Source organism: Clostridium ljungdahlii DSM 13528 (genome assembly GCF_000143685.1).
In the GTDB taxonomy this organism is placed as follows: Bacteria; Bacillota; Clostridia; order Clostridiales; family Clostridiaceae; genus Clostridium_B; species Clostridium_B ljungdahlii.
The window spans coordinates 57,672-115,342 of the sequence record NC_014328.1 but is presented as its reverse complement, the minus strand read 5'-3'; the positions used below and the strand labels follow the sequence as shown (position 1 = coordinate 115,342).

The 57,671-nt window shown below is 34.1% G+C and carries 49 protein-coding genes, 5 tRNA genes, 6 rRNA genes, 1 other RNA gene and 2 other annotated features (1 of these 63 only partly in view); of the genes, 18 read left to right on the top strand and 43 right to left on the bottom strand.

Annotated elements, in window-relative coordinates; translation table 11 throughout:
• The 6 genes from CLJU_RS00575 to CLJU_RS00550 all read right to left on the bottom strand — a co-directional run.
• Positions 1 to 222, bottom strand: partial view of a peptidylprolyl isomerase gene (locus CLJU_RS00575; protein WP_013236812.1) — the 5' portion only. The gene continues 522 nt to the left of window position 1, outside the view; 222 of the gene's 744 nt are visible here — the first part of the coding sequence; its start codon is at positions 220 to 222; its stop codon lies off the left edge, out of view.
• Between the two features lie 105 nt (positions 223 to 327).
• Positions 328 to 403: transfer RNA gene (locus CLJU_RS00570), tRNA-Phe, on the bottom strand.
• Between the two features lie 9 nt (positions 404 to 412).
• Positions 413 to 529, bottom strand: a 5S ribosomal RNA gene (gene rrf, locus CLJU_RS00565).
• Positions 530 to 638: 109 nt separating this feature from the next.
• Positions 639 to 3,528: ribosomal RNA gene (locus CLJU_RS00560) — 23S ribosomal RNA — on the bottom strand.
• A gap of 385 nt (positions 3,529 to 3,913) precedes the next feature.
• Positions 3,914 to 5,423 (bottom strand): 16S ribosomal RNA (locus CLJU_RS00555).
• Together the 16S, 23S and 5S rRNA genes with 1 tRNA gene alongside form the textbook arrangement of a ribosomal RNA operon.
• Positions 5,424 to 6,118: 695 nt before the next feature.
• Positions 6,119 to 7,264, bottom strand: coding sequence for a pyridoxal-phosphate-dependent aminotransferase family protein (locus tag CLJU_RS00550; RefSeq protein ID WP_013236811.1), 1,146 nt, complete (start codon positions 7,262 to 7,264; stop codon positions 6,119 to 6,121).
• A gap of 193 nt (positions 7,265 to 7,457) precedes the next feature.
• On the opposite strand from CLJU_RS00550, the gene CLJU_RS00545 reads away from it, so the two are divergent.
• Positions 7,458 to 8,054 (top strand): uracil-DNA glycosylase, encoded by a 597-nt coding sequence (locus CLJU_RS00545; protein ID WP_013236810.1) that lies wholly within the window; start codon positions 7,458 to 7,460, stop codon positions 8,052 to 8,054.
• 115 nt (positions 8,055 to 8,169) lie between these two features.
• On the opposite strand, the gene CLJU_RS00540 is transcribed toward CLJU_RS00545, so the two are convergent.
• The 7 genes from CLJU_RS00540 to CLJU_RS00510 form a co-directional block, all read right to left on the bottom strand.
• The gene (locus CLJU_RS00540) at positions 8,170 to 9,129 is read right to left on the bottom strand and encodes a hydrolase (RefSeq protein WP_013236809.1); all 960 of its coding nucleotides are present in this window, start codon (positions 9,127 to 9,129) and stop codon (positions 8,170 to 8,172) included.
• Between the two features lie 34 nt (positions 9,130 to 9,163).
• On the bottom strand, positions 9,164 to 10,171 hold the full coding sequence (locus CLJU_RS00535) for a M42 family metallopeptidase (RefSeq protein WP_013236808.1): 1,008 nt from the start codon (positions 10,169 to 10,171) through the stop codon (positions 9,164 to 9,166).
• A complete protein-coding gene (locus CLJU_RS00530) occupies positions 10,162 to 11,193 on the bottom strand; it encodes a zinc-binding metallopeptidase family protein (protein ID WP_013236807.1) in 1,032 nt (343 codons plus the stop codon). The genes CLJU_RS00535 and CLJU_RS00530 overlap by 10 nt, the downstream gene beginning before the upstream one ends.
• A gap of 288 nt (positions 11,194 to 11,481) precedes the next feature.
• Positions 11,482 to 13,863: an ABC transporter permease gene (locus tag CLJU_RS00525; RefSeq protein ID WP_013236806.1), complete on the bottom strand. Its 2,382-nt coding sequence runs from the start codon at positions 13,861 to 13,863 to the stop codon at positions 11,482 to 11,484.
• Positions 13,864 to 13,865: 2 nt separating this feature from the next.
• Complete coding sequence (locus tag CLJU_RS00520) at positions 13,866 to 14,540, bottom strand: ABC transporter ATP-binding protein (protein WP_013236805.1); 675 nt, start codon at positions 14,538 to 14,540, stop codon at positions 13,866 to 13,868.
• 74 nt (positions 14,541 to 14,614) lie between these two features.
• The gene (locus CLJU_RS00515) at positions 14,615 to 15,898 is read right to left on the bottom strand and encodes a sensor histidine kinase (RefSeq protein ID WP_013236804.1); all 1,284 of its coding nucleotides are present in this window, start codon (positions 15,896 to 15,898) and stop codon (positions 14,615 to 14,617) included.
• On the bottom strand, positions 15,871 to 16,563 hold the full coding sequence (locus CLJU_RS00510; protein WP_013236803.1) for a response regulator transcription factor: 693 nt from the start codon (positions 16,561 to 16,563) through the stop codon (positions 15,871 to 15,873). Before CLJU_RS00510 ends, CLJU_RS00515 begins: the two co-directional genes overlap by 28 nt.
• A 118-nt stretch (positions 16,564 to 16,681) precedes the next feature.
• On the opposite strand from CLJU_RS00510, the gene CLJU_RS00505 reads away from it, so the two are divergent.
• Complete coding sequence (locus CLJU_RS00505; RefSeq protein WP_013236802.1) at positions 16,682 to 17,176, top strand: HD domain-containing protein; 495 nt, start codon at positions 16,682 to 16,684, stop codon at positions 17,174 to 17,176.
• 62 nt (positions 17,177 to 17,238) lie between these two features.
• Here CLJU_RS00505 and CLJU_RS00500 read toward each other — a convergent pair.
• From CLJU_RS00500 to CLJU_RS00405, 21 genes are all read right to left on the bottom strand, one after another.
• Positions 17,239 to 17,314, bottom strand: a tRNA-Lys gene (locus CLJU_RS00500).
• 5 nt (positions 17,315 to 17,319) lie between these two features.
• A 5S ribosomal RNA gene (rrf, locus tag CLJU_RS00495) occupies positions 17,320 to 17,436 on the bottom strand.
• A 207-nt stretch (positions 17,437 to 17,643) separates the two neighbouring features.
• Positions 17,644 to 20,533, bottom strand: a 23S ribosomal RNA gene (locus CLJU_RS00490).
• Between the two features lie 284 nt (positions 20,534 to 20,817).
• A 16S ribosomal RNA gene (locus CLJU_RS00485) occupies positions 20,818 to 22,327 on the bottom strand.
• 439 nt (positions 22,328 to 22,766) lie between these two features.
• Positions 22,767 to 23,711, bottom strand: a complete 945-nt coding sequence (locus CLJU_RS00480; RefSeq protein ID WP_013236801.1) for a GNAT family N-acetyltransferase — start codon at positions 23,709 to 23,711, stop codon at positions 22,767 to 22,769.
• 318 nt (positions 23,712 to 24,029) lie between these two features.
• Complete coding sequence (locus CLJU_RS00475; protein ID WP_013236800.1) at positions 24,030 to 25,280, bottom strand: DUF1015 domain-containing protein; 1,251 nt, start codon at positions 25,278 to 25,280, stop codon at positions 24,030 to 24,032.
• A gap of 11 nt (positions 25,281 to 25,291) precedes the next feature.
• A complete protein-coding gene (locus CLJU_RS00470; RefSeq protein ID WP_013236799.1) occupies positions 25,292 to 26,218 on the bottom strand; it encodes a D-2-hydroxyacid dehydrogenase in 927 nt (308 codons plus the stop codon).
• 20 nt (positions 26,219 to 26,238) lie between these two features.
• On the bottom strand, positions 26,239 to 27,309 hold the full coding sequence (locus CLJU_RS00465; protein WP_013236798.1) for a pyridoxal-phosphate-dependent aminotransferase family protein: 1,071 nt from the start codon (positions 27,307 to 27,309) through the stop codon (positions 26,239 to 26,241).
• A gap of 111 nt (positions 27,310 to 27,420) precedes the next feature.
• Positions 27,421 to 27,616: a binding site (T-box leader), on the bottom strand.
• Between the two features lie 78 nt (positions 27,617 to 27,694).
• Positions 27,695 to 27,891 (bottom strand) — a binding site (T-box leader).
• A 100-nt stretch (positions 27,892 to 27,991) separates the two neighbouring features.
• Positions 27,992 to 28,180: a hypothetical protein gene (locus tag CLJU_RS00460; protein ID WP_013236797.1), complete on the bottom strand. Its 189-nt coding sequence runs from the start codon at positions 28,178 to 28,180 to the stop codon at positions 27,992 to 27,994.
• Positions 28,181 to 28,206: 26 nt separating this feature from the next.
• A complete protein-coding gene (locus CLJU_RS00455; RefSeq protein WP_013236796.1) occupies positions 28,207 to 28,392 on the bottom strand; it encodes a hypothetical protein in 186 nt (61 codons plus the stop codon).
• Between the two features lie 119 nt (positions 28,393 to 28,511).
• A complete protein-coding gene (locus CLJU_RS00450) occupies positions 28,512 to 29,294 on the bottom strand; it encodes an EFR1 family ferrodoxin (RefSeq protein ID WP_023162518.1) in 783 nt (260 codons plus the stop codon).
• 75 nt (positions 29,295 to 29,369) lie between these two features.
• On the bottom strand, positions 29,370 to 30,053 hold the full coding sequence (locus CLJU_RS00445) for a beta/alpha barrel domain-containing protein (protein WP_013236794.1): 684 nt from the start codon (positions 30,051 to 30,053) through the stop codon (positions 29,370 to 29,372).
• An 18-nt stretch (positions 30,054 to 30,071) separates the two neighbouring features.
• A complete protein-coding gene (locus CLJU_RS00440) occupies positions 30,072 to 30,623 on the bottom strand; it encodes an NAD(+) diphosphatase (protein WP_013236793.1) in 552 nt (183 codons plus the stop codon).
• A 133-nt stretch (positions 30,624 to 30,756) separates the two neighbouring features.
• Positions 30,757 to 31,449, bottom strand: a complete 693-nt coding sequence (gene sfsA, locus CLJU_RS00435; RefSeq protein ID WP_013236792.1) for a DNA/RNA nuclease SfsA — start codon at positions 31,447 to 31,449, stop codon at positions 30,757 to 30,759.
• An 87-nt stretch (positions 31,450 to 31,536) separates the two neighbouring features.
• On the bottom strand, positions 31,537 to 31,809 hold the full coding sequence (locus CLJU_RS00430) for a pro-sigmaK processing inhibitor BofA family protein (RefSeq protein WP_013236791.1): 273 nt from the start codon (positions 31,807 to 31,809) through the stop codon (positions 31,537 to 31,539).
• Between the two features lie 127 nt (positions 31,810 to 31,936).
• Positions 31,937 to 32,224: a DUF2508 family protein gene (locus CLJU_RS00425; protein WP_013236790.1), complete on the bottom strand. Its 288-nt coding sequence runs from the start codon at positions 32,222 to 32,224 to the stop codon at positions 31,937 to 31,939.
• A gap of 104 nt (positions 32,225 to 32,328) precedes the next feature.
• Complete coding sequence (gene recR, locus CLJU_RS00420) at positions 32,329 to 32,925, bottom strand: recombination mediator RecR (protein ID WP_013236789.1); 597 nt, start codon at positions 32,923 to 32,925, stop codon at positions 32,329 to 32,331.
• 48 nt (positions 32,926 to 32,973) lie between these two features.
• Entirely contained in the window at positions 32,974 to 33,318 is a 345-nt protein-coding gene (locus CLJU_RS00415; RefSeq protein WP_013236788.1) for a YbaB/EbfC family nucleoid-associated protein, read from the bottom strand.
• 81 nt (positions 33,319 to 33,399) lie between these two features.
• A complete protein-coding gene (gene dnaX / locus CLJU_RS00410; protein WP_013236787.1) occupies positions 33,400 to 35,061 on the bottom strand; it encodes a DNA polymerase III subunit gamma/tau in 1,662 nt (553 codons plus the stop codon).
• A 94-nt stretch (positions 35,062 to 35,155) separates the two neighbouring features.
• An RNA gene (ffs, locus tag CLJU_RS21525) (signal recognition particle sRNA large type) lies at positions 35,156 to 35,421 on the bottom strand.
• An 11-nt stretch (positions 35,422 to 35,432) separates the two neighbouring features.
• Positions 35,433 to 35,522 (bottom strand) — tRNA-Ser (locus CLJU_RS00405).
• 281 nt (positions 35,523 to 35,803) lie between these two features.
• Here CLJU_RS00405 and CLJU_RS00400 point away from each other — a divergent pair.
• From CLJU_RS00400 to CLJU_RS00375, 6 genes are all read left to right on the top strand, one after another.
• On the top strand, positions 35,804 to 35,992 hold the full coding sequence (locus CLJU_RS00400) for a helix-turn-helix domain-containing protein (RefSeq protein WP_023162515.1): 189 nt from the start codon (positions 35,804 to 35,806) through the stop codon (positions 35,990 to 35,992).
• Complete coding sequence (locus tag CLJU_RS00395; protein ID WP_013236785.1) at positions 35,985 to 36,686, top strand: response regulator transcription factor; 702 nt, start codon at positions 35,985 to 35,987, stop codon at positions 36,684 to 36,686. The genes CLJU_RS00400 and CLJU_RS00395 overlap by 8 nt, the downstream gene beginning before the upstream one ends.
• 1 nt (position 36,687) lies before the next feature.
• Positions 36,688 to 37,611, top strand: a complete 924-nt coding sequence (locus CLJU_RS00390) for a sensor histidine kinase (protein WP_013236784.1) — start codon at positions 36,688 to 36,690, stop codon at positions 37,609 to 37,611.
• A 157-nt stretch (positions 37,612 to 37,768) separates the two neighbouring features.
• Positions 37,769 to 38,692, top strand: coding sequence for an ABC transporter ATP-binding protein (locus CLJU_RS00385; protein ID WP_013236783.1), 924 nt, complete (start codon positions 37,769 to 37,771; stop codon positions 38,690 to 38,692).
• Positions 38,685 to 39,425, top strand: a complete 741-nt coding sequence (locus CLJU_RS00380; protein ID WP_013236782.1) for an ABC transporter permease — start codon at positions 38,685 to 38,687, stop codon at positions 39,423 to 39,425. The genes CLJU_RS00385 and CLJU_RS00380 overlap by 8 nt, the downstream gene beginning before the upstream one ends.
• 10 nt (positions 39,426 to 39,435) lie before the next feature.
• The gene (locus tag CLJU_RS00375; protein WP_013236781.1) at positions 39,436 to 40,179 is read left to right on the top strand and encodes an ABC transporter permease; all 744 of its coding nucleotides are present in this window, start codon (positions 39,436 to 39,438) and stop codon (positions 40,177 to 40,179) included.
• Positions 40,180 to 40,281: 102 nt separating this feature from the next.
• Here CLJU_RS00375 and CLJU_RS00370 read toward each other — a convergent pair.
• The 3 genes from CLJU_RS00370 to CLJU_RS00360 all read right to left on the bottom strand — a co-directional run bounded on the left by CLJU_RS00370 (position 40,282) and on the right by CLJU_RS00360 (position 41,042).
• Positions 40,282 to 40,374 (bottom strand) — tRNA-Ser (locus tag CLJU_RS00370).
• A gap of 3 nt (positions 40,375 to 40,377) precedes the next feature.
• Positions 40,378 to 40,815 carry a nucleoside deaminase gene (locus CLJU_RS00365; protein WP_013236780.1) on the bottom strand — a complete coding sequence of 146 codons (438 nt, stop codon included), beginning with the start codon at positions 40,813 to 40,815 and terminating at the stop codon, positions 40,378 to 40,380.
• A 150-nt stretch (positions 40,816 to 40,965) separates the two neighbouring features.
• Positions 40,966 to 41,042: transfer RNA gene (locus CLJU_RS00360), tRNA-Arg, on the bottom strand.
• A 122-nt stretch (positions 41,043 to 41,164) separates the two neighbouring features.
• On the opposite strand from CLJU_RS00360, the gene CLJU_RS00355 reads away from it, so the two are divergent.
• Positions 41,165 to 41,467, top strand: coding sequence for a phasin family protein (locus CLJU_RS00355; RefSeq protein WP_013236779.1), 303 nt, complete (start codon positions 41,165 to 41,167; stop codon positions 41,465 to 41,467).
• Between the two features lie 34 nt (positions 41,468 to 41,501).
• Complete coding sequence (locus tag CLJU_RS00350; RefSeq protein WP_023162513.1) at positions 41,502 to 43,103, top strand: ABC1 kinase family protein; 1,602 nt, start codon at positions 41,502 to 41,504, stop codon at positions 43,101 to 43,103.
• A gap of 8 nt (positions 43,104 to 43,111) precedes the next feature.
• Here the strand turns inward: CLJU_RS00350 and CLJU_RS00345 are convergent, their stop codons facing one another.
• A complete protein-coding gene (locus tag CLJU_RS00345) occupies positions 43,112 to 43,690 on the bottom strand; it encodes a TetR/AcrR family transcriptional regulator (RefSeq protein WP_013236777.1) in 579 nt (192 codons plus the stop codon).
• Positions 43,691 to 43,877: 187 nt separating this feature from the next.
• On the opposite strand from CLJU_RS00345, the gene CLJU_RS00340 reads away from it, so the two are divergent.
• The 7 genes from CLJU_RS00340 to CLJU_RS00315 all read left to right on the top strand — a co-directional run bounded on the left by CLJU_RS00340 (position 43,878) and on the right by CLJU_RS00315 (position 50,128).
• Positions 43,878 to 44,771 carry a phosphatidylserine decarboxylase gene (locus CLJU_RS00340; protein WP_013236776.1) on the top strand — a complete coding sequence of 298 codons (894 nt, stop codon included), beginning with the start codon at positions 43,878 to 43,880 and terminating at the stop codon, positions 44,769 to 44,771.
• Between the two features lie 143 nt (positions 44,772 to 44,914).
• Positions 44,915 to 45,340, top strand: a complete 426-nt coding sequence (locus CLJU_RS22760) for a MurR/RpiR family transcriptional regulator (RefSeq protein WP_199275869.1) — start codon at positions 44,915 to 44,917, stop codon at positions 45,338 to 45,340.
• A gap of 11 nt (positions 45,341 to 45,351) precedes the next feature.
• Entirely contained in the window at positions 45,352 to 45,771 is a 420-nt protein-coding gene (locus CLJU_RS22755) for a MurR/RpiR family transcriptional regulator (RefSeq protein ID WP_199275868.1), read from the top strand.
• Between the two features lie 310 nt (positions 45,772 to 46,081).
• Positions 46,082 to 46,975, top strand: a complete 894-nt coding sequence (gene garR / locus CLJU_RS00330; protein WP_013236775.1) for a 2-hydroxy-3-oxopropionate reductase — start codon at positions 46,082 to 46,084, stop codon at positions 46,973 to 46,975.
• Between the two features lie 4 nt (positions 46,976 to 46,979).
• Positions 46,980 to 48,413, top strand: a complete 1,434-nt coding sequence (locus CLJU_RS00325) for a four-carbon acid sugar kinase family protein (RefSeq protein WP_013236774.1) — start codon at positions 46,980 to 46,982, stop codon at positions 48,411 to 48,413.
• Positions 48,414 to 48,438: 25 nt separating this feature from the next.
• Complete coding sequence (locus CLJU_RS00320; RefSeq protein ID WP_013236773.1) at positions 48,439 to 49,275, top strand: class II fructose-bisphosphate aldolase; 837 nt, start codon at positions 48,439 to 48,441, stop codon at positions 49,273 to 49,275.
• Positions 49,276 to 49,303: 28 nt separating this feature from the next.
• Positions 49,304 to 50,128 (top strand): Cof-type HAD-IIB family hydrolase, encoded by an 825-nt coding sequence (locus CLJU_RS00315; RefSeq protein WP_013236772.1) that lies wholly within the window; start codon positions 49,304 to 49,306, stop codon positions 50,126 to 50,128.
• 72 nt (positions 50,129 to 50,200) lie between these two features.
• Here the strand turns inward: CLJU_RS00315 and CLJU_RS00310 are convergent, their stop codons facing one another.
• The 5 genes from CLJU_RS00310 to CLJU_RS00290 form a co-directional block, all read right to left on the bottom strand.
• Positions 50,201 to 51,094 (bottom strand): AraC family transcriptional regulator, encoded by an 894-nt coding sequence (locus CLJU_RS00310; protein ID WP_406540914.1) that lies wholly within the window; start codon positions 51,092 to 51,094, stop codon positions 50,201 to 50,203.
• Positions 51,095 to 51,304: 210 nt separating this feature from the next.
• Positions 51,305 to 51,907: a cupin domain-containing protein gene (locus CLJU_RS00305; protein WP_013236770.1), complete on the bottom strand. Its 603-nt coding sequence runs from the start codon at positions 51,905 to 51,907 to the stop codon at positions 51,305 to 51,307.
• Positions 51,908 to 52,106: 199 nt separating this feature from the next.
• Positions 52,107 to 53,456, bottom strand: coding sequence for a GntP family permease (locus CLJU_RS00300; protein WP_013236769.1), 1,350 nt, complete (start codon positions 53,454 to 53,456; stop codon positions 52,107 to 52,109).
• A gap of 46 nt (positions 53,457 to 53,502) precedes the next feature.
• On the bottom strand, positions 53,503 to 55,476 hold the full coding sequence (locus CLJU_RS00295; protein WP_013236768.1) for a YjhG/YagF family D-xylonate dehydratase: 1,974 nt from the start codon (positions 55,474 to 55,476) through the stop codon (positions 53,503 to 53,505).
• Between the two features lie 65 nt (positions 55,477 to 55,541).
• Positions 55,542 to 56,447, bottom strand: coding sequence for a dihydrodipicolinate synthase family protein (locus CLJU_RS00290; protein ID WP_013236767.1), 906 nt, complete (start codon positions 56,445 to 56,447; stop codon positions 55,542 to 55,544).
• Positions 56,448 to 56,903: 456 nt separating this feature from the next.
• Between CLJU_RS00290 and CLJU_RS00285 the strand changes: the two genes are divergently transcribed.
• Positions 56,904 to 57,653 carry an IclR family transcriptional regulator gene (locus CLJU_RS00285; protein WP_013236766.1) on the top strand — a complete coding sequence of 250 codons (750 nt, stop codon included), beginning with the start codon at positions 56,904 to 56,906 and terminating at the stop codon, positions 57,651 to 57,653.
• The last annotated feature ends 18 nt before the right edge of the window (positions 57,654 to 57,671 follow it).

Here is a 57,671-nt window from a genome sequence, read left to right as displayed (position 1 = left end):
AGATTCCAGCATCTTTAAATACTCATCATCTTTTTCTAAGTTTTCATCTTTAGCGTAACTATATGCTAATTCAAAAAATACCATCTCATTAAGTAAATATTTCTTACCTTCAGCTGTATTTAATTGATTTCTCTTATCTTGTGGAAATCTATTAATTGCTTCTTTAAGATCGCTTTCTTTTATTTCCATTCCATTTACAATTGCTAACACATTATTTTGCATATAAGTTTCTCCTTAATATTTTTATATTTTATACTTAATTATTACATAGTTCAATTATTTTTTCTATATAAAATAAAAAAAGTTTCAGATTATATCTGAAACTTTTGGTGGCCAGACCAGGAATCGAACCAGGGACACGAGGATTTTCAGTCCTCTGCTCTACCGACTGAGCTATCTGGCCAAAAAACTTACCTGGCAGCGACCTATTCTCCCACAGAGCCTCCCCTGCAGTACCATCGGCACCCTGAAGCTTAACCTTCCTGTTCGGTATGGAAAGGGGTGTTACCTTCACGTCATTACCACCAGATTATCATCGAAAATTGCTATTTCTATCAATTTTCTTTTATATTAATTTTTAAAGAGAACCTTCTGTCCTCTCAAAATTGCACAGTAAACTTTTTTTCTTTCGTTTTTATTTGGTCAAGCCCTCGACCTATTAGTATCAGTCAGCTTAACAGGTTGCCCTGCTTACACCTCTGACCTATCTCCTCGTGTTCTTCGAGGGGTCTTACTAGCTTACGCTATGGGAAATCTTATCTTGAGGTGGGCTTCACACTTAGATGCTTTCAGCGTTTATCCCTTCCCAACTTGGCTACCCAGCTATGCTCCTGGCGGAACAACTGGTTCACCAGCGGTCGGTCCATCCCGGTCCTCTCGTACTAAGGACAGCTCCTCTCAAATTTCCTGCGCCCGCGACGGATAGGGACCGAACTGTCTCACGACGTTCTGAACCCAGCTCGCGTGCCGCTTTAATGGGCGAACAGCCCAACCCTTGGGACCTACTTCAGCCCCAGGATGCGACGAGCCGACATCGAGGTGCCAAACCTCCCCGTCGATGTGAACTCTTGGGGGAGATCAGCCTGTTATCCCCGAGGTAGCTTTTATCCGTTGAGCGATGGCCCTCCCACGAGGTACCACCGGATCACTAAGCCCGACTTTCGTCCCTGCTCCACCTGTTTGTGTCGCAGTCAAGCTCCCTTCTGCCTTTGCACTCTTCGAAGAATTTCTAACCCTTCTGAGGGAACCTTTGTACGCCTCCGTTACTTTTTAGGAGGCGACCGCCCCAGTCAAACTGCCCGCCTAACATTGTCCCGTCTCCAGTTTCATGGAGCCCGGTTAGAATCCCAGTACTATCAGGGTGGTATCCCAACATCGACTCGGTAATGGCTGGCGCCACTACTTCCTAGTCTCCCACCTATCCTGTACAGACAATACCGAAATTCAGTGCTAAACTGCAGTAAAGCTCTACGGGGTCTTTCCGTCCAATCGCGGGTAGCAAGCATCTTCACTTGCACTTCAATTTCGCCGGATTTGTTGTCGAGACAGTGCTCAAATCATTACGCCATTCGTGCGGGTCGGAACTTACCCGACAAGGAATTTCGCTACCTTAGGACCGTTATAGTTACGGCCGCCGTTTACTGGGGCTTAAGTTCTGACCTTCGCTTGCGCTAAGTCTTCCCCTTAACCTTCCAGCACCGGGCAGGCGTCAGCTCCTATACTTCAGCTTTCGCTTTAGCAGAAACCTGTGTTTTTGATAAACAGTTGCTTGAGCCTTTTCTCTGCGGCCACTTGCGTGGCTCCCCTTCTCCCTAAGTTACGGGGTTAATTTGCCTAGTTCCTTAACAACAATTCTTCCGATGGTCTTAGGATTCTCTCCTCACCTACCTGTGTCGGTTTGCGGTACGGGCACATAAAAACTCCATAGAGACTTTTCTCGGCAGCGTGAAATCAGGTACTTCCCCTTGCGGGTTCCCCATAACACCTCATCATTGATATACCGGATTTTCCTGGTATACCTGACTCGATGCTTAGACATACATCCATTTGTATGCACACCTTATCCTCCTGCGTCATCCCTTTTGTCAAACGCTTTTATGCGGTATCGGAATTTCAACCGATTGTCCATCACCTACGCCTTTCGGCCTCGGCTTAGGTCCCGACTTACCCTGGGCGGACGAACCTTCCCCAGGAAACCTTAGGTTTTCGACCAATAAGATTCTCACTTATTTCTCGCTACTTATGCCAGCATTCTCTCTCCTGTACAATCCACCGTTCCTTCCGGTACGACTTCTACTCATACAGGATGCTCCTCTACCACTCTTTCGAGTCCACAGCTTCGGTGGTAAGTTTTAGCCCCGGACATTTTCGGCGCATGATCTCTTGACTAGTGAGCTATTACGCACTCTTTAAATGAGTGGCTGCTTCTGAGCCAACATCCTAGTTGTCTTAGAAATCACACATCCTTTCCCACTTAACTTACACTTTGGGACCTTAGCTGGTGGTCTGGGCTGTTTCCCTTTTGACCACGGATCTTATCATTCGCAGTCTGACTGCCGGAATTCAAGTATATGGCATTCGGAGTTTGATAAGGTTCAGTAACTGTTGTCAGCCCCTACCCCATTCAGTGCTCTACCTCCATTACTCATTTCCGACGCTAGCCCTAAAGCTATTTCGAGGAGAACCAGCTATCTCCGAGTTCGATTGGAATTTCTCCGCTATCCACAGCTCATCCCATGGTTTTTCAACACCAACGTGGTTCGGTCCTCCACGGAATTTTACTTCCGCTTCAACCTGGCCATGGATAGGTCACTCGGTTTCGGGTCTACAACATACAACTTTTCGCCCTTTTCAGACTCGGTTTCCCTCCGGCTCCGTACCTTAAGTACTTAACCTTGCTGCATATCGTAACTCGCTGGCTCGTTCTACAAAAAGCACGCCGTCGTACTTTACGTACTTCGACTGTTTGTGGACACACGGTTTCAGGTTCTATTTCACTCCCCTCCCGGGGTTCTTTTCACCTTTCCCTCACGGTACTCCTTCTCTATCGGTCACCAGGTAGTATTTAGCCTTGGGAGGTGGTCCTCCCTGTTTCCCACAAGGTTTCTCGTGTCTCGTGGTACTCTGGATTAGATCTGACTGCTCTTTGTTTTCATTTACAGGGCTTTTACCTTCTCCGGCGGAGCCTTCCAGCTCTCTTCAATTAACACTTCACAGTTTTTATGACCTATCCGCAACCCCAGGAACAAGTTCCTGGTTTGGGCTCTTTCCCTTTCGCTCGCCGCTACTTAGGAAATCGATGTTTCTTTCTCTTCCTCCGGGTACTTAGATGTTTCAGTTCCCCGGGTTTGCCTCTACAAACCTATGTATTCAGTTTGCAGTACCTAGCGTTGTCTAGGTGGGTTTCCCCATTCGGATATCTCTGGTTCTCTGGCTATTTGCGCCTACCCAGAGCTTTTCGCAGCTTATCGCGTCCTTCTTAGGCTCCTGGTGCCAAGGCATCCTCCATGCGCCCTTTGTAGCTTGACCTTTCATTATCGAAAATTGCTATTAACTTCGCAATACTGCGTCAAAACTTTCATTCCGGTGCTCATTTACACTAGTAAACTCCGCTCCTCATTCAAGTTTTTCCTTGTCTTGCTTGTTACTATCAATTTTCTTAGTTTCATGTATCATCTTAAATCTTTAAAATGACATACATCTACTACAAAGGTTATATCATAACCTTAGCTTTACTTTATTTCTTATTTACTGTGCAATTTTCAAAGGACAATTTTTCAATTTACATTCCTAATTGCTTGTAAACTGAAAGAAGAATCTATCTGATCCTTCAAAATTAAACAGAGTAGACTTTCTAACTTACTTAAACCATCAATTTATAAGATAGATTATACTCTATCTTTCGACTCCCTAGAAAGGAGGTGATCCAGCCGCAGGTTCTCCTACGGCTACCTTGTTACGACTTCACCCCAATTACTAACCCCACCTTCGGCCGCGTCCTCCTAAGTTAGACTACGGACTTCGGGTGTTGCCAGCTCTCATGGTGTGACGGGCGGTGTGTACAAGGCCCGGGAACGTATTCACCGCGACATTCTGATTCGCGATTACTAGCAACTCCAACTTCATGTAGGCGAGTTTCAGCCTGCAATCCGAACTGGGGGCAGTTTTTGAGGTTTGCTCCACCTTGCGGTCTTGCTTCTCTCTGTACTGCCCATTGTAGCACGTGTGTTGCCCTGGACATAAGGGGCATGATGATTTGACGTCATCCCCACCTTCCTCCGCGTTAACCGCGGCAGTCTTGCTAGAGTGCTCAACTAAATGTTAGCAACTAACAACAGGGGTTGCGCTCGTTGCAGGACTTAACCTAACATCTCACGACACGAGCTGACGACAACCATGCACCACCTGTATCCCTGCCCCGAAGGGCTTCTCTTATCTCTAAGATATTCAGGGTATGTCAAGTCCAGGTAAGGTTCTTCGCGTTGCTTCGAATTAAACCACATGCTCCGCTGCTTGTGCGGGCCCCCGTCAATTCCTTTGAGTTTTAATCTTGCGATCGTACTTCCCAGGCGGAGTACTTATTGTGTTTACTGCGGCACAGAAGGGGTCGATACCTCCTACACCTAGTACTCATCGTTTACGGCGTGGACTACCAGGGTATCTAATCCTGTTTGCTACCCACGCTTTCGTGCCTCAGCGTCAGTTACGGTCCAGAGAATCGCCTTCGCCACTGGTGTTCTTCCTAATCTCTACGCATTTCACCGCTACACTAGGAATTCCATTCTCCTCTCCCGCACTCTAGATATCCAGTTTGAAATGCAGTGCCCGGGTTAAGCCCGGGTATTTCACATCTCACTTAAATATCCGCCTACGCACTCTTTACGCCCAGTAATTCCGGACAACGCTCGCCACCTACGTATTACCGCGGCTGCTGGCACGTAGTTAGCCGTGGCTTCCTCCTTGGGTACCGTCATTATCGTCCCCAAAGACAGAGCTTTACAATCCGAAAACCTTCTTCACTCACGCGGCGTTGCTGCATCAGGCTTTCGCCCATTGTGCAATATTCCCCACTGCTGCCTCCCGTAGGAGTCTGGACCGTCTCTCAGTTCCAATGTGGCCGATCACCCTCTCAGGTCGGCTACGCATCGTCGCCTTGGTAGGCCGTTACCCTACCAACTAGCTAATGCGCCGCGGGTCCATCTCAAAGCGGATTACTCCTTTAAATCAGTCTCCATGTGAAAACCGATTATTATGCGGTATTAATCTCCCTTTCGGGAGGCTATCCCCCTCTTTGAGGTAGGTTACCCACGTGTTACTCACCCGTCCGCCGCTAATCCACTCCCGAAGGAGCTTCATCGCTCGACTTGCATGTGTTAAGCACGCCGCCAGCGTTCGTCCTGAGCCAGGATCAAACTCTTAATTTAAAAGTTTGTATTGACTCTTCTTATTACGAAATTACTTTTTTAGCTGCTTTCGCAGCTCAAAAGAATTGCTGGTTTATTCTAAATAAGTTGTACTTATATCTTCCTCTGTTTAATTTTCAAGGATCATTTTGCTGTCTCACTTCGACAGCTTTTATAGTATATCATCTATTTCTTACTTTGTCAACATCTTTTTTTCAAAACGTAATTTTGAATTGCACGAGACATTACAATTGATATTCTCAAATTAATATCTTCGCTTGATGACGACAGTTGCTATTCTAACACATTACGTATATGCATAATTCAAAAATATCACCATTATATAAAATTATCTTATAATATATACACCATAATACTTATTCCTTAAGTATTCTTATACTGACACACTAGGTTATGTTGTTTTTTTAATATAAACAGAGTTCTTTGCGTCAGATGGAGTTTTGACTCCACCTGATGCTTAGAAATCGTTATCCAGGTACGTAGCTGCTCTTTACTCCCACTTGGAGAAGTGGGAGTATTAGAGCAGGTAGTCATCGGATAACAAAATAACCAGAACTCTCGGTATCAGACACCTAATGCTTATTAACAGCCTTCCTAACTTTTTAGAACTTAGAGTACATTATCCAAATATGTAGCCTATCTAATGCTCCCACCTAAACAAGATAGGAGCCACCAGATAAAATTATCATTTTTTATTATTCAAGGCTTTTAGCATTCTTTAAAAAGCAATTAGCCATATCACACTGACAGTAAAATTGAAAGTTTTCTAGAGATTTTTGCAAAGCATATAAAGTATAACTCACCATATCTTTTTTTGCATTTTCACCCATATGTCCTATTCTTACTACTCTCCCTTGTAAGTATCCAAAAGATCCTGCTATTAAAACATTGAAATTATCTACCATATATTTTCTAAGCTTAGATTCATCTATTCCTTCTGGGACTTCAATAGCTGTAACTGTATTTGAATATCCATTTTCATTATAAAGGCTTAATCCTGCCTCTTTAACTGCTATCCTAACACTTTTACCTATTTCCCTATGTCTTTTCAAAATATCTTTATCTTTTAAAATATTATCCACCGCTACTTTAAGTCCAACTATATCACTTATAGGAGGCGTATATGGAAACCACTTTTTCTCATAGTAATTTTCCCAGGCTAGCAAATTACAATAAAAAGACCTTATTGGTTTTTTCCTATTTCTCATAACTTCAAAGGCATCTTGACTTATACTTAATATTGTAAGTCCTGGAGGTGCAGAAATACACTTTTGTGATCCACCTACCACTATATCTATATTCCAATTATCTACTTCTAACTTTTCTCCTCCCATAGCAGATACACTATCTACTACAGTTAATATTCCTTTTTCTTTAAGCATAGGACATATTTTTGATATGTTATTTAACATTCCTGAAGGGGTATCGCAATGGACAACTGTAGCATACTTAAACTTACTATCTTTATCTAAAAATTTCTTCAGTTCATCCACATCTATTTCCCTTTTTCTATTTCCTTTAAAAAACACTACTTCTCCGTCATAAAGTTTTACAAAATCAGCAAACCCTTCACCATATATGCCATTATCAATTACAAGTACTCTATCTCCTTCTTCTGTAAGAGAAGCACAAGCTGCTTCAAGACCAAGTATTCCTTCCCCGCTTAATATTCTAACCTGATTTTTAGTATTTAAAAATTTAGCTATATCTTCACAGGTATCTTTATAAAAATCATAAAATTGAATATCTAAGTCAGGATTTGTACATCTTTCACTTCTGGCAAACCTAACATTATCTCTAACTTCTGTAGGCCCAGGCGTCATTATATATGGAGCTTCCATAAAAATCACCTCTTAAACAATTTTAGTTAGAATTATATCATCGACTATATACTTTTCAAAATGTATGCATACAATTTGAAAATACACACATTATATCAATAATTTAACCTATACTTAATTCAAAATGCATTTAAAAGCTCTTTATATGCTAAAATATAATTGACGTTGATAGTTTAAAGGAGGGACTTCTTTTATGAATGCTAAAGAAGAGCTTATAGAAAAAATCAAAAAAATATGTGATGGATATGATGAAACGCCTACTGGCGGATACATTTTTGGTGATGGGCCTATTCCTTGTAATATATTATTCATAGGTGAAGCTCCAGGCAAAACGGAGGTAGAACAAGGTAAACCTTTTGTTGGAATGGCAGGAAAGACCTTTGGAAGTTATCTAAACTCCATAGGTTTACAAAGAGATAATATTAGAATAACTAACACTTGCTTTTTAAGACCAATAAAAATAAATCAAGGGAAAAATGGGAGAAAAACTATAAGTAACAGGCCTCCTAAAACTTCTGAAATTGAACTATTTAAAGATATACTAAATAGAGAAATTGAGCTAGTTAATCCTAAAATAATTGTAACTTTAGGAAATACTCCTTTAAAAAGATTTACTAAATTTAACTCTATAGGTGAATGCCACGGTAAAATCTATTTTAATGAAGATTTGAAAAAGGATATATTCCCTATGTATCATCCATCTGCATTAACTTATAATAGAAATGATTCTTTCAAACTTATGTATGAAAATGACTGGAAAAAATTAAAGAACACTCTAAATAGTATTTAAGGTTCCCTTTTACTAATTATATATTGTAAAAACTCTATAAAAATAGCTTCTATGATGATTTATCATAGAAGCTATTTTTATAAATGGCGTATCTTTATAAGATAGATTCTTTTTATTATATTATTTCTTTAAAGTTTTCCAGTTGCTTTAATAATTTTATAGTATCTTCTATATCATTTATTGATACCATTTCAGATGTGGAATACTTGTATCTACATGGTACTGCAATTTCTCCGGTTCTTATTCCAATTCTCTCTTTATGCACTAATTCCCCTTCAGATTTACCTGTACTTATGCTGTATTGTAAATTTATTTCTGATCTCTTAGCACAATTTTCTAACATCTCTTTTATATCTTTATGCATTATAAGTGAACTATCCATAATTTTAATTACTGGTCCTTCATCTATATTTATGTTGTTTTTTCTTTCCTCCGCATTTGTGGCATTTTCAGTACCAACTATTATACAATAATCAGGGTTTATATTATTTGCAGCAATTCTAGCACCTATTCCTCCTATTTCACCTTGTGATGCAAATACAAAATCAAGCTCTGCATTTTCTACTTTTACATATTCTATAAGCTTTAAAAGTATATAACATCCTACCTTATTATGTAAAAGTGGGCTTATAACATTGTTGTCACCTACACTTAAATACGGTCCTACAAGGGATGCCATATCACCTTCATTTACCTTTTTTAAAGCATCTTCCCTTTCATTCACGCCTATATCTACAAATTCGCCTTCGTGAGAAGTATATATTTTTCCTAAGGTTCCATTATCAAACCTTATAAAACTATGGGATATATCTTCCTTTTTAAAATTTCCTATGTTGTCCACCCTTATCATGCCATCATCGTCTATATGGTTTACTATAAATCCTACAGAATCCATATGAGTACACAGCATTATTTTAGTTTCACCAGAACCTAATTTTACTATTACATTACCTATATCATCTTCATACATATCTTGATTAATTTCATTTAAACGTTCCTTTATTACTTCCCTCACTTCATCTTCTTTACCACTAACTCCAAAAGAATTGATTAATTTTATTAGAAGTTTATCCATAAAAATTTCACCCCTCAATATTTTAAATTATCATCTATAAATCTGACAAATAACTTTTTACCAAAGTTAAAGTACTTTCATAATCCATCAAGCTGCACATTGAAATATTATAATCCATATGTTTGCATGGTATTAATACCGCTGCTGTCTTGCAGTTATTAATAGGTAAACGGACTGGTTTAAGTTTACTTGTATCCTTAGTACTTATGCTCTTTTTATAAGCAATTCCCATATTATCTGCCTTATTTCTAATAGACTTTACAATGTCTCTATTAAATATAGACTCTTCCATATTAAAAGGTATAACGGGTCCTCCTGTAAGTTCATTTGTTTTTAAATATTCCGGTACGCCTTCACCATCAGTACTATTTATAGTATCTAAATCTATCATTATATCAGGCTTAACATTGTAAGCTGCAGTATAAATTCCTCTTTTATCTATATTTCCCTGGACATAAAACACTCCATATAAATTACACTCATATTTTTCCTTCAATAATTCTAAAAGTATAGAACATCCTATTCTATTATCTAAAGCCTTGCCTTTTACCAAATTGTCTCCAAAATTAGAAAAACTATTGTCAAATACTACAAAATCTCCAAGTGAAACAGTTTTCCTACACTCATCTTTACTTGAGGCTCCAATATCTATACACATATCATCATAAGATATATTTCTATCCCTTTCACTTTTATTCTGAAGATGTATTGGTTTTATGCCTATAACACCATGTACTTTTTTGTTTCCAATTAAAACAGTTTTACAAGGCAATGCTCCTTTTTCCATTTTACCTAAAGTTGAAAACTTTAGAGTCCCATCATCATTATAAGCTGTAATTATAAGACCTCTCTCATCCATATGAGAAGCTATCATTATTTTAGGTGAAGAATTATCATTATTATCACTATGGACTATAACGTTTCCCATTCTGTCTACAGTTACATTATCAGTAAAAGTGTACAACTCCTCTTTTATTACATTTCTAATTTCTTCTTCGTAACCAGAAGGTCCTATACAGTTAGATAGCTTTTCTAAAAGCAAAATAATCCCTCCAATTCATCCTCTTTTAACTCTTGAATAAACCTAGCCAAAAGTCTTCCTGTGTTTTTGATATCTTTCAAATTTACCACTTCTACAGAAGTATGCATATACTTTATAGGAATAGATATAAGAAGTGTAGGTATTCCCCCTTCTGCAGTTTGAATATCCCAAGCATCAGTTCCAGTGTTTCCCGGCTCAACTTCAATTTGGTATGGAATGCTATATTTATCTGCAGTTTGTATTATCCTATTTTTAATTTTAGTATGTATATTAGGACCTATACATATAACTGGCCCTGCTCCCAGCTTATTTTCCCTATCGCTATCCCCTAAAGTTCCACCATCAAAAGTAACATCAAGTGCTATACCTATATCAGGTTTAACTTCGTAACTTGCCATTTTGGCTCCTCTATGTCCTACTTCCTCCTGACATGAACACACAAAGTAAACATTTAAATCTGGATTTACATTTTTAAGTTCTTCCGCACAAACGTACATGGCAAAAATACTAGCTCTGTTATCTATTGACTTACAACTTACATTGTCATTTAAAAGCCCTACCATTTTTCTATCTAAAGTAATATAATCTCCTACCTTAATTAAACTTCTTAATTTTTCTGTGCAAAAACCAGTTTCTATATATAGGTTTTCCATACTAACTTTACTTTTTTGTTTATCACTATAATCATATTTTAACGCCACAACTCCAGATACATTTTCTTTTCCATGAATGATAACTTCTTGAGCAACAAGGCTTTTGGCATCTATTCCTAATCCTTTAAATTTTATAAAACCTTCTTTTGTTATTTCTTTTACCATTAAAAAAATTTCATCTGCATGAGACATTATCATTAATTTTCTAGAAGTTTTTCCTTCTTTATGTATATACATATTATTAAGCTTACTTATAGTTATATCTCCAAATTGGTTAAAATTATCTTCTATAATAGAATACAGCCAATCTTCTCTGCCACTTGGTGCATGAGTTTCACATATTTCTTTGAATAAATCTAAGTCCTCCATTTTTACCTCCAATCAAATACATTGATAATTTAATTACACATTAGTTATCATATATTCTGCATCTAACTTTATAACCTATCATAATCCAATTATAGCATACATATAAACAGAGTTCTTGACATCAGATGGAGTTTTGACTCCACCTGATGCTTAGAAATCGTTATCCAGGGATGTACCTGCTCTTTACTCTCACTTGGAAAAGTGGGTGTATTAGAGCAGGTAGCCATCGGATAAATAAAAGTTTTCACTTAGAAACTTTACGTAAAATTTCTAGGTGAAAACTTAATTTTATTCACTATATCTTATTCTATCTACAATTGATTCCTTTTTTAATTTATTTTCAATTAAATATGTTATGAGTATTGTTATTATAGCAAACGCTAAAATCAATACCAAAATTGAACCTAGTGGTAATTTATATTCTGCATAATCTGCTCCGGACCTTTTAAACAATTTAAAACACAGGTATCCCAAAGATGTTCCAAAAATTATAGACATTAAAGAGCTTCCAAGAGAATAATATATTCCTTCAATTTGAAGCATCTTACGAAGCTCTCTATCTGAAAGCCCAACAGCCTGAAGCATTCCGTACTCTTTTTTTCTAGTAAGTATACTTGTAATCATGGTATTTATAAGATTTAAAATTCCAATAAGGGCTATAATACCAATAAAGCTCATTGCAATAATTTGCATTCCCATATACTGACTTTCAAGTTCCTTTTTGTAATCTGTATTTGAATCATAGAATATCCTATTGTCTTTTTGTGAAATTGATTTAATTTTGCTTTTTATAGATTCAAACTTGCTGCTGTCAATATCTATATATACTCCTGCCATTTTGTTGTCATTTGCACTAACTAACTTGTCCTTAAATTCTCCTCTTGTAAACACATCTTCGTGGGTTATAAGGTCATATCCATCTATTTTCCAGCCAAAGCTTCCTATGTTCTTACTAACTATACCTGCCACAGTAAATTGTTTTTTTATACTTTCTGTTTGTTTCCCATTTTTATCTACTGCAATTGATAAATTTATTTTATCTCCAACTTTATATTTGCAAATTCTGTTATCATTTTTATCATAATTAGTTGCAACTAAAACTTCATCTTTACTTTTTAATTCCTCAGAAGATATTTTTCCCGCTATTAAATATTTTTTAAATTTACCTAAAAGATAATCATCATATCCATATAGTCCATAGCTTAAATTGTTTACAGATATATTCCCGGTATATTTTTCAGTACTGACATTTTTAACCCCTTTAATATTTTTTATATTATTTATTATCTCATCATTTAAAGGATTACCCTCTGTTTCTGTGCTTGTTAATGAAAATTCGTGTTTAAAATCTTGTTTTGTGAGATTATATATATTCATACTTTTAAGTACAGTACAAATTACAATAAATAAAATGCCGCTCATGGTAAGAGAAATCATAGTCATAATTGTTCTCTTTTTATTTCTCCAAAGATTTAAATGTGCAATTTTAGATATAGATATTTTCTTAATTGAATTTCTTTCTTTTTTCTTTGAATTTATTTCTACACCGCTGTATCTCATTGATTCTACTGGAGATATTCTCGAAGAAAGCTTTTCTGGTTTTCTAAGGGAAATTACAACTGCTAATAAACTTATTAGTGCCGAAATAATTATAATATATGGTGAAGATTTTATTTCTATGGAGTACTTTGATATTAGTAGTTGCCTTACTATATAATATATTACATGTGCAAATATAATCCCTATTGGAATTGCTATAATTGATAAAGTAAATCCTTCTTTAAATATAACTTTTCTAATTTGCTTTTTAGTTGCACCAATTGCAGAAAGAAGACCAAATTGTTTTATTCTTTCAATAACAGATACATAAAATATATTATAGATAACCACCATAGTTGCAATTACTATAATTAAAGCTATAACAAGAAATGATATTAGTAATGATGGATCTCCTCCTACTGCACTTATATACAGCGAATTTGTCTTTATATTTTCATCTTTTAAACCAATACTATGTCCAATATCAAAAACAGTGCTCATAATATTTCTATGATTTTTAACCCTTACATAACATGCCGTTTTTATTTTATATAAATTTTGAGTTACAAGTTTTTTTGATACTACACCTATGACATTATTTTGCTGCTTACGTATTTTATCATCGCTTAATATTCCACTTAAAATAAAATCCATACTTTTATTGTTTTCATCTTTAATATGAATGTTTTCTCCTATTTTAGATTTTACCTTCAATTTATCAAGTACCCATGATTCTAGTGCTATTTCATTTGATTTTTGAGGCAAGTTTCCTTGTTTTAATTTCACATTCGTCATATCTGCCCCTGCATAATCTGTATAAAATAACTCCATTTGAGAATCACTTAAATCTTTATTTTTTATAGTTTTAAATGGAATGCATTTACCTACCTTTTCAATTTTTCTATTGTTTTCTAACATTTCAATTTGTTTATTATTTACATTAATATACACTCCATGATAATTTCCCATTTGTTCTTCAGCTGAATTTATTATAGAACTTTGTATGCTGTAAAACATTATTCCTGATGCAGTTATAAGACAAGTAGCTAACGCTATAGTGAGTATGATCAGTATATTCTTTGTTTTAGAAAACTTTAAATTCTTCTTGGCAAGATTGGATATATAATTCATACTTACTCCCTCCCTTGCACTATTTTTCCGTCTTCAATTCTAATCACTCTATCACCCATCTGTGCAATTTTATCATCATGAGTTATCATAATTAGAGTTTGATGATATTTTTTTACTGACATCTTCAAGAGCGCCATAACTTCTTGCGCTGTCTTGGAATCAAGATTTCCTGTAGGTTCATCTGCAAGTATTATAGAAGGTTTAGCTGCAAGAGCTCTACATATAGCCGTTCTCTGCTGCTGCCCACCTGACAGGGCATTTGGCAGTGAATTTTTCTTATTATATATATTCAAAGTTTCCATAAGTTCTTTAACATAACTTTCATCTACCTCTTTACCATCAAGTCCTATTGGGAGTGTTATGTTTTCCCACACATTTAAGACAGGTATAAGATTATATGCTTGAAAAACAAAACCTATATTTCTTCTTCTAAATATGGCAAGCTTATCATCCTTCATTGAAAATATATTCTGTCCTACAATATAAACTTCCCCTGATGTTGGTTTATCAAGACCTCCAACCATGTGAAGCAGTGTACTCTTACCTGAACCTGATGTACCAATTATTACAACAAACTCCCCTTCATCTACAAAAAAACTTACATTATCGACTGCTTTAACTAAATTCTCATCTTTCCCATAATATTTTTTTAGAGATTTTACTTCCAATACCTTCATAACATTACCTCTCTTCAATATTTAATTATTATACTTAGAGGATAACATGTTAATATTACAATTCACTTTCAATATCACTTACATTTTTGTAAGAAAAGGCTGAATTTACTTCCTTCCCCTAGCTTTGAATCAACCATTATACTTCCACCTTGCTCTTCTAGTATCTTTCTTGTAAGATATAATCCTATACCAGAACCTTCAGATTCTTGAACTATTTTACAATTTCCTCTAAAAAATCGTTTAAATATCTTGTTGAAGTCCTCACCTGGTATTCCTATACCAGTATCTTCTATATCAATTCTTATAAAAAAATTCATATCAGTCATACTTACATTTATTTTCCCATTACTATCTGTATACTTTATGGCATTTTCCAGTACATTAACTATTGCTTCTTTAGTCCATCTCACATCATGGAAAATAGAAAATTCATATACATTTTCAACATTTATCTCTATATTTTTTTGCAGAACTTTTGAATAAACTCCTTCTATAGCTTTATGTATTGTATACTTTATAGACCTTTTTTCTTTTTTTAGCTCAATCATACCAGCTTCAAGCCTGGACAACTTTATAAGGGAACCTGTAAGCCACTCAAGTTTTAAAACTTCTTCTTTTATTGTATTTAAAAATTCTCTTTTTTCATTTTTACTTATACTTTCATCTTCTATTAAAATTGAATTAAAGAGTTTAATTGAGGATATGGGAGTTTTTATTTGATGTGAAATATCTGTAACAAGATACTTTATATTTTCTTTTTCCCTATACAATTTTTCGATATTTAAATTAAGTATTCTGCTTAAATCACACATTTTAGAATATATCTTAGACAAAATTCCTTCATTAAAGCTATTCATATCCGTCAAGAGTTTTCCATTTACTGCCTCATCAACACTATTTAATATATACTCAAGCCTTTTCATAACATATAAACTGCAGCTTCTGAAAATCAACATTGATTCAATTAAGATTACTATAAACAATATAAAATTAATTTTTATCATATTATATACATTTTTATTAAATGCATCATCATTCCATGCTGTAACTTCATCACCATAACCATATTTTTTAGCAATACTTTTTCCATATTCCAAATTTTTAGCATCATATTTTTTAAACAGCACAGTTTTTACAATTTCAGTTTCATTTTCAGGATTTAATCTTGTAAGTGTTCCAACTAATTGAAGTGTAGAATTTATATTTTGTTTATACACTTGTTCAGTTATATAGTAATTTACAAAACAAGTTATCACGGAAATACTTAATATAGTAATAATCATTATATTAAATACTTTCTTCAATAAGGGATTTTCTTTTAAATATTCAATCATATCTTTACACATCCTTCTATCCATATATACCCCATTCCCCTAACATTCTTTATATATTTAGGCTTTGAAGGATTATCCTCTATTTTTTCTCTAAGTCTTCTTATATTTACCGCTATAGTATTGTCATCTACAAATGTGTTATCTATGTCCCATAATTTATTTAAAAGCTGATCTTTGGTTATGATTTGTCCTGCATTATCCATTAAATACTTTAAAAGTTTTATTTCAGTCTTACTTAGAAATAATTCCTCTTCGTTTTTTAACACTTTCATATCCGTTATAGAAAAAACTATATCTCCGGATACGATTTTTTTGCTTTGATTTTTATTAGAATTTCTTCGAAGTAGAGCATTTATCTTAGACATTAATACCATAAGACTAAATGGCTTGGCTATATAATCGTCTGCTCCCATATCAAGTCCTGTTACAATATCAATTTCTTGATCACAGGCCGTTAAGAATATAATAAGTAAGTCATTTTTTTTCCTAACTTCCCCACATAAATCAAATCCATTCCCATCGGGCAAGCCTACATCAAGGATCATAAGGTCAACACTATTTTCTGCTAATATTATTTTTGCTTCTTCAATAGTTCTTGATGAAAAAACCTTATATCCTTCTTTACTTAATTTAAAGCTAATTCCCCTATTTAATGATTTATCATCTTCTACCAATAAAATACTTTTCATTACACCTAATCCTCTACTTTTCAATTAATAAATATATAAATATTTTATCACAGTAAAATTGATATACTAGTACAAATTCGATATACTAATACTATAATTTAAACATAAGGAGGCACTCATGTCAGATTTAGCAAGTTACGTTACTAAAAAAATGATACTTTATTTTGGAAATGATATAAAAAGAATAAATCATGCTTTAAAAGTACATGGTTTTAGCAAAACTATAGGTCGATTAGAAGGATTAAATGATAATGAAATGCTTATACTTGAATTAGCTTCCATACTTCATGATATAGGGATTAAAGAAAGCGAAAGGAAATATAATAGTTCAGCTGGAAATTATCAAGAAATTGAAGGGCCTCCCGTAGCTAAAGAACTGCTTAAAGAAATAGATCTAGATGATACAGCAATTGAAAGAATATGCTTTTTAATAGGTAATCATCATAGTTACAATAAAATTGATAAAATAGATTTACAGATATTGATTGAAAGCGACTTTTTAGTAAACGCATATGAAGATAATATTAAAATATCTGATATAGAATACATGAAAAATAAATATTTTAAAACTTCTACAGGAAAAGAACTGCTTAATTCAATTTACATTAAGTAACTAAAGCCATATTCTATGGCTTTTTTCCACGTAAAAAAAGAAGTACATTCAAGTACTTCTTTTGGTGGCTCACCGGGGAATCGAACCCCGGACAACATGATTAAAAGTCATGTGCTCTACCAACTGAGCTAGTGAACCATATTACCTGGCAGCGACCTATTCTCCCACAGGGCCTCCCCTGCAGTACCATCGGCACTCTGAAGCTTAACCTTCCTGTTCGGTATGGAAAGGGGTGTTACCTTCACGTCATTACCACCAGATTATCATCGAAAATTGCTATAAGCTTCTCATATTTTCGTCAAGTCTTTCATTGCGGTGCTCATTTACATAAGTAAACTCTGCTCCTCATTCAAGCCTTTCCTCAATCTGCTCGCTTCTATCAATTTTCATATATATTAACTTTTAAGAGTTCAAATTACTCTGTCCTCTCAAAATTGCACAGTAAACTTTTTTTCTTTCGTTTTTATTTGGTCAAGCCCTCGACCTATTAGTATCAGTCAGCTTAACAGGTTGCCCTGCTTACACCTCTGACCTATCTCCTCGTGTTCTTCGAGGGGTCTTACTAGCTTACGCTATGGGAAATCTTATCTTGAGGTGGGCTTCACACTTAGATGCTTTCAGCGTTTATCCCTTCCCAACTTGGCTACCCAGCTATGCTCCTGGCGGAACAACTGGTTCACCAGCGGTCGGTCCATCCCGGTCCTCTCGTACTAAGGACAGCTCCTCTCAAATTTCCTGCGCCCGCGACGGATAGGGACCGAACTGTCTCACGACGTTCTGAACCCAGCTCGCGTGCCGCTTTAATGGGCGAACAGCCCAACCCTTGGGACCTACTTCAGCCCCAGGATGCGACGAGCCGACATCGAGGTGCCAAACCTCCCCGTCGATGTGAACTCTTGGGGGAGATCAGCCTGTTATCCCCGAGGTAGCTTTTATCCGTTGAGCGATGGCCCTCCCACGAGGTACCACCGGATCACTAAGCCCGACTTTCGTCCCTGCTCCACCTGTTTGTGTCGCAGTCAAGCTCCCTTCTGCCTTTGCACTCTTCGAAGAATTTCTAACCCTTCTGAGGGAACCTTTGTACGCCTCCGTTACTTTTTAGGAGGCGACCGCCCCAGTCAAACTGCCCGCCTAACATTGTCCCGTCTCCAGTTTCATGGAGCCCGGTTAGAATTCCAGTACTATCAGGGTGGTATCCCAACATCGACTCGGTAATGGCTGGCGCCACTACTTCCTAGTCTCCCACCTATCCTGTACAGACAATACCGAAATTCAGTGCTAAACTGCAGTAAAGCTCTACGGGGTCTTTCCGTCCAATCGCGGGTAGCAAGCATCTTCACTTGCACTTCAATTTCGCCGGATTTGTTGTCGAGACAGTGCTCAAATCATTACGCCATTCGTGCGGGTCGGAACTTACCCGACAAGGAATTTCGCTACCTTAGGACCGTTATAGTTACGGCCGCCGTTTACTGGGGCTTAAGTTCTGACCTTCGCTTGCGCTAAGTCTTCCCCTTAACCTTCCAGCACCGGGCAGGCGTCAGCTCCTATACTTCAGCTTTCGCTTTAGCAGAAACCTGTGTTTTTGATAAACAGTTGCTTGAGCCTTTTCTCTGCGGCCACTTGCGTGGCTCCCCTTCTCCCTAAGTTACGGGGTTAATTTGCCTAGTTCCTTAACAACAATTCTTCCGATGGTCTTAGGATTCTCTCCTCACCTACCTGTGTCGGTTTGCGGTACGGGCACATAAAAACTCCATAGAGACTTTTCTCGGCAGCGTGAAATCAGGTACTTCCCCTTGCGGGTTCCCCATAACACCTCATCATTGATATACCGGATTTTCCTGGTATACCTGACTCGATGCTTAGACATACATCCATTTGTATGCACACCTTATCCTCCTGCGTCATCCCTTTTGTCAAACGCTTTTATGCGGTATCGGAATTTCAACCGATTGTCCATCACCTACGCCTTTCGGCCTCGGCTTAGGTCCCGACTTACCCTGGGCGGACGAACCTTCCCCAGGAAACCTTAGGTTTTCGACCAATAAGATTCTCACTTATTTCTCGCTACTTATGCCAGCATTCTCTCTCCTGTACAATCCACCGTTCCTTCCGGTACGACTTCTACTCATACAGGATGCTCCTCTACCACTCTTTCGAGTCCACAGCTTCGGTGGTAAGTTTTAGCCCCGGACATTTTCGGCGCATGATCTCTTGACTAGTGAGCTATTACGCACTCTTTAAATGAGTGGCTGCTTCTGAGCCAACATCCTAGTTGTCTTAGAAATCACACATCCTTTCCCACTTAACTTACACTTTGGGACCTTAGCTGGTGGTCTGGGCTGTTTCCCTTTTGACCACGGATCTTATCATTCGCAGTCTGACTGCCGGAATTCAAGTATATGGCATTCGGAGTTTGATAAGGTTCAGTAACTGTTGTCAGCCCCTACCCCATTCAGTGCTCTACCTCCATTACTCATTTCCGACGCTAGCCCTAAAGCTATTTCGAGGAGAACCAGCTATCTCCGAGTTCGATTGGAATTTCTCCGCTATCCACAGCTCATCCCATGGTTTTTCAACACCAACGTGGTTCGGTCCTCCACGGAATTTTACTTCCGCTTCAACCTGGCCATGGATAGGTCACTCGGTTTCGGGTCTACAACATACAACTTTTCGCCCTTTTCAGACTCGGTTTCCCTCCGGCTCCGTACCTTAAGTACTTAACCTTGCTGCATATCGTAACTCGCTGGCTCGTTCTACAAAAAGCACGCCGTCGTACTTTACGTACTTCGACTGTTTGTGGACACACGGTTTCAGGTTCTATTTCACTCCCCTCCCGGGGTTCTTTTCACCTTTCCCTCACGGTACTCCTTCTCTATCGGTCACCAGGTAGTATTTAGCCTTGGGAGGTGGTCCTCCCTGTTTCCCACAAGGTTTCTCGTGTCTCGTGGTACTCTGGATTAGATCTGACTGCTCTTTGTTTTCATTTACAGGGCTTTTACCTTCTCCGGCGGAGCCTTCCAGCTCTCTTCAATTAACACTTCACAGTTTTTATGACCTATCCGCAACCCCAGGAACAAGTTCCTGGTTTGGGCTCTTTCCCTTTCGCTCGCCGCTACTTAGGAAATCGATGTTTCTTTCTCTTCCTCCGGGTACTTAGATGTTTCAGTTCCCCGGGTTTGCCTCTACAAACCTATGTATTCAGTTTGCAGTACCTAGCGTTGTCTAGGTGGGTTTCCCCATTCGGATATCTCTGGTTCTCTGGCTATTTGCGCCTACCCAGAGCTTTTCGCAGCTTATCGCGTCCTTCTTAGGCTCCTGGTGCCAAGGCATCCTCCATGCGCCCTTTGTAGCTTGACCTTTATTGTCGAAAATTGCTATTAGCAATTTTCTTTGTATCATCTTAAATCTTTAAAATGATATTAAAGTTTATTCTACAAAGGTTATATTATAACCTTAGCTTTACTTTATTTCTTATTTACTGTGCAATTTTCAAAGGACAATTTTTCAATTTACATTCCTAATTGCTTGTAAACTGAAAGAAGAATCTATCTGATCCTTCAAAATTAAACAGAGTAGACTTTCTAACTTACTTAAACCATCAATTTATAAGATAGATTATACTCTATCTTTCGACTCCCTAGAAAGGAGGTGATCCAGCCGCAGGTTCTCCTACGGCTACCTTGTTACGACTTCACCCCAATTACTAACCCCACCTTCGGCCGCGTCCTCCTAAGTTAGACTACGGACTTCGGGTGTTGCCAGCTCTCATGGTGTGACGGGCGGTGTGTACAAGGCCCGGGAACGTATTCACCGCGACATTCTGATTCGCGATTACTAGCAACTCCAACTTCATGTAGGCGAGTTTCAGCCTGCAATCCGAACTGGGGGCAGTTTTTGAGGTTTGCTCCACCTTGCGGTCTTGCTTCTCTCTGTACTGCCCATTGTAGCACGTGTGTTGCCCTGGACATAAGGGGCATGATGATTTGACGTCATCCCCACCTTCCTCCGCGTTAACCGCGGCAGTCTTGCTAGAGTGCTCAACTAAATGTTAGCAACTAACAACAGGGGTTGCGCTCGTTGCAGGACTTAACCTAACATCTCACGACACGAGCTGACGACAACCATGCACCACCTGTATCCCTGCCCCGAAGGGCTTCTCTTATCTCTAAGATATTCAGGGTATGTCAAGTCCAGGTAAGGTTCTTCGCGTTGCTTCGAATTAAACCACATGCTCCGCTGCTTGTGCGGGCCCCCGTCAATTCCTTTGAGTTTTAATCTTGCGATCGTACTTCCCAGGCGGAGTACTTATTGTGTTTACTGCGGCACAGAAGGGGTCGATACCTCCTACACCTAGTACTCATCGTTTACGGCGTGGACTACCAGGGTATCTAATCCTGTTTGCTACCCACGCTTTCGTGCCTCAGCGTCAGTTACGGTCCAGAGAATCGCCTTCGCCACTGGTGTTCTTCCTAATCTCTACGCATTTCACCGCTACACTAGGAATTCCATTCTCCTCTCCCGCACTCTAGATATCCAGTTTGAAATGCAGTGCCCGGGTTAAGCCCGGGTATTTCACATCTCACTTAAATATCCGCCTACGCACTCTTTACGCCCAGTAATTCCGGACAACGCTCGCCACCTACGTATTACCGCGGCTGCTGGCACGTAGTTAGCCGTGGCTTCCTCCTTGGGTACCGTCATTATCGTCCCCAAAGACAGAGCTTTACAATCCGAAAACCTTCTTCACTCACGCGGCGTTGCTGCATCAGGCTTTCGCCCATTGTGCAATATTCCCCACTGCTGCCTCCCGTAGGAGTCTGGACCGTCTCTCAGTTCCAATGTGGCCGATCACCCTCTCAGGTCGGCTACGCATCGTCGCCTTGGTAGGCCGTTACCCTACCAACTAGCTAATGCGCCGCGGGTCCATCTCAAAGCGGATTACTCCTTTAAATCAGTCTCCATGTGAAAACTGATTATTATGCGGTATTAATCTCCCTTTCGGGAGGCTATCCCCCTCTTTGAGGTAGGTTACCCACGTGTTACTCACCCGTCCGCCGCTAATCCACTCCCGAAGGAGCTTCATCGCTCGACTTGCATGTGTTAAGCACGCCGCCAGCGTTCGTCCTGAGCCAGGATCAAACTCTTAATTTAAAAGTTTGTATTGACTCTTTTTATTACGAAATTACTTTTTTAGCTGCTTTCACAGCTCAAAAGAATTGCTGGTTTATTCTAAATAAGTTGTACTTATATCTTCCTCTGTTTAATTTTCAAGGATCATTTTACCGTCTTACTTCGACAGCTTTTATAGTATATCATCTGAGTTTTAATCTGTCAACATGTTTTTTTATTTCTTATAAAATATATAAAACATATTCGCTGAAATCTTTTTTCTCAAGACAACGAAGATTATTATACCACAGGTTAAAGTTCTATAATACATAATAATTTAAAAATTTTAAGTTTATATCACTAATACTTCTATATTCTATTTATTTCTACATTTTTTATATAAAGATACACATGGATATGTTTATGTAATTTATACTTACAACCCCCTGCTTTTAAAGACCAAACCTTACTCTTTTTATTATTATTCTCTTGGATTAATCTTATTAAAAGTTAAATGATCCTGCCACTTCCCATTTATAAATATGTACTTTTCATTCAATCCAATTTCCTTAAACCCACAACTTAAAAGAACTTTCTGAGATCTTATATTATCTACTAATGTAGAAGCTTCTATTCTATGAAGGTCCATTTCATTAAAGGCATACTCAAGAGTTAATTTTAATGCCTCTTTCATATATCCCTTCCCCTGCTCATCTTTATCTATAGAATATCCTACAAATGCGCTTTTAAACACTCCCATAACTATATTAGATATCTGTATCTTTCCTATAAACGTTTTATCCTTATATATTCCAAGATTCACACTTTTTCCGCTCAAAAATTCCCTGTAACTTTCAATTAAAATTCTCTTTTGAATATCTAAAGTATAAAAATTTTTTTCACGGTCAGGCTCAAATTTACTCAGATAATCTTTATTCTTTATATAATAATTTAGTACACTTTCTGCATTTTCTGGCGTTAGTACTGAAAGGTTTATCTTACTACCTTTTATATGTAATCCCCTATTAATGCTTATGTTTTTAAATTTATCTAGTTCTAACCCAAATAATATTTCATTCTTATATCCAGAATCAGACTTAATACTATTTGCTATTATACCTTCGAGTTCAAATCCTAGATCTGTAAATGCAGCTATATTTATATCTTCATCTGCTAATATATTTATTTTATTTAAATTAGCATTTTTAAAAAGTATTTCTATAAATATACTAAGTGAATTTTTAAGCAACCTGTAACTAGATTCCCCCCACTTATAAAATTTTATTCTAATTATACAGCATTTATTTTTAGAGGAAATTTCAATTATGAACACCCGTCCTAAAGTTATGCCACAGTTATCCCTTATTATATATTCACTATTACTCCCACTAACTAAACTAATGGTTACAAGTTGTTCTTTAAGCATTTCTATCTCTCCCAATTAAATCAATACTATAGAAATTCCAATTTAAAAATTAATTCTTATATTTTTGCATATACTAATTTAAAATTAAACTTTCTTAATTAATTATAACATAAAAAATGGCTATTATTTTATCAGTAAAAATGCTTTTTCTTCCTTAATACTAGTTATAATAATCTTTCCATTAAATAAAAACTTCAACCTAACAGGCTGAAGCTTTATTTAATATTATCCTAATATTATAAAATTAACTGGTCTATAGTGATTCTAATTGAATTTTGTTAGTATAAGTAAATTTTCTACTTAGAACCCCTATAATATTTACTTTAATTCATGAATGAATAAACCACTTCTAAGTTTAGGTTCAAACCAGGTGGATTTAGGAGGCATTACTTTTCCCGCGTCAGCTATTCCCATTAAGTCATCTAATGTAGTTGGATACATGGAAAAAGCAACTCCTTCTCTCTCCTTGTCTACCCTTTTTTCCAATTCATTAAGTCCCCTTATTCCTCCTACAAAATCAATTCTAGGATTTGTACGTGGATCATCTATTCCAAGAATTGGATTCAATAAGTTATTTTGAAGGACAGAAGCATCTAGTTTTTCAACAACATCACAAGGATCATAAGTACCCTCTTTTGCTTCAATCTCATACCACTTTCCACCTAAATACATACCATAAGTATGTTTCTTAGACGGTCTATAAGGATCTTTACCTTCATATTCTTTCACATTAAACTTTTCTGAAATCTTATTCATATATTCATCACGGGTAAGGCCATTTAAATCTTTTACAACTCTGTTATAATCCATGATACTTAACTCTGAATCCGGGAAAAGTACAGACAGGAAGAAATTAAATTCTTCATCTCCCTTGTAATCTGGATTTTCCTTTCTTCTTTTAATACCAACTTTAACTGCAGAAGCTGTCCTGTGATGACCATCTGCTATATAAAGACTGTCTATATTATTAAACAACTGACAAATAGTATCTATTACCTTGTCATCATCTATAACCCATACAGTATTTGTAACGCCGTCCTCAGCTACAAAATCATAAACCGGTTTTTTTTCATTAGTCCACTTATCTACTATATCATTAATTTTTTCATTATATCTATATGTCAAAAAAATTGGTCCTGTATTTGCATCACAAGTATCAACATGGTTTATTCTATCCTGTTCCTTGTCTTTTCTTGTAAATTCATGCTTTTTTATTTTATTATCAATATAATCATCTATGGAAGTACATCCTACTATACCTGTCTGTGCCTTTCCATTTCTAATCAGTCTATATATATAGAGATTTTTCTTATTATCTTTTATAAGTAAATTATTATTTATCATGTTTTGCAAATTTTCATTTGCCTTTTCATATACTTTTTTATCATAAGGATCTATATTTGTATCTAAATCAATTTCAGCTTTATCTATATGCAAAAAAGAATATGCATTATCTTTTGCCATTTCTCTTGCCTCTTCACTATTCATAACATCATAGGGAAGTGCAGCTATTTTACAAGCTACATCTTCCCTTGGTCTTATGGCTTTGAAGGCTTTTAAAGTTGCCATTTTAGTCCTCCTTATGCATTAACCAAATTTTTATCTAAACATTTTTCAACTATATCTACAATTTCCATTCCAATTCTCTTTTGAGCCTCAACTGTTGAACCACCTATATGAGGTGTTACTGATACTCTATCATTATTTAGGAGTTCTTCACATGGTTTAGGCTCATTTTCAAATACATCTAGTGCAGCTCCTGCTACCTTTCCTGTATTTAATGCCTTTGCTAGAACTTTTTCATCTATAACTCCGCCTCTTGCACAGTTTATTACAAAAACTCCATCTTTCATAATGTTGAATTCTTTTTCTCCTATTACAGCTCCCTGCTCTTTATTGAAAGGTATATGAACCGATATATAATCTGCCTTCTTTAACAAATCGTTGAGTTCACAGAATTCATAATTATTATATCCCTTTGCCATACCAAGAATGTCTGTATATATTATCCTCATTCCCATAGCAGCTGCTCTCTTTGCAACCTCTTTTGCAATTCTTCCAAATCCTATAAGCCCCAATGTTTTTCCATACAATTCTACGCCTTTATATTTCTTTTTCTCCCATTTTCCATCTCTCATAGTTACATTGGCTATATTAATATATCTTGATACTGCAAATATGTGGCCCATAGTAAGCTCTGCTACTGACACAGTACTAGCATTTGGAGTATTTCTAACTGTTATTCCGTTTTGAGTAGCATACTTTACATCTATATTATCTACTCCAACCCCACCTCTTATTATAAGTCTTAAATTACCTTTTTTAGCCTCATCTATAAGTGGTTTTCTTATTTTAGTAGCAGATCTAACTACTATTACATCAAATTCTTTTATTTTTTCCTTTAATTCATCTTCTTCAAAATGTTTGTCTACAACTTCATAGCCATCTTCTATTAATTTATTTAAAGCTTCTTTTTCCATTCCATCACTAACTAATACTTTTATCATTTCCCTAGTCCCCTTAAAACTTATAATCCTAATATTTCATTAATATTTTCCAAAAGTTCTTTTATATCATCAAGAGTACAATCAGCCATATGAGCTATTCTAAATGCTTTCCCCTTTAATTTTCCGTATCCATTTGATATCTGGAATCCTCTTTCACCCAACTTTTTATTAAGTTCTGCTACATCTATATCCCTAGTATTCTTTATATTAGTAAGAGTATTTGAAAGATATCTTTCATCTGCAAATAATTCAAAATACTTTTTAGCCCATTCTCTCACATATTTAGCCATTTCCAAATGTCTATTATATCTATTTTCAAGCCCCTCTTCTAAGATTCTATCCAATTGATAATCCATTGCAAACATATGTGAAAGGGATGGAGTAGATGGATATTGATAATCTTTCTTTTGTATATAATTATATATTGAAAGTAAATCCAAATAATATCCTCTAAATTTTACATTTTTTGCTCTTTCTACTGCTTTTTTTGAAAAAGAGCATATAGCCATTCCTGGAGGAAGTCCTAAAGCTTTCTGGCTCGATGTCAAACATATATCAATGCCAAGCTTATCCACTTCTATTTTAGTACCTCCCATGGAGCTAACTGTATCTACACACCATACTATATCTGGATATTTTTTTACTACTTCTGCTATTTCTTCTATTGGATTCATAACTCCTGTAGAAGTTTCATTATGAGTTATACAAAGTGAATCATATTTTCCTGTAGCTAAAACTTTGTCTATTTCATTAACATCTGCTGCCTTACCCCATTCTACTTCGTATAAATCTGCTGGTACGTTATTACATTCTGCAATTTGATGCCATCTTTTTCCGAAAGCTCCTATTGAAAAAACTGCTGCCCTCTTAGCTGTACTACATCTTATAGCACCTTCCAACAGTCCTGTTCCAGATGATGTTGAAAGTAAAATTTCTTCCTTTGTATGAAATACTTTTCTCATCTTGTCACTAATGTCTCTTTGAAGCTTGGAAGCTTCTTTGCTTCTATGTCCTATCATAGGTGTAGCCATCTTCTCTAATACATCTTCTCTAACTTCTACTGGTCCAGGAATAAATAATTTCTTATGCATGTTTTTACCTCCAAATAAATTTATTTAATTAATAATCTAATGTTATTTAACAGTTTAAAGTTCTACACTGATAAAGCGCGTGTTGTAAAAAATAAAAGCCAACCAGATCCCTTTAGGGACGATTGCCTCGCGTTGCCACCCTTGTTGGTTATAATAATATAACCCTCTCATTAAAATAACGGTTTTTCCGTATTATTCATCATAATAATTCTCCAAGGTGGATTCACAAAAGCATCGGTATCAGTTTACACCTTCCACTGACTCTCTACTACCTAACTTACGCTACTATTCTCTTCATAGAATAATATTAAATTTGAAATACTATTAGCAAAATATTTAGCATATGAGAATTTACTATAAATAAAAAAGAACCAATCAAATCCCACATAGGGACGATTGGTTCGCGTTGCCACCCTTATTAGTTATATATAATATAACTCTCTCATTAAAATAACGGTTTTTCCGTATTATTCATCATAATAATTCTCCAAGGTGGATTCACAAAAGCATTGGTATCAGTTTACACCTTCCACTGACTCTCTATTACCTAACTTATGTTACTATTCTCTTCATAGAATAATATCAAATTTGCTAACGTTTGTCTTTCATTGGTATTATTATATAGTTTATATTTTTATATGTCAATACATATTTTTAAAATTTAAAAAATAATTTTTAATAACTATGTTTGGTCTAAACTAGTTAAGACTTTGTCATAAAGATCTTTAATACATATGCCATTTTGCAAGTTTCTGCAATTAGTACAGCTTTTAGTGTCAGAATTTCCTATGCCGGAATTAAATGAAATATCTTTTCTTTCATATCCCGGACAAGAATTAGCAACACCTACCATTTGACCTATACTTCCCATTTTAGCTGCCCCTTTCACTGTTAAATTTAATTCATACTTATCACTTGTTCAATTTTGTAAAGCAAATCTTTACTGCATTTGTTATTTACAAAATTCACACAATTACTGCAACTTCCTGAGATATAGCTTACCTGTAATCCCAGAATACTATTTTTAGATTCATATTCTTTACAATTTTCTGCAACAATTCTTTTATCTTGGGCTGAAATCATAAAACTCACTCCTGAAAAATATTGTATTTTTATTATTCCCAAGCTAAAAAATTTAATTCTAAAATAGCCTCCAACATTAGAATTGTTAGAAGCTATTTGTGTAATTCAGGATCAAAAATTTATTTATTCAGATCTAATACCTGTATAATATTTTTTTGAGTTTGATCTATTTTCTTACCTCTGTATCTTACTGCATTTATTGGGCATATATGTATGCATCTTAAACATAAAATACATTTACTATGAAAAACTGCATGTCCATTTTCAAATGTTATATTACCTTGAGGACAATTTCTAAGGCATAACCCACATTTAATACAATCTTTAGTTGATGATATATTTCTAGATAATTTAGGAACCCTACCTTTGAACACGCTGTGCAGTACTTTACTAAATTGAAGTCTTATTAAAGAATTAGATTCTTTTACAATCCTCCCTTTTATAAAGTTTTCCACTATATTCGTAATCTTTTTATCAACAGAAATAAGCAAATTTTCTATTTCACTTTCATTATATTTTTTACCTATAAAGAAGTAAAAATTATTAGGCATTTTTATGCTAATCTGTATAGATGGTACATATCCTTTCTTTTTTAAACATCCTGCAACAAAACAAGAAGCTGAAGATGATGAAGCACCTTGTGTAGAATATACTATAACCCTTACATTCTCTTTTGTATTATTCAGTCTATTTAAAAAATTTGTTACAATTTTTGGTGGTAACTTCCAATGTACAGGAAAACCAATGATTATAAAATCATATTTTTTTGTTTTTCTTTCTTCTAGAGATTGAATATACGCTAAGTCTATATCTACGTTATAAAGCTGAAATTTTTCCTTAAATCTATCAGCCACCCACTTAGTATTTCCCGTACCACTAAAATAATATAAAATACCTTTCATACTAATTTAATCTTTTATTTTTAAATAATCAAAATAAAAGTAGTTGCTCCTCTCCCTATAATATACTGTAAATATTTATTCTGGTCTTCTATTTTTACATTTTTTCCTATGTTCAATCATAATTTGTCTTAAAATTTCAGCCGAAGTAGGAGGTGTAAAAGCTACAGCATTAGCTCCTGCACGTATAGTTTCTCTCATATTTTCCTCTGTGGGTCCTCCTGTAGCTATTATTGGGAAATTAGGATACTGACTTCTAACTTTTTTGACTATTTTAGCAGTTTCCTCAGCTCCAGACACATTTATTATAGTAGCCCCCGCTTCTATTCTCTTTTGTACATCCTCATATTCAGATACTATAGTTACTATTATTGGTATATCTATGCTATCTCTCATTTGCTTTATAACTTCATTAGACGTAGGACTATTTACAACAACTCCCATGGCACCTTTAAATTCTGCATCTAATGCTAAATTTAAAATTCTTTTGGCTGTTGAAATTCCGCTTCCAACACCACAAAAAACAGGTATATCTGCGGATAAAATAATTGCATGTGTTATAAGCGGCTGTGGTGTAAACGGATATACAGCAATAACTGCATCTGCATCAGTATTTTTTATAATAGCTACATCTGTAGTGAATAAAAAAGACTTTAGCCTTTTTCCAAATATTCTTATTCCACTTGCTTCTCTAATAACTTCAGGTACTCTAATCATATGCTTTCTTTCAATTCCATCTACTTGCGGTATATATTTAGCCATGTTTTCCCCTCCTTGTATTTAACTATCTGTTTGACAATTGTTATTATCGCATCTATAGGCTTTTTCTTCAGTATAACCTAATTCCTTTAAAACCTTCCTAACTATTCTCTTTCCAATTTCATCTTCTTTCATTTCACATAATGCATCTTCTATATATCCCCAATTTACCCATTCCACTTCTGCAGATTTTTTTATATTTCCACCATCATACTTCGCCATGAAAGTAAGCATTATTATTTCTTTACTGTTATTTTTTACATATTCGCTTCCTAAATACTTCAAATCCTTTACCTTAAGTCCCGCTTCTTCAAATACTTCTCTATGCACAGTTTCTTCTACTGTTTCTCCATTTGTAACATATCCAGACAATAAAACTTTAGAATCTTTAAATATATAACTTTGTTTTAATAACAATATTTTATTTTCCTTTATTACAGCCACTATTACACAAGGTCTTGGAGTATCAAAATACATTATATCATCTTTAGGGCAATAAGGTACTCCACCTTCATCCCAACTGTATTTTTCTTCCAATTCTTTTCCACACATAGGACAATATTTAAATTTCATATACACACTGCTTCATAAAGCAGCTACACCTCCTTAACCTGAATAAATAAAATTTTCCAAAATTTATATATTAATTATACTATAAAATTAGGGGGTACATTATAAAATATATATTAAAATAATATTTTTTTATTTATAAGCATACTTTTATTTCATCCTTTAATATTATAAAATTTTCACCTAAAAAACAATCATAAGCAAGAATTTTTACCCCTTCTTTATCAGCATATCTAAGATACTCTCCAAACTTCTTATCAATTTCATCGTAAGGTTTGAAACACTTAATGCCTTCCATTTGAATTAAAAATAAAACTGCAGCCCCAATATTAGATTTTTTCACTTGCACTAATTCCAATAAATGTTTTCTTCCTCTTTCTGTAGGTGCGTCCGGAAACCTGGCAACTCCATTTTCTTCAAAAGTAACTCCTTTTACTTCAAGATAATATTCCTTATTATCTTTATCCAATAACTTAAAATCAAACCTGCTGTTTCCGAAAGTTTTTTCCCGCTCTACGTTTTTACAATCTCTAAAATAACTTATTTTATTCATTTTTAACGCTTCATCTACAATTCTATTTGGAATTTGAGAATCTATATTTATTAATCTTGTTCCCTTGTAGGCAGCTATTAAATCGTATTTTGTCTTTCTATTTGGGTTATTTTCCTCTCTTAAAATTACTGTAGCTCCAGGTATGAGAATTTCCCTGCACCTTCCTGTATTAGGTACATGAATCATCAATTGCACACCATCTATATTTACATAGGCTTGAAATCTATTAGGTCTGCTAATAAACCTAGCCTTTACTATTTGTTTGTTAAATATCAATACACCATCTCCAATAAAACCAAATTTAAGTTAATCAAAATAAAACCACCCTTTTAAAAAATAAAAAGTGGTTTATTAATAAGAATTTTAGAGAAATAGTTTAAATATTATAAGAAATATCACTCCTGGTATTCCAAAAAATCCTGCAATAAGTGCTGTAATTGCATTAATACCTATACTAAATGAAAAGTATTTTCCTATTAAATTCACTATAACTAGCAGTACTACACCAAGTACAGCATTTATAATAAGTTTAAATAAAATTTTTAAAGGCCACGAAAATACTTTTACTAACACATAAAGTCCTAATATGGCAATTAAAAAATATCCTATATACTGAAACATATCGCTTGTTAACATATTGCTTATTCCTCCTCATTTTTCTTATAGCAAAACATTTAAATAAAAAACTTAATATAAATACTATCTAATTTATATTCTAACAATTAAAAAATATTAATAAAAGGAATAAGCTAAAAATTTTTATTTAAGATGATTTTTTATTTTCCTTTAAATTAGGGAACATACTATTGTAATTCAAATCTATTCCATTTTTCTTTACTTCGTTTAATAAATACATGTATTTTGATTTTGCTGCCTCTTCCATATATATAGCATAATCAACCAAGTGCGGATCTTTCACGGTATCAAAGTATATAGCACATCTTTCCAACTCTTCCCTAGCTTCATTTATATCATTTAATAATCTTTTTTGATTTTTTGTGTATTTAGAATTTTTTGCCAACAAATATTTGATTATATTATACTTGTTCATAAAATCAGAATCCTCCTAAATTATATGTTATTTTAATAATTGACATAAATTAGCGTCAATATACATTATTAAAGAATCCTGATCTAAACACATTATAATTTACTTTATATCTCTACTCTACCTTCTAGTGCTTTTGACAGAGTGATTTCATCTGCATATTCTAAATTTCCACCAACAGGAATACCATGGGCTATTCTAGTTACCTTCACTCCAAGGTGTTTCAATATTTTAGATATATACATAGCTGTAGCTTCTCCTTCTACATTTGGGTTAGTTGCAACTATAACTTCTTTCACATTTCCATTAATTCTTGTTATAAGTTCCTTAAGCTTTATATCATTAGGCCCTCTTCCTGCCATAGGTGATATATTGCCGTGCAGCACATGATAAACACCATTGTACTCTTTAATTCTTTCCATAGCCATTATATCCTTAGGCTGTTCTACTACACATATTACGCTCTTATCTCTATTTGGATTTGAACATATAGCACAGGGATCTGAATCTGTAAAATTTCCACAAACAGAGCAGTATCTTATAGTACCTCTTGCATTAACTAAAGCTTTTGCAAACTCCTTTACTTCATCACCTGGTAAATTCAATATATAAAGGGTAAGTCTTTGAGCTGTTTTATAGCCTATTCCCGGTAACTTCGCAAACTCTTCTATTAATTTTTCAATAGCTGCAGGATAAAAATCCATAGTATCACCTCAATTTAAAACCCCATCAATAAGATGGGGTCCATAATCTTAAAACATTCCTGGTATATTAAGTCCACCAGTTACTTTTTGCATTTCAGAAGCAGTCTCTTTTTCTGCATTCTTAAGTGCCTCATTACATGCAGCTAAAATTAAATCCTGAAGCATTTCTACATCTTCTGGATCTACAACTTCTGGTTTAATTTTTATATCTACTATTTCTTTTTTACCATTTACTGATACAGTAACTGCTCCACCGCCAGCAGTAGCAGAAAACTCTTTATTTTGAAGTTCTGATTGCATAGTCTCCATTTGTTTTTGAAGTTTCTGGGCTTGCTTCATTAAATTATTCATATTTCCGCCGCCACCAAAATTAGGTATTCCGCCTCTTGCCATAGTATATTTCCTCCTCAATTAACTAATTTATATTTAATTATACCATATTTTTATCAAATTTTATCTAAGGTTATTTTACATTTATTCATCAAATATTTCTACTATATCCTCCCCAAAGGTATCCTTTAATAATTTCTCCTTGGATACAGATACATCCTCCACTTCGTCTTCTATAATATATCTAATTATAACTTTTTCCTTCAACACTTCTGAAAAAACCTGTTCAACTATTTTTCTATTTTCATTCTTTTCCAGCCTCTGTTTATGGAAAGCATATTCTTTACCATACTCTATAGTTATTATACCTTTTTCACATTTAACTACTCTTCCTGTAGTAAGTGCTGCAAATAAAACCATTTGATGCTTACTTTTAAGTGATTCAAGTATATCTTTCCAGCTTTTTTTAACTATATCTAATGTTATCTTTGAATATATATTTTCTTTATTTGCTGTCTGTACTTCGTCATTTGATGAATTATTTTTTGTCTTATGTTCTTCAGTGTTACTTTCTCTATAGGTATCTACTATTTTTTTAGGTACAGTCTCTTTTTCCACCTTAGCATCAATCTTTTCATTTGATACTTTAATTTTTCCTTGCCTAAAGGCTTCTTCCAATCTATTTAATCTTGCAAGTATTACTTCCTTTGACGTATCATATTCTATTTTACACATCTTTATAGCTGAAAGTTCTAAATAAATTCTGCTTTGTTTAGTCCATTTAGATTGTTCCTGAGCATCTTGAAGTATTCTTATATCTCTCATTATTTCTTCTACTCGTATTTTCTGCGCTTGATCTTTTAAAAGATTTATATTTTCTTCTGACATATCAAGTACATCTTCTGGATTGTTAGACACCTTTACCATTAAAAGATTTCTTAGATGAATTATCAAGTCCTTAATAAAATTAAATATATCTTTTCCACTTAGAACTATATCATCAATTACTCTCATCGAAGACTCTACGTTCTTTTCTATTATGCTATCTGTAAGTCTTAATAAATTCTCATTAGTAACTAGACCTAACATGTTAACTACATCGTCGTATTCAACTTTACCATTTCCCATAGATATTGCCTGATCCAATATACTAAGTGCATCCCTCATGGCTCCATCGCATATTCTGGCTATTAAATTCAGGCTTCTGTCATCTGCAAAAATTCCCTGTTCACTAACTATGCATCTTAATCTATTAAATATCTCTGAACTTTTTATCCTTCTGAAATCAAACTTTTGACATCTGGAAAGTATAGTAACAGGTAATTTCTGAGGATCAGTAGTAGCAAGAATAAATATTACGTTTAGAGGTGGTTCTTCTAAAGTCTTTAAAAATGCGTTTACTGCTTCTTGAGTAAGCATATGAACTTCGTCCATTATATAAACTTTGTATTTACCCTCCTGAGGAGGATATTTTACATTTTCTATTACATCTTTAATGTCTTCCAATCTTCTTTTAGAAGCAGCATCCATTTCAATTACATCTATTGAAATACCTGCATTTATTTTTTTGCACATTTCACATTCATTACAAGGTTCTCCATCTTGAAGGTTCAAACAATTTACCGCTTTTGCCAGTATCTTAGCCGTAGAAGTCTTTCCAGTACCCCTTGTTCCAGAAAATAAGTATGCATGGGCTATTCTATGGTTTAATATTTGATTTTTCAATGTAACCGTTATATGATCTTGACCTACCACATCTGAAAAAGTTTTAGGTCTCCATTCTCTATATAATGCAGTATAAGGCATATTATCACCTTCCTTCATATATTATAACCTATCTTTAATCGTATAACAAAAAAGATACCTTATGGTATCTTTTAATTTTCAGTCATTATTAAAGTCGTGCACCTTGCTTCGTCTAGTAAACTATAAGCGTTACCCATACAGTTAACTCAAACCAGGTTTATCCACGGCACACGAAAATATTCACTTACCGCTGCTTCCTTCCGGACCTGACGGGGTTCATGAGTTTCCGTTGCGTGGGATCCAGTTCTCAACGCCACTTTTATGGGCCAGACCTCACATTTTACAGCCTAAGCTAGGAATTCAACCCTGCTATAGCGGATTGCAGGTTACAGGGCACCGCTAACTCCCCATCTAGCACGACAAAGTTAAAATGGCGGAGAGAGGGGGATTCGAACCCCCGGTAGAGTTGCCCCTACACACGCTTTCCAGGCGTGCTCCTTCAACCACTCGGACATCTCTCCACAGGTTTACTCATGAAATAAATTTATATTAAGTTTTGTGGTTTAGAAACCACCACAACAATCAGTATTATACTATGAATATAATAATATTTCAACACTTTTTATAAAAAATTTTATATGTAAATATCTACCTATAGCTTAATTGAGGGCAAATTGAAAAAGTATGATATTATACATATCATTTAATTGACAAGAATAAATCATATTTATCCTATCTGCATATTGGTATCATTCGGCTGTCCGTATATAATATTATTATGAACCAGAAAGGACGGATGATTATGGATTATATTTCTACCCCAGAGGCGGCTAAAAAATGGGACACTTCAGAGCGGCGAGTACAAAAACTTTGTGAGGAAAACCGCATACTAGGCGTTTCAAAACTTGGCTATATGTGGCTGATACCAAAAGACGCAGAAAAGCCAATTGACGGCAGAACACAGAGGGGAAAGGAGTTCCAACATGAATAATGTTTTGATTATAGATGATGACAAAGAGCTTTGCGTTCTTATGAAAAAGTGTGTAGAACAAGAAAATTTATCTGCTATTATTGCACATGGCGGTGTAGAGGGACTACGTCTAGCTGACGAAAATAAAAATAGCTGCTCCCTTGTAATTTTGGACGTAATGATGCCGGATATAGACGGTTTTCAAGTTCTCAAAAAAATTAGGGAAACAAGTAATATGCCGGTGCTTATGCTCACTGCTAAAAGTGATGAGGATGATAAGGTTTCCGGGCTGCGGCTAGGTGCTGACGACTACCTAACAAAACCGTTCAGTATTAACGAACTAATGGCTCGTGTAAATTCCCTTATTCGCCGCTACACTACCTTAAACCCGACTTTTATAACTGACACTGATTATATAATGTTAAAGGGCATGGTAATTGATAAAGCAAATCGCATGGTTTCTGTTAATGACATTCCAGTTGAGCTTACAAGCAAAGAATTTGATTTACTTTCATTTCTGGCTTCCAATAAGGGACGGGTGTTTACCAAAAAACAGATTTATATGCAGGTATGGGAAGAAGAATATGCTTACGATGATAATAACATTATGTCTTTTATCAGTAAATTGCGAAAAAAGATTGAGCCAGACCCAGAGCATCTATTTTACATTTTGACCGTCCGGGGTGTAGGCTATCGTTTTAATAAGGAGGCTTGACATGAATATAATTGTTTATCTCCTTTTTGCGTTGGTTTTTACCCTGCTTATTATAGCATACCTTGTTTCTACCTTATGGCGAGTTCGAACACAGCTTACACTTATAAAAGACGCTTTAGAAGATATAAAAAATGGAAACCTTAATCGACGTGTTTTAGCAACGGAGAGCGATATGACAAGGCAAATTTGTTATGGTATTAACGAAATTGCACTAAGCAGCCAATCACGGCTTATTCAGCAAAAGCAATCAGAGCAGGCATACAAACGGATAATGGCAAGTCTTTCCCATGATGTGAAAACACCACTTGCTTCATTGGTTGGTTATTTGGAAGCAATCGAAAGTAAAATTGTTGTAGGAGAAGAAAAGGACGAATATATCCATGTTGCGTCTAATAAAGCCCAGCACCTAAAACATTTTGTAGAAAATCTGTTTGAATGGGTTAAATTAGATTCCGGGGAACAAATTTTTCATTTTGAGATTTGTGATTTGAATGAGTTATCCCGTAATATTATAGCTGATTGGATTCCTATTTTAGAAAACAGCCATTTTGAATATGAATTTGATATACCTGAAACAGAGTATTCCATGCGCATAGACGCAACTGCGTATACCCGTATTCTCAATAATCTATTACAAAATATTATCACCCACAGTGAGGGTGATAATATGGCGCTGCGTATTTTTGAGAATGAACAACAGGCTAAAATTGTAATAACAGACAACGGGAAAGGTATATCTTCTGATAATCTCTCTCTTATTTTTGAAAGAATGTACCAATGCGACCATTCACGGGCTGCTAAAGGAAACGGGCTTGGGCTCTCTATTGCCAAAGAGCTTGTCAGCGCTCACAAAGGGACGATTACAGCGTCCAGCATTCTCGGCTCTGGAACTACATTCACCATTTTATTGCCAAAAACCCTGTGACAGCACAGGGCTTTCTTACTTCTAAAACAAGATAAAAGCAAGGTTTTGGCAAGGTTTTGGCAAGGTTAATGTTTTATACTTTTAATTGTGATTGCTTCTGACATTATATCGGTTATCACATTGCGAAAACAAGTTATTGAAAGTGAGGAATTTTTATATGAATGATTTTGTCATTGAAACGAAACAACTGACAAAAATTTATGGAGAGCAGACAGCAGTTAGCACAGTCAATCTTCATGTAAAAAAAGGCCAGATTTACGGTCTGTTGGGGCGCAACGGAGCTGGAAAAACCACTATTATGAAAATGATTTTAGGGTTGACTCCAATCACTTCTGGTGAGGTAGATGTATTCGGACAGAATATCAAAGGCCGTGAAAAACGAATATATCCCCGTATCGGCGCTATTATCGAAACCCCAGGGTTTTATCCAAATTTGACAGGAACGGAAAACTTAGAGATTTTTGCAAAGCTGCGCGGTACAGCCGCCCCTAATGCTGTTAAAAACGCTTTGGAAGTTGTCGGTCTTCCCTATAAGGATAAAAAGCTGTTCGGCAAATATTCTCTCGGCATGAAGCAACGCCTTGGCATCGCCAATGCGATCCTGCATGACCCGGAACTGCTGATTTTAGACGAACCGACCAATGGCCTTGATCCCATCGGCATTGCAGAAGTACGAGATTTCATTAAGAATTTGAGCGTTGAGCGCGGAAAGACTGTTCTTATTTCGAGTCATATTCTTTCAGAAATCTCATTGCTGGCGGATGATATTGGTATTATCGATCACGGCGCTCTGCTTGAAGAAAGCAGCATGGAGGAGCTGAAACGGAAAAACGGCAGATATATCCTGCTGCAAGTTTCAGACATTCCGAAAGCGTCACTGATTTTAGAGCGTCAATTTCACCTGAAAGATTATTCTGTTCAAGACGACCATACTTTACGGCTTTATGCCACCGCTCTGGATATGGGTGAAATCAATAAAGCCCTTGTGATGCAGAATATAACCGTTATCAGTTCTCAACTTTGTAATGATACTTTAGAGGACTATTTCAGAAAAATTACAGGAGGAGATGGCATTGCTTAAACTTATTCAAATAGAATTTCTTAAACTACGACGTAGAAAATTTGTGTGGATTATGATGTTGTCAGCTCTCATAATGCCATTTCTAGCATTCTTATTATTTAAATATGCATGGAAAACAGGTTTTGATGAAGCAATACAGTTCTATAAATGGTCAGCATTCAGTTATACGGTTTTTATTATCTTGCCTGTTGTTTTGGGAGTGCTTTGCACCATACTTATGTACGACGAAAATCAGTATGATATGCTCAAACAACTTTGGATTGTGCCTGTCAGCAAAATGGGATACTTTTTCAGCAAATTTTTTGTGGTTTTAATTTACTCCATCTGTTTCATGCTGATTACAGCTGTTGCTTCTGTGCTGTTCAGTGTACTTCCCGGATATGTCGCATTTGAATGGGAAAGCGTTTTATATTTATTCAAAAAATGCTTGGAGATTGGTGTTCTTACTGCGTTTGTAATGCTGCCAATTTTAGCAATCGCTGCAGCACAAAAAGGATATATTCTTCCTGTTTGTATCACATTGGTGTATGCCTTTTCCAGTGTTATCTTAATGACGGTAAATATGTATTTACACCCGTTATGCAGCATGGATGTTATCATCATGCGAAATAAAGATATTCCGGGCGTTGCATTTACACAAGCAATCAACATTCCTTTAGCATTTCTTTGTATTTGCGTTTGGGATATTGTTGCAGTATTATTTGCAAATATTGCATTGGGAAGAAGAAGGTGAGGTGTGAAGCATGAAAAAATTACTTTGGGGGGAATGTCAAAAACTTCGCCGTTCAAAGATAGTTTGGATTACAGTTTTTTCAACAATTATGGTAGCGGTGATGGTCTTTTTAGGAGGTCAGGATTTGTTTAGTGCCTCTCAGCCTGATATATATAATGCAGGCTGGTATATGGATGTAGCTCAACCACTGGCAACAATTTTTGTTCTTCCAGCTGTCATTGCCCTTTTTGGCAGTTATATGATTTGTCGTGAAGAACAGGATGACACTATAAAATCTCTGCGGCTTATTCCCGTAAATGAAGCGAACTTAACCGCTGCAAAAATGATTGTTACTTTTGCGTTCAGCATATTCCTTTATTTGCTGCTCTTTGCTATAACATTTTCGGTTGAGGCCATCTTACATTTTTCTGATTTATCAATAGGAATGGTTCTAAATTTTCTGAAAGCATATTTTCTGGACGGCTTAGGTATATTCCTTGCTATCTCACCCATTATTGCTTTTGTATCGCGTATGAAAAAAGGATATTGGCTTGCACTGTTATTTGCTGAAATTTATTCTTTTGCCGGACTATTTACGAGTATGTCAAATACCCTAAAAGCTCTGTATCCTATTACGGCTGTATTTGCCATTTCTGGCTACTATGACACATCGACATGGCAAATAGTACTTAGTTGCATTAGCCTACTGCTTTGCGGAGGGCTTGCAACATTAATACTTGTTGATTTGAATAAAACAACGGCAAAAATGAAATAACTTTTGAAATTGCCGGACGAAGGTGAATACTACAAAAACACGTGCACCATAAAAAGGCATAAGGAAACCCGCATAAGTCCTTGATTTACGCGGGTTTGTTGGTGGCGGAGAGAGGGGGATTCGAACCCCCGGTGCAGTTTTACGCTGCACAATTGATTTCGAGTCAATCACCTTCGACCTCTCGGACATCTCTCCATATTACCTTCTACTTTTAAAAAATTTTTCTAACATTTCACTACACTGTTCATTATACATCCACTGAATATCTACCCAACGATTTAACCGCCTATTTTGTAATATGTTAACCACAGAACCACAAGCCCCCATAGTAGGATCGAAAGTGCCTATATACAGTTTGTTTATTCTGCACTGTAATATAGCTCCTGCACACATAGGACACGGCTCTAAAGTAACATACATACTGCATCCAGTTAATCTCCAATTACTAAGTATCTCTGATGCATTTTGAATTGCAAGCATTTCTGCATGGGCAGTAACAATTCCAACTGTCTCTTTTAAATTATGACAACTTGATATTATTTCATTATCTTTTACTATAACAGCTCCTACTGGAACTTCACCTAATTTCAACCCTTTTTTTGCCTGCCTTATGGCTTCCAACATAAAGTCTTTCATAAAATGCCCCAAAAATCTAAGTATTTATTGCATTATGACACATATAAATTGAATAAATAAAATATAAATATAAAATAAGGATATACTATAAAAAACAATGAAAATCCTCATAAAATAAACGTCCTGCAAATATAATATTTACAAGACTTATGGTGCGCCCGAGAGGAGTCGAACCTCCGGCACGCGGTTTAGGAAACCGCTGCTCTATCCTACTGAGCTACGAGCGCATATATATAATCGCTACTTAACTATTTTATTATAGTTTATAATAATTGTCAATTTTTTTTAGTTAATAATTGAAAATTTAAATATATTAGTGATTATAACCTAATTATAAGGGAGGAAAAATATGATTAATGAATTAAAGAGTTTATTCTTAGCTGGGGTAGGTTCAGCTGCATATACCTATGAAAAAGCAGTAAATCTAATTTCCGAAATGGTGGAGAAAGGGAAAATAACAGTAGATGAGGGAAAACAATTATCCGAAGAATTAAAGAAAAATGCTTTAGCAAAAAAAGATCAAATAAAGCCATTAACCAAAAATGAAGTTATATCTATATTAAGTAACATGAACTTTGCTTCCAAAGAAGATATCGCATCAATAAATGATAGGTTAACTAAACTTGAAAATAAAATAAACAATAATGACTAAAGCCATTTTAGGCTTTAGTTATTTGAGATAACTTATGAGAAAAATATATTCACAAAGATTTAAGGAAATAATGAAGGTACTAGCTAAGTATGGTTTTAAATTCTTAAGAGAAACTAAAACCTCCAATAAGAATAAATCTCCTGAAAACCTAAGAAAAGCTTTCGAGGAACTTGGACCTACCTTTATAAAAATAGGCCAAATACTTAGTTCAAGGCCAGACATATTGCCTTCATCCTACATTAAAGAACTTTCAAAGCTCCAAGATGATGTACTTCCAGAGAAGTATGAAGATATAGATATAGTATTTTTCAATGAATTTAATAAAAATATAAATGAATGCTTTTTATATTTTGAAAGAAATCCTATAGCCTCTGGATCAATTGCACAAGTACATAATGCAACTTTAAAAAATGGGAAAAAAGTCATTGTAAAAGTGCAGAGACCTGATATAAAACAAAAAATGGAAACAGATATATCCATATTGTATAAAATCATGAAACTTACTAAAAACAAATTTAAAGATGCACTAATAGATCCAGAAGAAGCTTTAAAAGAACTGCTATCTTCCACTAGAAAAGAGCTAGATTTCAACCTTGAAGTAGACAATATGATAAGATTTAAAGAACTAAACAAAAACGTAAAATTTTGTTATGTTCCCTATATAATAAAAGATTTATGTGGAAGCAAAGTACTTACCATGGAAAAAATCTATGGATTTAAAATAAATAATATAGAAAGACTAAAAAAAGAGGAGTACTCCTTACAGGACTTAGGCAAAAAATTAGCCTTATGTTTTTTTAAACAAGTTTTCACAGATGGGTTCTTTCATGCAGATCCTCATCCAGGTAATTTATTGATACAAGACAACAAAATATGTTTTATTGATTTTGGAATAATGGGTTCCATTTCTCCTAGATTAAAATTACTTTTAAACGATGCAATTATGTCCATTGCCTATAAAGACACAGATAAGCTTGTATCTGTAATTATGTCCATAGGTATAAAAAAGGAATTAACTGATAGAAATAAATTGTATGAAGATGTAGAATTGTTTCTGTCAAATTATCTGTTCACTTCTCTCAAAAACATAAAAATTTCCGTACTTATAACAGAAATCTTTAAATGTGCAAAAAACAATAATATCACTTTACCTAGGGATTTAATATTATTAGTAAAAAGCTTAATTATAGTAGAAGGCTTAGTAGCTGAAATAGCTCCTGACATAGAAATTTTAGATATAGCAATACCCTTTGTGAAAAACAATAATGAATTTTATTTTTTGAAAAATTTTGATCTAGAAAATATACTTATAGATTCTGGTAACTTCACAAAAAATTTTTTCAAACTTCCTATGAAAACTGTAGAATTAATAGACAGCATATTAAATGGAAGAGCTAAAATTCAACTAAAATTTAATAAAATAGATGATTCATTAAATCAATTAAATAAAATGGTAAATAGACTTTCTATCTCACTTATATTATGTTCTATGATTATAAGTTCTTCCTTAATTTTAAATTCAAATACAGGTCCAAAAATACATGCTGTACCTTTACTGCATGTTATAAACTTTTTATTTTTTATAGTAATCGGCATTACTCTAATAATTTCAATAATTAAATCTGGAAAACTTTAAAGAGAGATTCAACTTAGGATCTCTCCTTTTATTCCATTTAAAATTCTGTACATAAGATTATCTATCATTTCATTTAAATCTTTGTTTTTTTCATTTATCAATTCATAAATAGCAACAGAACAAATTGTCCCAAATAAATCATATGCTAAAAATAAAGAATTACATGTTTTTATGTATCCCTTCTCCATAGCATCATCTAAGTAAGATTGTATATATACTATGTATTTTCTTATATATTCCCTTAATTCCAATTGTCTTACTTCTTGGCCCCAAAGTTGGCTCATAACTACCTTAAAGAAATCCCTGTTTTCATAAACTAATCCCCACTGAACTTTACATACAATTTTTATTCTGTTTAAAGGGTTTGTTTCATTTTGGGATTCCTCTTCTATGCTTTTTCTTATTACATTCATGCCCTCTTCTATAATATATTTAAATATCTCTTCTTTACTTTTAAAATGATAGTATAATGTTCCCTTTGCTACTCCTGCATCTGCTGCTATAGCATCCATAGTAGCACCACTGTATCCATTCTTGGAAAAGACTTTTATAGCAGATTCAAAAATGGTTCTTTTAGTATTACTCATTAATACCACTCCAGATTTTTATTATATAACGGCTGACTGGTCAGTACAATTATATTCATTTACATTATACTTTTGTTGTTAAAATAACTCAATAGTTTTTAATACATTATTTTTACAAAAATTATTTCTATATTAACATTATAGTGTTAAAATAAGCTGTAAATAAAATGTTTTAAGGTAGGAAAAAATGATTAAATATTTTAATAGAAAAAGTAAAAAATATGAAATAGAAAAAGTAGCAGGAGGCACTTATTTAAATTGGACTTATTCTTCCCCTTGTGGAATGAAATTATTAGAACTCATAATTAAGAAAAAAGTTTTTTCCAAATTATATGGGAACTTTTGCAATAGTAAATACAGCAAAAAGAAAATTAGTCAATTTATAAAAGATTTTAATATAGATATAAATGAATTTAGAGAAAACTATAAGAATTTTAGATGTTTTAATGACTTTTTTTCAAGATCTCTCAAAGATACTGCAAGACCTATTGATAGCAACAAAAATATATTAATATCTCCCGGAGATGGAAGATTAATAGTATATGAAAATATAGATTTAAACAAAATCGTTCAGATTAAAGGATATACATATAGTCTTTTTGATTTAATAGATGATCCCAAAATAGCTGCAAAATTTAAAAATGGTACCTGTTTAATATTAAGACTTTGCCCTACAGATTACCATAGATTTCATTTTATAGATTCCGGTATATGTGAATCTACACATAAAATTAAAGGTAATTACTATTCTGTAAATCCAATTGCCTTAAAAAGTATTGCTAATCTTTTTTGTAAAAACAAAAGAGAATGGAGCATATTTCATTCAGATAACTTCGGTGATGTACTCTATGTAGAAGTAGGTGCTACCTGTGTAGGTTCTATAATTCAAACCTATTTGCCTAAAGAAACTATTAAAAAAGGTGATGAAAAAGGTTATTTTAAGTTCGGTGGCTCTACAGTTATATTATTTTTTGAGCAGAACAAAGTAACCATAGATAAAGATTTACTAAAACAATCAAATCTAGGGTATGAAACCAAAATACTTATGGGAGAGACTATAGGAACCAAATTTACTTACTAAGGATTATTTTATTTGTAGGCCTTTAATTTACAATACTTCCTAATTTTATAATGGACATTATAAAATTAGGAAGTATTGTATTATATTAAAATTTGAGTTACTATAGCAAATGTGAATAAAATACTATTTAATAAGAGGGTGAGGTGATTATAATAGAAAAAGATGTTTTTTCTTTAATAAGAACTAATTATAATAATTTATCTCCTACTCAAAAAAATATTGCGGATTATATCCTTTCAAATCCTGAAAAGGTTATTTTATATTCAATTAGCGATCTTGCAAGTGAGTGCAATACTAGTGAGCCAACTATATTTAGATTTTTAAAAAAAATCGGCTACGAATCGTATCAGGTTTTTAGAATTAAAGTAGCTCAGCAAATTTCAGATAATTCAACAAAATCTATATATGGAGAAATACAACCGGATGATGATATAAATACAGTCAAGAGAAAAGTCATAGATTTAACAACTGATTCCATAAATGATTTAAATAACATCGTGGATAAACAGCAGGTTAATTTATTTATTGATACCATCATTAAGGCTAAAGAAATTATTTTTTTGGTGTAGGTGCCTCAAATATGATTGCTGGAGATGCATATCATAAATTTCTTCAACTTGGTTTTAACGTGAAATTTTGTAACGACCCACATATTATGAACATGATAGCTTCTCACTGCCATAAAGAAGACTTAATAGTTGCCATATCACATTCTGGAGAAAGCCGTGAAATAAAAGATGCTGTTGATTTTGCTAAAGAAAATAATGCTACAATTGCTTCTATAACTAGTTATCCGCATTCAGCTTTAGCTAAAAAATCAGACATACTATTATTGAGCTCTTCTCGTGAAACAGAGTATCGTTCAGATGCTATGATATCCAGAATAAATCAGCTTGTAATAATTGATATTTTGTATGTATCAGCAGTTTTACGTGTTGGCCAAAAATGTATAGATAGTATAAACAAATCAAGAGTTGCTGTGGCAAAAAACAAAACTTAAACGAAAAACTTATTTTACAATAATTAACTTTAATTATTGTAAAATAAGTTTTTTTATTGCTAAATTGCACCCTAAAATTTGATAAAAACTTAACTATTATTGACATAAAAATTTTGAGGTAGTATATTAATCATAGTAGTAAAATTACTACTATGATTAATATAAAGTAGAAAAAATACTATCACGTTTATAAATTTAATTGTTTTTACCATCAAATTTATAAACTATATTTCTTAGTTTTAAGTAAACGTTTCATTAAAAACAAAATATATTTATAAATCTATTATTATTTAAATTGGAGGGAAAAAATATGGAGAAAAATATTGGATTTATAGGACTTGGAATAATGGGAAGACCTATGGTATTAAATCTTATGAAGGCAGGCCATAAGGTAACTGTATACGATATAAACGAAAGTGCTGCTCAGAAGTTAGTGCATGAAGGCGCAGTCGGTGCCAAATCTCCAAAAGAAACAGCAGAAAATAAAGATATAATCTTTACAATGCTTCCAAATTCAAAGCATGTAGAAGAAGTTGTTTTAGGTGAAAATGGTGTAATTGAAAGTGCAAAAAAAGGTTCAGTTATAATTGATATGAGTTCAATATCACCAGTAGTTTCAAAGAAAATTGCATGTGAAGTTAATAAAAAGGATATTGAAATGTTAGATGCTCCAGTAAGTGGAGGAGAAACAGGAGCTATAGATGGCACCCTTGCAATAATGGTAGGTGGAAATGAAGAAGTTTTTGATAAAGTTAAAGATGTACTTCATGATATGGGAAAGACAATTACATTAGTTGGCGACAATGGCTGTGGCTGTACTGCAAAATTAGCTAATCAAATTATGGTAAACTTAAACATTGCAGCTATGAGCGAAGCATTAGTTTTTGCAGCAAAAGCAGGAATTGATATTGAAAAAATGTATAACGCTATACGAGGTGGACTTGCTGGAAGTGCTGTATTAGATCAAAAAGTTCCAAGAATACTTGATAGAAACTTCGTACCAGGTGGAAAAATTTCTATCAATCTTAAAGATATAACTAATGTCATGGAAACTGCACATGATATAGATGTTCCACTTCCTTTAACAGGCGAATTATTAGAAATATTCCATGCTCTTAAAGCAGATGGGAAAGAAAATGATGATCACGGCGGTATAGTTCAGTTTTATGAAAAAATCGCAAATGTTCAAGTTAAAAGGAGCTGAGATTATGAGTGATAATAAACTATTAGCTAAAGAAGCTTTTAATAATATACCTGAAGTAAGTACGGAAATTGTAGATAAAATGCTTAATAAAGAATTGAAAAATTTAAATAAAAAAATAGTAGTACTTGATGATGATCCAACAGGTGTACAAACTGTTCATGATATTTCAGTTTACACTGATTGGTCGTTAGACAGCATTGAAAGTGGCTTTAAAGAAAAAAATCCCATGTTTTTTATCTTAACAAATTCAAGAGGTTTTACTGCAGCTGAAACGGAAAAAGCACATAAGGAAATATCTTTAAATATTTCAAAAGTGGCTAAAAAACTTAATAAAGATTATATTATAATTAGCAGATCAGATTCAACCCTTAGAGGACACTATCCTCTTGAAACAGAAATTTTAAAACAAACTGTAGAAGCAAATTCTGATGTTAAATTTGATGGAGAAGTATTAATGCCATTTTTTAAAGAAGGAGGTCGTTTCACCATTGGCAATGTTCATTATGTTCAAGATGGTGAATACTTAATACCAGCTGGTGAAACTGAATTTGCAAAAGACAGAACTTTTGGATATACAAAATCTCATTTAGGCGAATATATTGAAGAAAAAACAAAGGGAACTTTTAAAGCAAAGGATACAACTTACATATCACTTGAGGATATTAGAAGTTTAAATATAGAAGGTATTACAAAACAATTGCTGGATGTGAAGAATTTCAATAAGGTAGTAGTCAACGCTATAGATTATGTAGATGTTAAAATATTTGCCACAGCTTTAGTAAAGGCAATAAAATCAGGCAAAAATTTCATGTACAGAAGTGCAGCTGCTTTAACCAAGGTACTTGGCGGAGTAAGTGACAAAAACTTACTATCTAGAGATGAACTTATTAAAGTAGATTCCAAAAATGGAGGATTACTAATAGTTGGTTCTCATGTAAAAAAAACTACTGAACAGTTAGAAGAATTAAAGAAATGCCCATTCATAGAATTTATTGAATTTAACTGTCATCTTGTTTCAGATTCTGAAAAGTTTGAGGCAGAAATACAAAGAATTATTGAAAAAACTGAAAAACTTATTGCATCTGGTAAAACTGTAGCAGTTTACACTTCAAGAAAGAGAATAGACCTTGGTGAAAATAAAAAGGAAGAAGAGTTAAAACTTTCTGTTAAGATTTCAGATGCAGTAACAAGTATTGTAGAAAAATTAAATGTAAGGCCTAATTATATTGTCGCTAAAGGTGGAATTACATCAAGTGACGTAGGAACGAAGGGTCTTAAAGTAAAAAGAGCAACCGTAGCTGGACAGATAAAACCAGGAATACCTGTTTGGACTACAGGAGCTGAAAGTAAATTTCCTGGAATAGCGTATGTTATATTTCCTGGGAACGTAGGAAATAAGACAACTTTAAGAGAAGCAGTTGAAATTTTAAATAAATAAGTTAAATAGAATTAGGAGATAAAATATGTTAGTTAATATGAAACCGCTCCTTGAAGATGCAAGGTTAAAAAAGTATGCTATTGGTTCATTTAATGTATATAACTACGAAACTATAAAAGGTGTAATCCAAGCTATAAAAAATCAAAAAACACCTGCTGTAATTGCTTTCGGTGAGAAATATTTAAAAAATATGGATGTTGATTCTGTATATAACCTAGTAAACACTTTATCAAAAAATATTGATGTACCTTTTGCCTTACATTTGGATCACTGTAAAAGTTTAGAAAACATATATAGAGCTATAAGGGCAGGATTTACTTCAGTAATGTATGATGGTTCAGCACTACCCTATGAAGAAAATATTGCAAATACTTTAAAAGTAGTTGAAGTAGCTCATGCATGTAATGTATCCGTAGAGGCTGAGTTAGGTTCTTTAGCATCAGGATTAAATTCTCACGAAGGAAAACTAGATGATGAGGAAATTTATACAAGCCCTGCTAAAGCACAGAATTTTGTAAGAATAACGGAAATTGATGCACTTGCAGTATCCATAGGAACAGTACATGGAATGTATAAAGGTATCCCAAATATAAGGGTAGATATCTTAAAAAAAATAAAAGAAAAAGTAAACATTCCATTTGTACTTCATGGAGGTTCAGGTACACCTGAAGAAAAATTAAGAGATTGTATAGCAAACGGAATATGTAAGATAAATGTTAATACTGAAATATCAATGTATACTGTAGAAAAAATAAGACAAGCATTAAATGACGGTAAAAACTATCATTTATCTGATATATCCTTGATGGAAATAAATTTCGTTCAAGATATTGTAAGTAAGTATATTAAAATTTTTAGTTGATATTTAAACATTTAAGGAGAAACTAATTATGCTTAAATATAAATGGTGCATATGTGATATGGATGGAACACTTCTCAATTCCAAGGAAATTATATCGAAAGAAAATGAATCCGCATTAAAAAAACTTCAACAAAATGGAGTAGAAGTGATTATTGCTTCTGGAAGAATAGATCTTTTAATGAAGTCCTTTATAAAACAATTAAATTTAGAAGGAAATATAATATGTTGCAATGGAGGACTCATTAAGAATATAACGACAGGAGAAATTGTTTATTCAAAAACAATAGATAAAAATATAGTAAAAGAAATAATATTATATTGTTTAAAAAATGATATTGGTTTTCTAGTTTATACTAATAATATGGTATATTCCAGTAAGAAAAATTATAAGGTAGAGAACTATGAAAGTATAAATAAATCTGCACCTCCTAGCTTGCAGATACCAATAGAATACATAGATAATTCTACAGTTGAATATCTAGAAAAAGTGGATGTATTTAAAGTTTTATTAATTTCTGATACTGAAGATGTAAAATTATTAAAGGATTATTTTTCGAAATATAAAAGCCTTACTGCTGTTAGTTCGCTTGATGGCCTACTAGATATAATGGCGTCGAATATTTGCAAAGGCAGTGCATTAAAGATTTTATCTAAAAAATTCCGAATGGATTTAGACAAGGTTATTGTATTTGGTGACAATTATAATGACCTTGAGATGTTTGAATGTGCTGGAATGCCTATAGCTATGGGAAATGCTGTAGAAGCTATTAAGATGAAGGCAAAATATGTAACTAAGTCCAATAATGAATCTGGAATAGCCTATGCTATCAATAATTTTATATTAAACAAATAGTTTTATACAAAGCGGATAGTTAAATTTATCCGCTTTTGTATGCTACAAATTTAGAAAATATATAAAAGAAGTTTATGAATTAATACATTTTCTTTTTACAGGGATCCATACTTCACACTTATATTCCCTCTGATTTTTATCATTCCAAAGGTTTTTTTCAATACATGGACCTTCCACTTGTTCAAATCCAGAAGAAGGAAACCATTCAGAATATATACGTCTCCATATATCCTGTATAATCAAGTTATCTGGCGTAGTTCCATGACCCTCAAATACTGCCCATGTAAGTTTAGGTATCTCAAGTATGGTAAATTCTTCTGACATATCGGTTTTAGGTATTTCATATCCCATCATATATTTTCTTGTACCATCTTCTTTAAAGTCATAATGAAATCCATCCAATAAGGTACCTTTAGGATTACCTAGTATTTCATTAATTCTGTCATGTGTTCCATCTTCAAAAATCTTACTTATGAATTTCGGTATTTCTCTATAAGCAGCATCATTAACTTTAGTTGTCATAAATCCTATTCCAAAAACTTTAAAAGCTTCCTTTTCTACTATTCTATAAATCATTTCACATTCTCCTTTTATTGATATTTGAAATGAGATTTTTGGAAAAGCTTTAATTTTCCCATTAAACCTTTTTAAAGCTGATGGAGATATTCCATGAAGCCTTTGAAATGCCTTAGTAAACGCTTCTGGGCTCTCATATCCATATTTTAATGCCACATCAATAACTTTTTTATCTGTTGAAGCTAATTCTTCTGCAGCAAGAGTCAACCTCCGATTTCTTATATATTGACTTACAGTAACCCCTGTTAATGCATAAAACATGCGTTGAAAGTGATATCGTGATGAACATGCAACCTTTGATATATCTTCTATATTAAGTTCCATATCTAGATTGTTTTCAATATATTCGAGTGTATTATTTAGCAGCTTAATTGTCTCCAAAGATCTCATCTCCTTTTAAAATCATTATATAAAAATTAGAAAGCATACTCCTGTGTTTTTGTGCTTTACTTTGTCTTATGACATGAAACATACTTTTGCTTATTTATCCTTTATACCATATCCAAGGATATATTTAAAATATAAACATAAAAAACACTGTAAAATTCTTTTGAATAATACAGTGTTAAAATAATTGTTTACTTTTTTACGTAATTAGTACTAATCTTTTTCAGCAGCTTGTGCATCTGCTTTAGTGATATGAACTGTATTTCGCGGATGTTGAGGAGGTGCATAAATAGAATATACTTTAAGTGCCTTATCACCTGTGTTAATAACATTGTGCCATGTACCTGCAGGTATCATTATTGCAAAGTCATCGTACACTTTTTTCTGAAAGTTCAAATTGTATTTGCTTTTTCCCATTTTAACAAGTCCCTGGCCTTCTTCAATACGTATGAATTGGTCAACATTTGGATGAATTTCTAAACCAATATCATCACCAACATTGATACTCATTAATGTAACTTGTAGATGTTTTCCTGTCCATAAAACAGTACGAAAAGTATTATTTTGTTTAGCTGCCTTATTAATGTTAACTACAAAGGGTTGTGGTCCATAATCCTTCAATTGAATTGATCCATTACTCCTTGATAATTGTGAAGCTTCAAGTCTTGAATCATCCTCAATTTCATCATCAAAAGGAATATAAGGATCATTAAATTGTCTCAAATAATTTGGGTCATACAAAGGACATGGATAAACATTATACATTTGTGTATTAATGCAGTCACTGCATGGATACTTTCTATAATTATTATACATATTGTTCCTTTCTTTCATAGTCTTACGAAATTATAATATGTTTTAGTCCTTCAAAATGTGATTAAATACAAAGCCCTTGGAATCACAGGATTTAGATTTCAAGGGTTTTGTATTATTAGTATTCAGTTTTATTAAATATTATTAAGTTAATAACATTAGACATTACTAAATAAAATAGTTATTCAAATCCTACTTAATATCAAACAAACATATTCAATATCAAAATACATATTAATCCTGTTACTGATAAAATGGTTGATAGCAAAGTCCAGGTTGAAAATGTTTCCTTCATACTGAAACCAAAATATTCTTTAACCATCCAGAATCCTGCATCGTTTACATGAGAGGCTATTGCACTTCCACATCCGGTTGCAAGTGTTACTAAAGCCAAATTAACATGGCCACAACTAGCAAGCATTGGAATAACTAAACCTGATGTTGATAAAGCCGCTACAGTTGCAGACCCTAAAGAAATACGTAAGATTGCTGCAACTACCCATGCAAGTAGTATTGGCGATATAGAACTTCCACTAAATAATGTAGCTATATATTTACCAACGCCTCCATCAATAAGTACTTGTTTAAAAGCGCCACCGCCGCCAATAATTAAAATCATCATTCCAATTGATGCAGCTGCAGCTGAGCAGGAAGCCCCCACTTGTTTAATTGGAATTTTTCTTCCTATTCCCATTGTATATACTGCAACTATTAAAGATATAAGCATTGCAGTATCTGGATTACCAATAAAGTTAACAACAGTAAAAAACGAATTTCCTTTAATTCCTGCTGTTTTTTGTACCATTGAAATTATTGTAGAAATCATCATCAAAATAACAGGAAACATTGCTGTTAATAAACTAATTCCAAAACCAGGTGTTTCTTCTATTTTAAATGTTTTTTGTTCACCTAAAGATTCAATATTTCCGGTTTTTTCAAAAGCACTTGGTATAATTTTTTTAGCAACTTTAGTGAATACTGGTCCTGCCATAATAACACATGGTATTGCTACAATAATACCATATAATAAAACTGTTCCAATGTCTGCTCCATATGCTCCAGCTATTACTGTTGGTCCTGGATGTGGAGGTAGAAAGCTGTGTGTTACTAATAAAGCAGCAAGCATAGGAATGCCTAAATATATTGGAGGAATTTTTAATTCTCTTGCAATAGAAAATACAATTGGAATTAATAAAACTAATCCTACTTCAAAAAACATTGCTATACCAACAACAAATGAAGCAACTACAACAGCCCACTGAATTCGTTTTACACCAAACTTGTTAATTAAAGTCATGGCAATACGATGTGCTCCGCCTGAATCAGCAACTAATCTACCAAGCATGGCACCAAGACCAAATATTAAAGCAATATGGCCAAGCGTTCCACCCATACCGTTTTCGATGCTTGAAACAATTTTCCCAAGTGGTATCCCTAACCCCAAAGCTACAGCAAATGAAACAATCAGCAGTGAAAGAAATGTGTTTAATTTAAATTTAGAAATTAATATAATTAAGAACAATACTCCTAATCCTACCATTAATAATGGCATAATATATTCCCCCTAACCTCTTTAGTTTTTAAACATAAAACCATGATTACTTTTTAGTTAACGCTTTCTTACCAGCTTCAAGAACTTCAATAATTTTATCTACATCATATACGCTTCCTCTCCAGGTTCCACCGCTGACGGATTGAAGTGCTGCCCACAATCTTGTATCATCCGGAAGATCTGCATCAGGTTTAAGATCTGGATGAGGCTTACGTGATTCTAATACTTTAGCTGCTTCTTCATAAGAAAGCTTGTTATCTTCAGTTCCAATGAAATTAATTGATCCCTCAAGTTTGTTAGTGTCAACTATTATTTCAATAATATCTTCATCTCTTAATTTTCCGATAGGACCTCCTGCTAATGCTTCAGGACCTACATGTCCAAAACAAGCACCTGTAGAAACACCAGAAAAACGTGCATCTGTGATTAGAGAAACATGTTTACCAAAAGATAAATGTTTTAAAGCAGAAGTTAACTGATATGTTTCTTCCATCCCAGTTCCCATTGGGCCTCCGCCCATCACAATCATTATGTCACCAGCCTTGATCTTTCCCGCATCTTTAAGTGCTTTAATAGCTGCCTTTTCAGATGTGAAGACTTTAACTTTTCCAGTATGTCTAAATACTCCATCATCACCTATAACTGATGGATCAATAGCCGTTGATTTTACTACTGAACCTTCAGGGGCAATGTTTCCTACAGGAAAAGTTACTGTTGATGTTAATCCTCTTTCTTTTGCCTGGCTTGGGTTCATGATAATTTCATCAGGATTAATTTTATCCACTTCAAGCAGACGTTTTCTGCACTCAGCACGTCTTTCGGATTTTTCCCACCAATCAAGGTTATCTCCAAGTGTTTCTCCTGTAACAGTAAGAACATCTTCATGCAGCAGACCAAGTTTTCTCAAATGAAGCATAACTTCAGGAACTCCACCTGCTAAGAATGCACTTACTGTTGGATAATTAACTGGTCCAATAGGAAGAACACTCACTAAACGAGGCACTTTCTTATTAATTCTTGCCCAATCTTCCACAGTAGGAATTTTGCAGTTAGCAGCATGTGCAATTGCTGGGAGGTGAAGAAGCAAGTTTGTTGATCCCCCAAAAGCAGCGTGAACTACCATAGCATTCTCAATTGCTTCATCTGTAATAATATTCTTTGTGGCTATTCCATTGTCTGCCATATCTAAAACTGCTTTAGCTGACTGTCTAGCGATTTCTTTCCATATTGGCTGACCAGAAGGTGCTAAAGCAGAATGGGGCAATGCTATTCCAAGTGCTTCAGCAATAACTTGAGAAGTACCAGCTGTGCCCAAGAACTGACATCCTCCACCAGCAGAAGCACAAGCATTACATCCACGTCGGCAAGCATCTTCTAATGAAAGTTCATTATTTGCAAATCTGACTCCAATAGTTTGAATAGTTCCTGCATCCTCCCCGTCTATAGCTTTAAGTGTTGCACCGCCAGGAACAATAATAGTTGGCAAATCATGCATAGATACTAGTGCCATCATCATGGCAGGCAGTCCTTTGTCGCATGAAGCTACTCCCATTACCGCACGACGTGTTGGCAATGAACGAATTAAACGGCGACATACTATTGCCGAATCATTACGATAAGGTAGGGAATCAAACATTCCAGTTGTACCCTGACTACGGCCGTCACATGGATCTGTTACGTATGCAGCATAAGGAACGCCTCCAAGTTTTTTTATTTCTTCAGCTGCTGCTCTCATTTGTAATCCTAATTCAAAGTGTCCTGTATGTAACCCTACAGCAATTGGAGTACCATCATTATCACGAATTCCTCCTTGATTACTAAGTATCAACACGTCACCACCCAGGAGTTTAGATGGTTCCCATCCCATACCAGCATTTAAAGTCATTCCAAATATGTTTCCACTGGGTGAATCTTTTAGCAATTGCGGGGTAAGTGGAAGTGAACCTTTTGGTCCTTCTGCGTGAGTATTAATTTCATATAAAGACGAGTCTTCTTCACCATAAATTGATTTTAATGACATAATAACCATTCCTCTCTATAATTTAAAAATATTTTTGTATATTAACCTTTAAAAATTGCAGTAGATTATTTTGAGATTATATGATCAATCTCTTTTATAAGCTTTTTAATTGAATTGGTTTGTTTTTCATTTGCCTTAAGAAGAGGAGTTTTGCAGTAATCTTTAATATCAAGACCTTTTAACATCATGGCTTTTTTTACAATTGGAATAAAGCATTTACTAATTTCATATAAAGCTGCTAACTTATCAACACAATTTTGAATTTCAGCTGCTTTATCCATATTTTTCTCATTAACTGCTTTTACCCAATCTACAAAAATCTCTGGATAAAGATTGGAAAGTGCGCTAATACATCCGCTGCCACCAGAAAGAATATTACGTACAAAGTTTTCATCAAATCCTGAGAATACCTCAAAATCAGGGAACTCATTCTGTACTGTTTGAATTAATTTTCTAGTATGTCCCATTTCAGATACTGTATCTTTATAACCAACAATGTTGCTGTGCTTTCTCAGTAAATTAAGTGTTAATTCCGGCGATAAATCATGTCCTGTTCTGTCAGGGTAATTATATAAATAAATATTACCTTTTACAGATTCTGCTACTTTTCCATAGTAATATTCCAAACTTTCATCCGTTAGACTAAAGTAATATGGACTGATGATTATAATATCATCTGCTCCAGCATCAATAGCATAATTGGAAAGTTCAATTGTATCTTCTATTGTCATGCAGCCTGTCCCGATAATAAGTTTTGTCCTTTTATTTACATAGGAAATAGCAAGATCAATTAATTCCTTCCTTTGTTCAGTAGACATAGCATAGAACTCACCTGAACTTCCCATAATAAGCAGGCCGTCTATTCCTGCGCTTATGAGATAGTCATAAATATTTTTATTTACCTGGATATCTAAGTTTCCATTAGTATCAAATGCAGTAACAACTGGTGTTATAAATCTAGCTTTTTTCATATATGTTTTCCCCCTTAGTAACAATTAGACTAAATACAAAGCCTAATCTGTAATTGTTTACATGTATTTCAAATAGTTAACTTAACTACTTAATAATTTATAAAAATAGTTAAAGCTTTTATCTATACTTAAGTAATAATTTAAAATTTTTAGTGATGCCTTAATGACTTATGAGATTATTCCTTTTTCCATGTTTCCGTATATACAAACCTTATTTGTTTATACGAATGTTATAGTTAAATAATATCACAATTTTTTGTCATGTCAAGGTAATATTTGGACATTTTTGTAGAATTAAAAAAAATAGAGACATTTTTCTTGATATTTTAATTGAAGTGCTTTTATAGAAATATTTATTTTTATATGTGTAAATGGAGATTGAATATTACTAATAAGGCATTTATAATTGTTATTGTATAACAAAGTTTTATAAAAATTTGAATGGTGGTTGTAAATATGGCACATAAACCAACAGAAAGAGTGTTAAATATATTAAATCTTTTGTCAGTCAAGCCTAAAGGCTTAACATTAACAGAGATTTCTGAAGCAATTGATGTACCAAAAAGCACTCTTTATCCTATTATCCAGACAATGTTAGAACGTAATTTTCTTTCTCTTGAAAAAAGCTCTCTAAAATACTCAATAGGAATTTCCACTTTTTGTATCGGAGCATCCTATTCACGAAATAAAAACATGTTAGATTTTATACAAAAAATAATGAAGAACATTGTCAGTACTATCAATGAAACCTGTCAAATGGGCATTCTTGATGGGTACAATGTACTTTATATATTAAAAGAAGATCCTATAAAAGATATTGATATTCGACTTATTTCATATGTAGGGAAACGAATACCCGCTTATTGTACAGCATTAGGAAAAGCCCTATTAAGCGAATACAATATTGAAGAAATAAAAACACTTTATCCTGATGGCTTAAAACCCATTACCAAAAATACTATAACGGATTTTTCTGTTTTAGAAGAGGAATTAAAAAAGATTAGAGAAACTCATGTTGCAACAGAAGTTGAGGAAGTAACAGAATTTTTACGCTGCTACGCTGTTCCCCTGACCTCAAAAGGAAAAACAACCGCAGCTATCAGCATAAGTATTCCAACTTTCCGAGCTACTGAGGAGAAAAACAAACTGGCAATTGAATTATTATTAAAAGCAAAAGAACAAATTGATGCTGTTAATTTGAATTAAGCATTATTAGCACTAATA

Coding starts and splice junctions, on each gene's coding strand:
- CLJU_RS00550 (WP_013236811.1), bottom strand. CDS start 7,264: ATGGAAGCTCCATATATAATGACGCCTGGGCCTACAGAAGTTAGAGAT.
- CLJU_RS00545 (WP_013236810.1), top strand. CDS start 7,458: ATGAATGCTAAAGAAGAGCTTATAGAAAAAATCAAAAAAATATGTGAT.
- CLJU_RS00540 (WP_013236809.1), bottom strand. CDS start 9,129: ATGGATAAACTTCTAATAAAATTAATCAATTCTTTTGGAGTTAGTGGT.
- CLJU_RS00530 (WP_013236807.1), bottom strand. CDS start 11,193: ATGGAGGACTTAGATTTATTCAAAGAAATATGTGAAACTCATGCACCA.
- CLJU_RS00525 (WP_013236806.1), bottom strand. CDS start 13,863: ATGAATTATATATCCAATCTTGCCAAGAAGAATTTAAAGTTTTCTAAA.
- CLJU_RS00520 (WP_013236805.1), bottom strand. CDS start 14,540: ATGAAGGTATTGGAAGTAAAATCTCTAAAAAAATATTATGGGAAAGAT.
- CLJU_RS00515 (WP_013236804.1), bottom strand. CDS start 15,898: ATGGATAGAAGGATGTGTAAAGATATGATTGAATATTTAAAAGAAAAT.
- CLJU_RS00510 (WP_013236803.1), bottom strand. CDS start 16,563: ATGAAAAGTATTTTATTGGTAGAAGATGATAAATCATTAAATAGGGGA.
- CLJU_RS00505 (WP_013236802.1), top strand. CDS start 16,682: ATGTCAGATTTAGCAAGTTACGTTACTAAAAAAATGATACTTTATTTT.
- CLJU_RS00480 (WP_013236801.1), bottom strand. CDS start 23,711: ATGCTTAAAGAACAACTTGTAACCATTAGTTTAGTTAGTGGGAGTAAT.
- CLJU_RS00475 (WP_013236800.1), bottom strand. CDS start 25,280: ATGGCAACTTTAAAAGCCTTCAAAGCCATAAGACCAAGGGAAGATGTA.
- CLJU_RS00470 (WP_013236799.1), bottom strand. CDS start 26,218: ATGATAAAAGTATTAGTTAGTGATGGAATGGAAAAAGAAGCTTTAAAT.
- CLJU_RS00465 (WP_013236798.1), bottom strand. CDS start 27,309: ATGCATAAGAAATTATTTATTCCTGGACCAGTAGAAGTTAGAGAAGAT.
- CLJU_RS00460 (WP_013236797.1), bottom strand. CDS start 28,180: ATGGGAAGTATAGGTCAAATGGTAGGTGTTGCTAATTCTTGTCCGGGA.
- CLJU_RS00455 (WP_013236796.1), bottom strand. CDS start 28,392: ATGATTTCAGCCCAAGATAAAAGAATTGTTGCAGAAAATTGTAAAGAA.
- CLJU_RS00450 (WP_023162518.1), bottom strand. CDS start 29,294: ATGAAAGGTATTTTATATTATTTTAGTGGTACGGGAAATACTAAGTGG.
- CLJU_RS00445 (WP_013236794.1), bottom strand. CDS start 30,053: ATGGCTAAATATATACCGCAAGTAGATGGAATTGAAAGAAAGCATATG.
- CLJU_RS00440 (WP_013236793.1), bottom strand. CDS start 30,623: ATGAAATTTAAATATTGTCCTATGTGTGGAAAAGAATTGGAAGAAAAA.
- CLJU_RS00430 (WP_013236791.1), bottom strand. CDS start 31,809: ATGTTAACAAGCGATATGTTTCAGTATATAGGATATTTTTTAATTGCC.
- CLJU_RS00425 (WP_013236790.1), bottom strand. CDS start 32,224: ATGAACAAGTATAATATAATCAAATATTTGTTGGCAAAAAATTCTAAA.
- recR (WP_013236789.1), bottom strand. CDS start 32,925: ATGGATTTTTATCCTGCAGCTATTGAAAAATTAATAGAAGAGTTTGCG.
- CLJU_RS00415 (WP_013236788.1), bottom strand. CDS start 33,318: ATGGCAAGAGGCGGAATACCTAATTTTGGTGGCGGCGGAAATATGAAT.
- dnaX (WP_013236787.1), bottom strand. CDS start 35,061: ATGCCTTATACTGCATTATATAGAGAATGGAGACCTAAAACTTTTTCA.
- CLJU_RS00400 (WP_023162515.1), top strand. CDS start 35,804: ATGGATTATATTTCTACCCCAGAGGCGGCTAAAAAATGGGACACTTCA.
- CLJU_RS00395 (WP_013236785.1), top strand. CDS start 35,985: ATGAATAATGTTTTGATTATAGATGATGACAAAGAGCTTTGCGTTCTT.
- CLJU_RS00390 (WP_013236784.1), top strand. CDS start 36,688: ATGAATATAATTGTTTATCTCCTTTTTGCGTTGGTTTTTACCCTGCTT.
- CLJU_RS00385 (WP_013236783.1), top strand. CDS start 37,769: ATGAATGATTTTGTCATTGAAACGAAACAACTGACAAAAATTTATGGA.
- CLJU_RS00375 (WP_013236781.1), top strand. CDS start 39,436: ATGAAAAAATTACTTTGGGGGGAATGTCAAAAACTTCGCCGTTCAAAG.
- CLJU_RS00365 (WP_013236780.1), bottom strand. CDS start 40,815: ATGAAAGACTTTATGTTGGAAGCCATAAGGCAGGCAAAAAAAGGGTTG.
- CLJU_RS00355 (WP_013236779.1), top strand. CDS start 41,165: ATGATTAATGAATTAAAGAGTTTATTCTTAGCTGGGGTAGGTTCAGCT.
- CLJU_RS00350 (WP_023162513.1), top strand. CDS start 41,502: ATGAGAAAAATATATTCACAAAGATTTAAGGAAATAATGAAGGTACTA.
- CLJU_RS00345 (WP_013236777.1), bottom strand. CDS start 43,690: ATGAGTAATACTAAAAGAACCATTTTTGAATCTGCTATAAAAGTCTTT.
- CLJU_RS00340 (WP_013236776.1), top strand. CDS start 43,878: ATGATTAAATATTTTAATAGAAAAAGTAAAAAATATGAAATAGAAAAA.
- CLJU_RS22755 (WP_199275868.1), top strand. CDS start 45,352: ATGATTGCTGGAGATGCATATCATAAATTTCTTCAACTTGGTTTTAAC.
- garR (WP_013236775.1), top strand. CDS start 46,082: ATGGAGAAAAATATTGGATTTATAGGACTTGGAATAATGGGAAGACCT.
- CLJU_RS00325 (WP_013236774.1), top strand. CDS start 46,980: ATGAGTGATAATAAACTATTAGCTAAAGAAGCTTTTAATAATATACCT.
- CLJU_RS00320 (WP_013236773.1), top strand. CDS start 48,439: ATGTTAGTTAATATGAAACCGCTCCTTGAAGATGCAAGGTTAAAAAAG.
- CLJU_RS00315 (WP_013236772.1), top strand. CDS start 49,304: ATGCTTAAATATAAATGGTGCATATGTGATATGGATGGAACACTTCTC.
- CLJU_RS00310 (WP_406540914.1), bottom strand. CDS start 51,094: ATGAGATCTTTGGAGACAATTAAGCTGCTAAATAATACACTCGAATAT.
- CLJU_RS00305 (WP_013236770.1), bottom strand. CDS start 51,907: ATGTATAATAATTATAGAAAGTATCCATGCAGTGACTGCATTAATACA.
- CLJU_RS00300 (WP_013236769.1), bottom strand. CDS start 53,456: ATGCCATTATTAATGGTAGGATTAGGAGTATTGTTCTTAATTATATTA.
- CLJU_RS00295 (WP_013236768.1), bottom strand. CDS start 55,476: ATGTCATTAAAATCAATTTATGGTGAAGAAGACTCGTCTTTATATGAA.
- CLJU_RS00290 (WP_013236767.1), bottom strand. CDS start 56,447: ATGAAAAAAGCTAGATTTATAACACCAGTTGTTACTGCATTTGATACT.
- CLJU_RS00285 (WP_013236766.1), top strand. CDS start 56,904: ATGGCACATAAACCAACAGAAAGAGTGTTAAATATATTAAATCTTTTG.